General features: G+C 67.6%; 50 protein-coding genes (2 of these 50 only partly in view). 29 read left to right on the top strand and 21 right to left on the bottom strand.

From position 1 onward, the window contains the following. On the bottom strand, positions 1-722 hold the 5' portion of the coding sequence (locus AB0E56_RS18045) for a malate dehydrogenase (RefSeq protein ID WP_359801234.1). Its footprint begins 268 nt before the window's first position; 722 of the gene's 990 nt are visible here — the first part of the coding sequence; its start codon is at positions 720-722; the stop codon falls past the left edge of the window. 52 nt (positions 723-774) lie between these two features. Between AB0E56_RS18045 and AB0E56_RS18040 the strand changes: the two genes are divergently transcribed. After that, the gene (locus AB0E56_RS18040) at positions 775-1659 is read left to right on the top strand and encodes a neutral zinc metallopeptidase (protein WP_359801232.1); all 885 of its coding nucleotides are present in this window, start codon (positions 775-777) and stop codon (positions 1657-1659) included. 68 nt (positions 1660-1727) lie between these two features. Further along, entirely contained in the window at positions 1728-2696 is a 969-nt protein-coding gene (gene pip / locus AB0E56_RS18035; RefSeq protein ID WP_359801230.1) for a prolyl aminopeptidase, read from the top strand. A 16-nt stretch (positions 2697-2712) separates the two neighbouring features. Here pip and AB0E56_RS18030 read toward each other — a convergent pair whose 3' ends face one another. The 6 genes from AB0E56_RS18030 to AB0E56_RS18005 are packed head-to-tail and all read right to left on the bottom strand — an operon-like array spanning position 2713 to position 8627. Then, positions 2713-4509 (bottom strand): aldehyde dehydrogenase family protein, encoded by a 1797-nt coding sequence (locus AB0E56_RS18030; protein WP_359801228.1) that lies wholly within the window; start codon positions 4507-4509, stop codon positions 2713-2715. A 28-nt stretch (positions 4510-4537) separates the two neighbouring features. After that, complete coding sequence (locus AB0E56_RS18025; RefSeq protein ID WP_359801226.1) at positions 4538-5929, bottom strand: MFS transporter; 1392 nt, start codon at positions 5927-5929, stop codon at positions 4538-4540. A gap of 31 nt (positions 5930-5960) precedes the next feature. Further along, the gene (locus tag AB0E56_RS18020) at positions 5961-6224 is read right to left on the bottom strand and encodes a glutaredoxin domain-containing protein (protein ID WP_359801224.1); all 264 of its coding nucleotides are present in this window, start codon (positions 6222-6224) and stop codon (positions 5961-5963) included. 44 nt (positions 6225-6268) lie between these two features. Next, a complete protein-coding gene (locus AB0E56_RS18015) occupies positions 6269-7156 on the bottom strand; it encodes an alpha/beta hydrolase (protein ID WP_359801222.1) in 888 nt (295 codons plus the stop codon). Next, positions 7153-8130: a cation transporter gene (locus tag AB0E56_RS18010; RefSeq protein WP_359801220.1), complete on the bottom strand. Its 978-nt coding sequence runs from the start codon at positions 8128-8130 to the stop codon at positions 7153-7155. Before AB0E56_RS18010 ends, AB0E56_RS18015 begins: the two co-directional genes overlap by 4 nt. Further along, positions 8127-8627 (bottom strand): transporter substrate-binding domain-containing protein, encoded by a 501-nt coding sequence (locus tag AB0E56_RS18005; RefSeq protein WP_359801217.1) that lies wholly within the window; start codon positions 8625-8627, stop codon positions 8127-8129. The genes AB0E56_RS18010 and AB0E56_RS18005 overlap by 4 nt, the downstream gene beginning before the upstream one ends. A 127-nt stretch (positions 8628-8754) precedes the next feature. Here AB0E56_RS18005 and AB0E56_RS18000 point away from each other — a divergent pair, with 127 nt between their 5' ends. Next, the gene (locus tag AB0E56_RS18000) at positions 8755-9147 is read left to right on the top strand and encodes an SIP domain-containing protein (RefSeq protein WP_359801214.1); all 393 of its coding nucleotides are present in this window, start codon (positions 8755-8757) and stop codon (positions 9145-9147) included. 20 nt (positions 9148-9167) lie between these two features. On the opposite strand, the gene AB0E56_RS17995 is transcribed toward AB0E56_RS18000, so the two are convergent. Continuing rightward, a complete protein-coding gene (locus AB0E56_RS17995; protein ID WP_183151849.1) occupies positions 9168-9620 on the bottom strand; it encodes an adenylyltransferase/cytidyltransferase family protein in 453 nt (150 codons plus the stop codon). Positions 9621-9731: 111 nt separating this feature from the next. Here AB0E56_RS17995 and AB0E56_RS17990 point away from each other — a divergent pair, with 111 nt between their 5' ends. Next, positions 9732-10964: a glycosyltransferase gene (locus AB0E56_RS17990; protein WP_359801212.1), complete on the top strand. Its 1233-nt coding sequence runs from the start codon at positions 9732-9734 to the stop codon at positions 10962-10964. Here AB0E56_RS17990 and AB0E56_RS17985 read toward each other — a convergent pair. Genes AB0E56_RS17985 through rfbA form a run of 3 tightly spaced genes read right to left on the bottom strand, consistent with a single transcriptional unit; the run spans position 10961 to position 14243 of the window. Then, positions 10961-12376 carry a bifunctional dTDP-4-dehydrorhamnose 3,5-epimerase family protein/NAD(P)-dependent oxidoreductase gene (locus tag AB0E56_RS17985; RefSeq protein ID WP_359801210.1) on the bottom strand — a complete coding sequence of 472 codons (1416 nt, stop codon included), beginning with the start codon at positions 12374-12376 and terminating at the stop codon, positions 10961-10963. The genes AB0E56_RS17990 and AB0E56_RS17985 overlap by 4 nt on opposite strands. Beyond that, positions 12376-13374, bottom strand: a complete 999-nt coding sequence (rfbB, locus tag AB0E56_RS17980) for a dTDP-glucose 4,6-dehydratase (protein WP_359801208.1) — start codon at positions 13372-13374, stop codon at positions 12376-12378. The genes AB0E56_RS17985 and rfbB overlap by 1 nt, the downstream gene beginning before the upstream one ends. Continuing rightward, positions 13371-14243, bottom strand: coding sequence for a glucose-1-phosphate thymidylyltransferase RfbA (rfbA, locus tag AB0E56_RS17975; RefSeq protein WP_359801206.1), 873 nt, complete (start codon positions 14241-14243; stop codon positions 13371-13373). Before rfbA ends, rfbB begins: the two co-directional genes overlap by 4 nt. A 179-nt stretch (positions 14244-14422) precedes the next feature. Here rfbA and AB0E56_RS17970 point away from each other — a divergent pair, with 179 nt between their 5' ends. Continuing rightward, positions 14423-15445, top strand: coding sequence for a glycosyltransferase family 4 protein (locus AB0E56_RS17970; RefSeq protein ID WP_359801204.1), 1023 nt, complete (start codon positions 14423-14425; stop codon positions 15443-15445). Between the two features lie 45 nt (positions 15446-15490). Here AB0E56_RS17970 and AB0E56_RS17965 read toward each other — a convergent pair whose 3' ends face one another. Further along, positions 15491-16825 carry a hypothetical protein gene (locus tag AB0E56_RS17965; RefSeq protein ID WP_359801202.1) on the bottom strand — a complete coding sequence of 445 codons (1335 nt, stop codon included), beginning with the start codon at positions 16823-16825 and terminating at the stop codon, positions 15491-15493. 46 nt (positions 16826-16871) lie between these two features. Continuing rightward, positions 16872-18866, bottom strand: a complete 1995-nt coding sequence (locus AB0E56_RS17960) for a glycosyltransferase (RefSeq protein WP_359801200.1) — start codon at positions 18864-18866, stop codon at positions 16872-16874. Positions 18867-19054: 188 nt separating this feature from the next. Between AB0E56_RS17960 and AB0E56_RS17955 the strand changes: the two genes are divergently transcribed. The 9 genes from AB0E56_RS17955 (at position 19055) to AB0E56_RS17915 (ending at position 33764) form a co-directional block, all read left to right on the top strand. Continuing rightward, entirely contained in the window at positions 19055-20008 is a 954-nt protein-coding gene (locus AB0E56_RS17955; protein ID WP_359801199.1) for a glycosyltransferase family 2 protein, read from the top strand. Next, the gene (locus tag AB0E56_RS17950; RefSeq protein ID WP_359801197.1) at positions 19999-20718 is read left to right on the top strand and encodes a CDP-alcohol phosphatidyltransferase family protein; all 720 of its coding nucleotides are present in this window, start codon (positions 19999-20001) and stop codon (positions 20716-20718) included. Before AB0E56_RS17955 ends, AB0E56_RS17950 begins: the two co-directional genes overlap by 10 nt. Beyond that, on the top strand, positions 20715-21329 hold the full coding sequence (locus tag AB0E56_RS17945; RefSeq protein WP_359801196.1) for a hypothetical protein: 615 nt from the start codon (positions 20715-20717) through the stop codon (positions 21327-21329). The genes AB0E56_RS17950 and AB0E56_RS17945 overlap by 4 nt, the downstream gene beginning before the upstream one ends. 178 nt (positions 21330-21507) lie before the next feature. After that, positions 21508-22059, top strand: coding sequence for a DUF4352 domain-containing protein (locus AB0E56_RS17940; protein ID WP_359801194.1), 552 nt, complete (start codon positions 21508-21510; stop codon positions 22057-22059). A gap of 124 nt (positions 22060-22183) precedes the next feature. Beyond that, a complete protein-coding gene (locus AB0E56_RS17935; RefSeq protein ID WP_359801192.1) occupies positions 22184-26878 on the top strand; it encodes a PKD domain-containing protein in 4695 nt (1564 codons plus the stop codon). An 11-nt stretch (positions 26879-26889) separates the two neighbouring features. After that, positions 26890-28200, top strand: a complete 1311-nt coding sequence (locus tag AB0E56_RS17930) for a hypothetical protein (RefSeq protein ID WP_359801190.1) — start codon at positions 26890-26892, stop codon at positions 28198-28200. 56 nt (positions 28201-28256) lie between these two features. Next, positions 28257-29609 carry a polysaccharide biosynthesis tyrosine autokinase gene (locus tag AB0E56_RS17925; protein WP_359801187.1) on the top strand — a complete coding sequence of 451 codons (1353 nt, stop codon included), beginning with the start codon at positions 28257-28259 and terminating at the stop codon, positions 29607-29609. 326 nt (positions 29610-29935) lie between these two features. Continuing rightward, entirely contained in the window at positions 29936-32425 is a 2490-nt protein-coding gene (locus tag AB0E56_RS17920) for a right-handed parallel beta-helix repeat-containing protein (RefSeq protein WP_359801186.1), read from the top strand. A gap of 10 nt (positions 32426-32435) precedes the next feature. Further along, the gene (locus tag AB0E56_RS17915; protein ID WP_359801184.1) at positions 32436-33764 is read left to right on the top strand and encodes a hypothetical protein; all 1329 of its coding nucleotides are present in this window, start codon (positions 32436-32438) and stop codon (positions 33762-33764) included. Positions 33765-33795: 31 nt separating this feature from the next. Here the strand turns inward: AB0E56_RS17915 and AB0E56_RS17910 are convergent, their stop codons facing one another. Genes AB0E56_RS17910 through AB0E56_RS17900 form a run of 3 tightly spaced genes read right to left on the bottom strand, consistent with a single transcriptional unit; the run spans position 33796 to position 37647 of the window. After that, a complete protein-coding gene (locus AB0E56_RS17910; RefSeq protein WP_359801182.1) occupies positions 33796-34923 on the bottom strand; it encodes a glycosyltransferase in 1128 nt (375 codons plus the stop codon). Further along, positions 34920-36116: a glycosyltransferase gene (locus tag AB0E56_RS17905; RefSeq protein ID WP_359801181.1), complete on the bottom strand. Its 1197-nt coding sequence runs from the start codon at positions 36114-36116 to the stop codon at positions 34920-34922. The genes AB0E56_RS17910 and AB0E56_RS17905 overlap by 4 nt, the downstream gene beginning before the upstream one ends. A 4-nt stretch (positions 36117-36120) precedes the next feature. Beyond that, positions 36121-37647 (bottom strand): sugar transferase, encoded by a 1527-nt coding sequence (locus AB0E56_RS17900; protein WP_359801180.1) that lies wholly within the window; start codon positions 37645-37647, stop codon positions 36121-36123. A 352-nt stretch (positions 37648-37999) separates the two neighbouring features. On the opposite strand from AB0E56_RS17900, the gene AB0E56_RS17895 reads away from it, so the two are divergent. From AB0E56_RS17895 to AB0E56_RS17880, 4 genes are all read left to right on the top strand, one after another. Continuing rightward, entirely contained in the window at positions 38000-39142 is a 1143-nt protein-coding gene (locus tag AB0E56_RS17895) for a low temperature requirement protein A (RefSeq protein WP_359801271.1), read from the top strand. Positions 39143-39217: 75 nt separating this feature from the next. Then, a complete protein-coding gene (locus tag AB0E56_RS17890; protein WP_359801177.1) occupies positions 39218-40180 on the top strand; it encodes an intradiol ring-cleavage dioxygenase in 963 nt (320 codons plus the stop codon). 202 nt (positions 40181-40382) lie between these two features. Beyond that, positions 40383-40667 carry a hypothetical protein gene (locus tag AB0E56_RS17885; protein WP_359801176.1) on the top strand — a complete coding sequence of 95 codons (285 nt, stop codon included), beginning with the start codon at positions 40383-40385 and terminating at the stop codon, positions 40665-40667. 180 nt (positions 40668-40847) lie between these two features. Further along, on the top strand, positions 40848-41963 hold the full coding sequence (locus AB0E56_RS17880; RefSeq protein ID WP_359801269.1) for an acyl-CoA desaturase: 1116 nt from the start codon (positions 40848-40850) through the stop codon (positions 41961-41963). Positions 41964-42044: 81 nt separating this feature from the next. Here AB0E56_RS17880 and AB0E56_RS17875 read toward each other — a convergent pair whose 3' ends face one another. From AB0E56_RS17875 to AB0E56_RS17865, 3 genes are all read right to left on the bottom strand, one after another. Then, positions 42045-43442, bottom strand: coding sequence for a cell division initiation protein (locus tag AB0E56_RS17875; protein ID WP_359801174.1), 1398 nt, complete (start codon positions 43440-43442; stop codon positions 42045-42047). A 213-nt stretch (positions 43443-43655) separates the two neighbouring features. Then, complete coding sequence (locus AB0E56_RS17870; protein WP_359801172.1) at positions 43656-44177, bottom strand: hypothetical protein; 522 nt, start codon at positions 44175-44177, stop codon at positions 43656-43658. Positions 44178-44228: 51 nt separating this feature from the next. Further along, positions 44229-44534 carry a hypothetical protein gene (locus AB0E56_RS17865; protein WP_359801170.1) on the bottom strand — a complete coding sequence of 102 codons (306 nt, stop codon included), beginning with the start codon at positions 44532-44534 and terminating at the stop codon, positions 44229-44231. Positions 44535-44672: 138 nt separating this feature from the next. Between AB0E56_RS17865 and AB0E56_RS17860 the strand changes: the two genes are divergently transcribed. From AB0E56_RS17860 to AB0E56_RS17845, 4 genes are all read left to right on the top strand, one after another. Further along, positions 44673-44936 carry a hypothetical protein gene (locus AB0E56_RS17860; protein ID WP_359801168.1) on the top strand — a complete coding sequence of 88 codons (264 nt, stop codon included), beginning with the start codon at positions 44673-44675 and terminating at the stop codon, positions 44934-44936. Between the two features lie 133 nt (positions 44937-45069). Then, positions 45070-46398: a VCBS repeat domain-containing M23 family metallopeptidase gene (locus AB0E56_RS17855; protein WP_359801166.1), complete on the top strand. Its 1329-nt coding sequence runs from the start codon at positions 45070-45072 to the stop codon at positions 46396-46398. A 28-nt stretch (positions 46399-46426) separates the two neighbouring features. Then, on the top strand, positions 46427-47269 hold the full coding sequence (locus tag AB0E56_RS17850; protein WP_359801164.1) for a transposase: 843 nt from the start codon (positions 46427-46429) through the stop codon (positions 47267-47269). A gap of 488 nt (positions 47270-47757) precedes the next feature. Continuing rightward, positions 47758-48558 (top strand): abortive infection family protein, encoded by an 801-nt coding sequence (locus AB0E56_RS17845; RefSeq protein WP_359801162.1) that lies wholly within the window; start codon positions 47758-47760, stop codon positions 48556-48558. Positions 48559-48591: 33 nt separating this feature from the next. On the opposite strand, the gene AB0E56_RS17840 is transcribed toward AB0E56_RS17845, so the two are convergent. After that, on the bottom strand, positions 48592-48816 hold the full coding sequence (locus tag AB0E56_RS17840) for a hypothetical protein (RefSeq protein WP_029266267.1): 225 nt from the start codon (positions 48814-48816) through the stop codon (positions 48592-48594). Between the two features lie 200 nt (positions 48817-49016). Here AB0E56_RS17840 and AB0E56_RS17835 point away from each other — a divergent pair, with 200 nt between their 5' ends. From AB0E56_RS17835 to AB0E56_RS17815, 5 genes are read left to right on the top strand one after another with little or no spacing between them, the layout of a single operon-like run. Then, positions 49017-50099: an adenine-specific methyltransferase EcoRI family protein gene (locus AB0E56_RS17835; RefSeq protein WP_051667923.1), complete on the top strand. Its 1083-nt coding sequence runs from the start codon at positions 49017-49019 to the stop codon at positions 50097-50099. After that, positions 50077-51099: a DNA adenine methylase gene (locus AB0E56_RS17830; protein ID WP_051667921.1), complete on the top strand. Its 1023-nt coding sequence runs from the start codon at positions 50077-50079 to the stop codon at positions 51097-51099. Before AB0E56_RS17835 ends, AB0E56_RS17830 begins: the two co-directional genes overlap by 23 nt. A 2-nt stretch (positions 51100-51101) precedes the next feature. Further along, the gene (locus AB0E56_RS17825) at positions 51102-51659 is read left to right on the top strand and encodes a hypothetical protein (RefSeq protein WP_029266261.1); all 558 of its coding nucleotides are present in this window, start codon (positions 51102-51104) and stop codon (positions 51657-51659) included. Beyond that, positions 51605-52849: an AAA family ATPase gene (locus AB0E56_RS17820; RefSeq protein ID WP_081859722.1), complete on the top strand. Its 1245-nt coding sequence runs from the start codon at positions 51605-51607 to the stop codon at positions 52847-52849. The genes AB0E56_RS17825 and AB0E56_RS17820 overlap by 55 nt, the downstream gene beginning before the upstream one ends. A gap of 44 nt (positions 52850-52893) precedes the next feature. Continuing rightward, complete coding sequence (locus AB0E56_RS17815) at positions 52894-54153, top strand: McrC family protein (protein ID WP_220173942.1); 1260 nt, start codon at positions 52894-52896, stop codon at positions 54151-54153. A 173-nt stretch (positions 54154-54326) separates the two neighbouring features. On the opposite strand, the gene AB0E56_RS17810 is transcribed toward AB0E56_RS17815, so the two are convergent. Beyond that, positions 54327-55004: a hypothetical protein gene (locus AB0E56_RS17810; RefSeq protein WP_136025420.1), complete on the bottom strand. Its 678-nt coding sequence runs from the start codon at positions 55002-55004 to the stop codon at positions 54327-54329. A gap of 459 nt (positions 55005-55463) precedes the next feature. On the opposite strand from AB0E56_RS17810, the gene AB0E56_RS17805 reads away from it, so the two are divergent. Together AB0E56_RS17805 and AB0E56_RS17800 are read left to right on the top strand one after the other, a co-directional pair. After that, the gene (locus AB0E56_RS17805) at positions 55464-56069 is read left to right on the top strand and encodes an HAD domain-containing protein (protein WP_029266251.1); all 606 of its coding nucleotides are present in this window, start codon (positions 55464-55466) and stop codon (positions 56067-56069) included. A 1085-nt stretch (positions 56070-57154) separates the two neighbouring features. Beyond that, positions 57155-57671, top strand: the 5' portion of a protein-coding gene (locus AB0E56_RS17800) for a TlpA disulfide reductase family protein (RefSeq protein WP_105950738.1). 50 nt of this gene lie beyond the right edge of the window; only the first 517 of its 567 coding nucleotides appear in the window; it begins with the start codon at positions 57155-57157; its stop codon lies off the right edge, out of view.

Genomic DNA, 57671 nt, shown 5'->3' with positions numbered 1-57671 from the left:
GATGACGATCCGCGCACCTCGATGATCTCCGCGCCGCGTTTCGCCACGCGAGGGATGAAGGTCTGGTCGAGCCAGGTCGGCACGTCGCCCACGATCTGCTCGAGCGCGTCGCCGACCGGGCGGCCGCCGACCGTCGCATGCGAGATGTCGGGGAACTGCGTGGCCGAGTGGTTGCCCCAGATGGGGACGCGGCGCACGGTGTGCACGGGGGCGCCGAGCGTCTGTGCGAGCTGCGCGCGAGCCCTGTTCTCGTCGAGGCGTGTCAGCGCAGCGAACCTCTCCGCCGGCACGCCGTCGGCAGAGGCCGCAGCGATGAGGGCATTGGTGTTCGCGGGATTGCCGACGACCGTGACGCGGACACCGGATGCCGCATTCGCCGCGATCGCCGCGCCCTGCGGCCCGAAGATGCCGGCGTTCGCCGCGAGCAGGTCGGCGCGCTCCGTGCCGGGCCCGCGCGGTCGTGCGCCCACGAGGAGGGCGAGGTCGCAGCCGTCGAAGCCGACCGCGGGGTCGTCCGTCACCTCGACGTGCTCGAGCAGGCCGAACGCGCCGTCCTGGAGCTCGAGCGCTGCACCCTCCGCTGCGCCGAGACCCTGCGGGATCTCCAGCAGTCGCAGGCGCACCTTCTCATCGGGGCCGAGCATGTCTCCTGCCGCGATGCGGAAGAGGAGTGCGTAGCCGATCTGTCCGCCCGCGCCGGTGATGGTGATCGTGGTCGTCATGCCCCGAGCCTACGTCCGTTCGGTGCGCGTGCGCGCGGAGTACCCTCGACGCATGACCTTCAATCCCGACGCCGACCTCTCGGGCAACACCACCCGCCGACGCGGACGCACCGCCGCCATCGCCGGCGGTGCCGGTGTGGGTGTGCTCGGCATCATCGCGCTCATCGCCGGCCCCTTGCTCGGCATCGACCTGACCGGGCTGCTGGGCGGCGGGACCCCGGGCGGAGGCAGTGAGCCCGCGGGCGGATCGGCCATCGAGGACTGCGACACCGGTGCACAGGCGAACGACGACGTCGACTGCCGCATGGCGGGAGCGCAGCTCGTGCTCGACGACTTCTGGGCCGACGAGGTCGAGGGCTACCGCAAGCCCGGGTTCATCGTGGTCGACGGGGCGACGAACACGGCCTGCGGCACCGCATCCAACGCCGTCGGTCCGTTCTTCTGCCCGGGCGATGAGACGGTGTACATCGACCCGACCTTCTTCGACCTGATGCAGGAGCAGTTCGGCGCCTCCGCCGGCGAGCTCGCCCAGCTGTACATCGTCGGGCACGAGTGGGGTCACCACATCCAGTGGATCACGGGCGTGATGGACGAGTATCCGAACAACGGCACGGGGCCGGGAAGCAACGGCGTCCGCACCGAGCTGCAGGCCGACTGCTACGCGGGTGCCTGGATCGGACGGATCTCGGAGGAGACCGACAGCAACGGCGTCCCGTACCTGCAGCCGACGACGGAGGCGCAGCGCATCGATGCGCTGAACGCGGCGTTCGCGGTCGGCGACGATCACATCCAGGAGCAGGCCGGGTTCTCGAACCCCGAGAGCTGGACGCACGGCTCCAGCGAGCAGCGGCAGCGCTGGTTCGCCGAGGGGTATCAGAACGGCCTCGGCGTGTGCGCACAGGTGCTGACGCTGCCCGCCGACCAGCTGGATCCGTAACGGGTAGCGCGCGGGGCGTCCGCTACCGTGGGGAGAGCACCACTGCACGACCGGCCGGGGGACCGAAGATGAAGAACACGGATGCTCTGTATCCACCGATCGAACCGTATGAGACGGGCGAGCTGCTCGTGGGCGACGGCCACCGCCTCTATTGGGAGACCAGCGGCAACCCCGAGGGCAAGCCGGTGGTGTTCCTGCACGGAGGCCCCGGCAGCGGGACGTCCCCCTGGCAGCGGCGGTTCTTCGACCCCGAGGTCTATCGCATCGTGCTGTTCGACCAGCGCGGATGCGGCCGCAGCACTCCGCACGCGAGCGAGCCGGACGCCGACCTCCGGTATGTCACGACGGCGCACATGATCGCCGACATCGATCTCCTCCGAAGGAACCTCGGGATCGAAAAGTGGCAGGTCTTCGGCGGATCCTGGGGCAGTGCCCTCGCGCTCGCGTACGCACAGACGCACCCCGACACCGTGACGGAGCTCGTGGTCCGCGGGATCTTCACTCTGCGGCGGGTCGAGCTCGAGTGGTTCTACGAGGGAGGGGCTGCCGCGCTGTTCCCTGACCTCTGGGAGAGCTTCATCGCGCCGATCCCGGTGCTCGAGCGCTCGCGCATGATCGAGGCGTACCACCGTCGACTGTTCGATCCCGACCCTGCCGTGCACGTTCCTGCGGCGATCGCCTGGGCCACGTGGGAGGCATCGACCGTCACGCTCATTCCCGACGCCGCGCAGATCGCCGCGATGTCCGACCCGCGCGCGGCCACCGCCTTCGCCCGTATCGAGAACCACTTCTTCGTCCATCGCGGCTGGTGGGACGAGGGACAGCTGATCGCCGGCGTCCCCGGCATCCGCCACATCCCGACGGTCATCGTGCAGGGGCGGCACGATGTGTGCACCCCGATGATGACGGCGTGGGACCTGCACCGTGCCTGGCCGGAGGCCGAGTTCATCGTGGTCGACGATGCTGGCCACTCCGCCACCGCGCCCGGGACGCAGAAGGCCCTTCGCGACGCGACCGACCGCTTCGCCCGCGCCTGACGCGGGACTCCGCTCCTTACGCCCGCAGCGCCTTCGTCAGGGTCTTCACGAGTCCCGCGATGCGGCCGTCCACGCGGTACCGGGTCAGCCCCTCGCTCACGGCGGCCCCGGTGCGCGCCGAGACGAACCACGGCGGCTTCGGCAGGATCGTGAGCCGTCCGCCGCCGTTCGCGACCGGCAGTGACCGCGGGAACGGACGGAAGGGACCGCGGAGGACGGAGCGTTCGACGCCGTCGAGCAGCAGCGCGTTGTGCACCACGCCGATGCCGCTGCCGACGTCCTCGATCGTGCTTCCGGGGTACGCGCCCCACGTGAGGGTCGGAGTGATGAAGCCGAAAGCGGTCCAGCCGTTGATCGCGATGGAGCCGTAGTGGAGTGCGGCGATCGCCCGCTCGAATCCGGCGCCGAGAGACTTCTCGGTGGCGGGGTCGATCAGCAGGTTCGCGCCGAGCGTGCCCTGAAGTCTGTCGTTGGCGTGGGACACGGCGGCATCCAGGAACTCCTGCCCGGTGCCGGGCACCGTCACGACCCCCAGCACCGGCGCGAAGTACTCGGTGGTCTCCAGCGCCGTGGCGTCGGCATCGGCGTCGACCTCGACCAGCAGGCGATCGCCGAGCACCAGCGCGTCGGGGTACGCCTCGGTGGCCAGGTCCATCCGCGCGGGCGATCCCGGATACCAGATCGGACGCTCAGGGGCGTTCGCGTATGCGCGTCGGAGGGCCGCGCGGAAGGCATCGGCCTGGTCCCAGTCGGACGACAGGATGACGACCTGCCCGGCGATGCAGTTGTGTCCGCAGTTCTGCAGGCGCATGGTCGCGATGTGCTCGGCCTGGTAGGTGAGGTCGGCGTCGGTCCAGGCGCCGGGTACCACGATGATCGGTGAGACGCCGCCGAGCTCCGCGGTGATCGGCTTCTTCAACAGAGGCCGCTTCTCGCGCCGTCGACGCTTCGTGGCGGCGGCGCCATCGCCCTTCGACGGACCCCAGACGATGGTGTCGAACGTGGCGGCCGACCCGGTGATGTGCACGTGCGCGAGCCCAGGATGCCCGGTGAGATACGTGCCGACCGCGGGGCCGCCGCGGACGATGCGCAGCAGGCCCGGTTCGATGAGCGGTGCGAGCGCGCGCTTGTACACCGGGACCAGGGCGTCCTGCGTGGGGTTCACCTTGAGCAGGGCGGTGCGGTTGTGGGCGAGGAGTTCGTACAGCACGTCGAGCACCGGGATGGAGGTGACATTGCCCGCGCCCAGCACGAGTCCGACGCCGCCCGATTCGCTCGGCGTGCGCTGTGCGAGGCCCGCCGATGCCCGCGCGGCGCCCGGCGTGATGCCCGGCTCCAGCCAGACCTCGCCCGTGAACCCCGACAGCAGGAACTTGTCGATGCCGGTCAGGGGGAACGCGCGCACACGGGTGCGGCCACCGGGGGCGCGGTCGATCGTGACGCCGTCGAGGGGATTGGCTCCGGCTGCGAGGCGCGAGAGGGTCTCGATGTAGGCATCGAGCGCGCCGAGCACGCTGTACGGTCCGCTGAGCCATTCCTCACCGCGCAGCGGATGCCGGGCGTCGAGGCCGTTTGATGCCGCGGCGGTGTTCGCCCAGTCCTCTGCCGTGGCCGCGACGCTCGTGCGGACCGCACGCAGCAGCGTCACCCGCTGCGCGATCGTGAGCGCGGACCACGTGCGCGCACCCACCTCCAGCGCCTCGATCGCGGTGTCGAGCCGGTCACGTTCGCCCTCGTCCAGTGCGGGAGAGGTGGGGCCGGGCGTGCGCTTCGACGCCGCGGCGGGGGTGGTGGCTGTGCTCGCAGAAGTCATCGACGTCTCCTTCGGACGGGATCCCAGCTTAGGCGGCGGACGCCGCCCCCGCCTCGATGTCGTCTCGGCGCAGGTGGTAGCGGCGGAGAGTGAGCAGGCTCGCCGCCATCAGCACGGCGGGCAGGATGCTGAAGCTGAGCACGATCCCCGTGATGGCGGCGGACGGCTGCACCACGGTCACCCCGGCGACGGTCGAGACGTAGCCGGTCGCGGCGAGGATCAGCGACACCGCGGTCGCGCCGAGCGCGAATCCGACCGTCTCACCCGCGGTCCAGATGCCGGTGAAGGTGCCCGCCTGGCCGGGCCCGCTCGTGCGCTCGTCATGGGAGATGACGTCGGGCAGCATGGCCATGGGCAGCGACTGGAGCCCCGCGTAGGCGATGCCGGCGACCGCGACCGAGGCGTAGATCCAGGCACCGGGAGTCCACACGGCGACGACCAGCGACGCCGCGGCCGCCGTGAAGATGATGCTCGCGATCGCGAACGCCCGCTCCTTGCCCACGCGTCGGGCGATGACGGTCCAGCCCGGTGTCGCCAGCAGGGCAGGACCGACCAGTGCGACGAACACGAACGTCACCGCGTCCTCCGAGCGCAGCACCCAGGTTGCGACGTACTGCGCACCGGCGAGCATGGTGCCGGTCGCGAGCGCCTGCAGGACGAAGGTGCCGAGCAGCGCGCGGAACGGCTGACTGCGTCCGAGTGCCCGGAACCCCGACATATACTGGTCGCGCCACGTGGAGGAGCTGGCAGCGGTGGTCGGGGTCGAGGTGCGCCGGGCGGCGGCATCCGCCGTCCTCGAGGCGATGAGCATGCCGACGCCGATGACCACGCCCGAGGCGATGCCCATCAGCAGGTAGCCCATGACCGGGTCGGAGCCGGCGTTGCGAAGCGCGGGTCCTCCGGCGCCGAAGAGCAGGATCGCCGCCGTGAGCACGACCACGCGCCAGCCGAGCAGCCTGGTGCGCTCGTCGTAGCTCCCTGTCAGTTCGGCGGGCAGCGCGACGTACGGCACCTGGAACAGGCTGAATGTGGTCGCGGTCGCGAGGAATGCCAGCAGAACGCTGATCGCCCCCGCGATCGGGCCCCACGCCGGAGGCACCGCGAACGTCAGCGCGAAGAAGAGCGGCAGCGCCAGGGCGCCCGTGACCATGAAGCCCCGCCGGGAACCCGTCCGGGCGAGCTGACGATCGGATGCGGCGCCGATCAGCGGGTCGATCAGCACGTCCCAGATCTTCGCCGCCGTGACGATGAGTCCCGCGGCGAGGGCGGCGACACCGAGGTTGTCGGTCAGGAAGTACGTCAGCACCAGTCCTGGCAGCGTGGCGTACCCGCCGGTCCCGAGCGATCCGATCGCGTACAAGACGATCGTGCGCGCGGAGAGGCGGACGGATGCTCGCTCGGGCCGAGCCTCGGTGCTCATCGCGCCAGTGTAGCGGCGCGATGAGGCTCGCTCAGATCAGCGCGAGCTCGCGGAGCTTCGACTCGACGTCGGCGTTCGACGGCTCCACGTGGTGCGAGGCGTCGGGGTACACCACGACCGGGATGTTCGTCCGGCCGGAGATCTCCTTCGCGACATCGGCCGCCGCGGGCTCGGCGACGAGGTCGACGTATGTGTATTCGATGCCGAGCGCGTCGAGCTGCTTCTTCGTGCGGATGCAGTCGCGGCACCAGTCGGCGCCGAACATCGTGATGGTGTCGGGGGCGGCAGAAGTCATGTCTCCAGCCTACGGCCGCCCGCATGAGGTGGCGCTGAGAGCGCTCATGAGAAGAAGCGCGCGAGGGCGTCCGCCACGGCGGGCGCCGCTTCCTCCGCCATGTGGTGCCCGCTGTCGATGCCGAAGCCGACCGGGTCGCGCGCCCACGCCCGCCACACGCGCAGCGGGTCGCCGTACAACTCCTCGAGATCGTCCCGCGTCGACCAGAGGACGAGGGTGGGGGCTTCGATGCGCCGACCGGCGGCTCGGTCCTCCTCCTCATGCGCCCGGTCGATGGTGAGGCCTGCGCGGTAGTCCTCGAGCATGGCGCGGACCACGGCGGGGTCCTGCACGGCGCGGAGCAGTTCGGCATGGTTCTCCGCGCCCATCGTGGCGGGGTCCGCCTTCGGCGCATACCAGGACGCGGGATCGGCGTCGATCACCCGCTCCGGGATCTCCGGTTGGGCGAAGAAGAACCAGTGCCACCATCTGGTCGCGAACTCGGCGTCCGCTCTGCGCAGGTGCTCGCTGATCGGGAGGCAGTCCATCAGGGCCACGCGCTGCACAAGAGACGGATGGTCCATGGCCATCCGGAGGGCGACGTAGCTGCCGCGATCATGCCCGGCGAGGTGGAAGCGATCGTGCCCGAGCCGACGGGCGACCTCCACCATGTCGGCCGCGACCGCACGTTTCGAATGCGCCGAGTGATCGGCCGTCGGCTCCGGCCCACGGGAGCGCCCGTACCCGCGGAGGTCGGGGCAGATCACCGAGAATCCGGCGGCGACGAGAAGCGGTGCGACGCGGTGCCAGGTCGCCGATGTCCGAGGGTGGCCGTGCAGCAGCATGACCGCCGGTCCCGAACCACCATGGCGCACGAAGATCCGCGCCTCGCCGGTGTCGATCTGCTGGCTCGTGAAACCAGGGAACAGCTCGGCGTCGTCCGCCGGAGTCATCGGCCGGGATCCGCCTCGTCCGGGAGCTGCTCGACCGGGACGATCACCGCGTCCTGGATCTTCCAGTCGAGGTCGGTGACCTGCTTCTGGAGCGCGGTGAGGTCATGGACGGGAACCTTGTGCCGTCGCGGCACGATGAACGCCTCGACGTGGAACACCTGGCCTTGATCGCGAACACGCACAGCAGCTTCCGCTATCCACAGCCTGCTGCGCAGGAACGAGACGATGTCGGCCGCCAGCGGATGCGGGTGCTTGCTGTCGTACGTGCGCGCCCGCTGGTCCATGAGGTCGACGATCGCGGTCTTCGTGTTGCGGAAGCCGTCCCAGATGATGCCGAGCGAGATGAACAGGGCGGCCGCGCCGTCGAGCCACCACACCCCGACTCCGACGCCGAGCACGCCGACGATGGAGGCGACCGTGGTCTGCCAGTCGGCCTTCGCCATGTCGGCATCGGCGTAGAGCAGCTTGTTGTGCAGCACGGGCGCGAGCTTCGACTTCGCCGGGCCGTAGAAGAAGACCGGCCCGATGATGACCACGACCATCACGCCCACCATGAGCCAGCCCAGCCAGATCGTCTGGCCGAAGAGCTGCACGGTGCCGATGGTCGGATGCTCGCCCGAGATCAGGCCCGTGACGGCTTCGATCGCGAGGTTCAGCCCGACCGCGAGCAGAGCGACCCCGGCGACGAGGTGCCCGACCCCCATCGCCCGGTGGAGGCCGTAGGGGTGTTTGCGTGTGGGGCCGCGACGCACGAAGAGCAGCGCCGTGAGGAAGGCGAACTGGGGGATCAGGGAGAGCATGTCCTCGATCCAGGCCGTCCGCATGGCCTGGGACTCGCCGACGACGAGCGCGATCACCGCGATCGTTGTCGAGGTGTAGACGATCGTGAAGACCTCCCAGCGCACGGCCTTCTTGATCGCGCGCTCCTGCTCGGAAGGAAGCGCTCTGCGTCCGTACTGCTTCGTCTCCGTCATCCGCCGACCTCCTCGTCGAGGAACCTCTCGAGCGTGGCCAGGAAGGCGTTCTCGCCGAGCGGGACGAGCATGACGAGCTCTCGGCCGTCCGCGCCCTGGATTCCGGGGTAGCCCCGCGTGAGGCCGGCCCTGTCGACCCACGGCGTGTCCGCGGTCATGCCGCCCGCGATGAGGTCGAGGTCTCCGGCTTCCAGCATGCGCACGAGTGTCTCCTCCGACGCGACGGTCCACTCCGGCTCGGCGTCGATGCTCGCGGCGAAGCGATCCACGAGATCGACGATCGGGCCCGATGGGTCGTCGTCGGTCACCTCGACGAGCGCTCCGTCGGGGGACGTGCCGATGCGGAGTTCTCCACCGGAGACGGCGTCGAGAGTGCCGTCGGGATCGGCGGGGACCGTCAGTCCGCACCCCGACAGTGCGCTGACGAGGGCGATCCCTGCGATGAGGGAGACGGCACGGGATGAGCGCCGCCCGAGAGGTCTTCGACGTCCGTTCACCACTCGAGGATGCGCCGCTGTGCCCCGGCGGACAAAGGCGTTGACGAGAGGGTTCGTGGGGCGCTAGAGCGTGAATCCGACGGACGCACCCTTGTGAGTAAGGGTACCCTTACCTATACTGAACTCCATGAGCGGCGCATGCGAGCACCTGCAGGATCCCGACTGGGACGACATCGAGGGTGCGGTGCTCATCGCGGGCGACGCGGCCGATGCGGGATTCATCGCGAGCATCGCGGCCCGGCTGCCGTGGGACGCGCAGGGTGTGGTCCTGCTCGAGGCGGCGGCACGCATCCAGTTCCGGCACATCGACGTTCCCGAGGGCGTTTCGGTGCGCTGGCTGGTGCGCGACGACGGCATCAGAGCGCACACCCGTGGCGAGCGCCTGGCCAACGCCGTGCACGCCTGGTGCGTCGAGTGGGCGTGCAGCGAGCCGCCGTCGCAGTGGACCGTGTGGCTCGGGCCTCACACGCCGCCGCATGTGGCGAGGATGGCGCGCAGCCTGCTCGGCGTCGCGAACTGACGAGCGCGGTTCTCGTCTCGTCAGCGGGTCGCGGCGGCGGGCACGCCGGCGCCCGCCGTGATCGCGTCCAGGGCGCGGCGCAACGACGAACTCGACGTGTGCGCCGTGTACGGGAAGTACACGACCTCAACGCCGACCTCGGCGAACTCGCGCTCGAGGCGGAGGCCCTTGTCGGTGCCACGCCAGTCGTCGCCTTTGAAGAAGTGCGTGAACTGCACGTCGCGCCACGAGTCCATCTTCGACGGAGTGGTCTCCACGTACACGTCATCGACGAACGAGATGTGCTTGACGATCTCCGCACGCTCTGCCGTCGGTATGACGGGCTCGATGCCCTTCACCTGGCGCAGCATCTCGTCGCTGACGACGCCCGCGATCAGGATGTCGCAGTGCTGCTTGGCGTGACGAAGAAGATTCAGATGCCCGACGTGAAAAAGGTCGAAAGCACCAACGGCATAGCCGATACGCGTCCCCATGATCTCCCCAGATCAGTGTTTCCCCAGTGAGCGGATCCCCATCCGCTTCGCGACTCCCACAGCCGCGTCTCGGAAGTCTAGCAGGTCCGGATTCGTTCCCCACAGCAAGCCATGGAACGATGGAGGGCGCACGCGCTGCGCGTGGGGATCGAGGGGGCGGACGTGGGGACACCGGTGACGGTCATCGTGCCGACGTTCAACGAGCGTGACAACGTCGCCGAGCTCGTCGCCAGGAGCGCGGCCGCGCTCGCCGGATACGACGCCGAGATCCTGTTCGTCGACGACAGCACCGACGACACCGCATCCGAAGTCGAACGCGTCGCCGCCGACGCCGCCATCCCAGTGCGGGTGATCCACCGTGCGGAGAACACGGGCGGCCTCGGCGGTGCCGTCGTGGTCGGGCTCGAGGCGGCGGCGGCCGACATCTGCATCGTGATGGACGGAGACCTGCAGCATCCGCCGGAGCTCCTGCCCGTCCTGATGGCACGGCACGGCGAAGGAGACGCCGACGTGGTCGCGGCCTCGCGCTACGTCGGCGGGGGAGACACCAGCGGCCTCGGCACCGCAGTGCGGTTCGGGGTCTCGCGGGTGGCCACCTGGCTGACCAGGGCCATGTTCCCGATCCGACTCGCCCGCAGCACCGACCCGATGACCGGCTTCTTCCTGGTCGACCGGCGGCGCCTCGACCTCTCCGTCCTCAAGCCGCAGGGGTTCAAGATCCTCCTGGAGATCCTCGCGCGCAACGATCTGCGCATCGCCGAGGTGCCGATGGAGTTCGCCGAACGGCGGCACGGGACCTCGAAGGCCAGCCTGCGGCAGGGCGCCACGTTCATCGCGCATCTGGCGCGCCTGCGGTTCGGCAAGATGTCGCTGTTCGCCCTGATCGGTGCGATCGGCGCCGCTGCGAACCTCGGGATCATGTGGGCGCTGACCGCTTCCGGGGTCCCCTACATCTGGGCGGCCGTGATCGGCGCCGAGGTGACGATCATCGGGAACTTCCTGCTGCAGGAGCGCTTCGTGTTCGCCGACATGCGGACGGATGCCCGCGCGCTCGGTATCCGTTTCGCGAGCTCGTTCGCGTTCAACAACGTCGAAGCAGCGCTGCGTATCCCCGTCATGGCTCTCATGGTCGAGTCGTGGCACATCTCGAGCGTGCTCGCGACGGGGCTCTCGCTCATCGTCGCCTTCTTCGCGCGCTTCCTGTTCCACTCGCTCGTCGTGTACGCCCCGCAGCGGCGGAAGAGGAACGGCGACTCTCCCGCTGCCGAACCGCCGACCGACACCGCTGCACAGCGCGTGATCAGGGCGATCGACGTCGAGGTGATGAAGCCGGGCGAGCTCTAGCCGCTCGTCGCGAGGTAGGCCTCGAGCGCCGCATCCGCATCGCGCGGACTCCAACCGGTCGACTCGATGCGGTGCAGGTCCAGCACGCTGTTGAGCGGACGCGGCGCGATCGGACCCGCCTGATCGGCGAAGTACTCCGCGGTGCTCACGTCGGTCACCCCGGCCGGGTCATGCCCGGTGAGCCGGTACACGGCGCGTGCGATGTCCGCCCAGGAACGGGGCTCGCCGGCTCCGGTGACGTTGTACACGCCGAACGGGGCGGCGCTCGACAGCAGATGCACGATGGCCGAGGCGAGGTCGTCCGTGAAGGTCAGGCGTCCGAACTGGTCGCCCACCACCTTCGGTGAGATGCCTCGTTCTGCGAGCGAGGCCATGGTGCGCACGAAGTTGCGCCCCTCGCCGATCACCCAGGACGTTCGGACGATGTAGTGGCGCGGCACCGCCGCGACGACCGCGTCGCCCGCGGCCTTCGTCTGCCCGTAGACGCCGAGCGGTCGCACCGGGTCCGACTCCGTGTACGGGCTCGGCTTCGTGCCGTCGAACACGTAGTCGCTGGAGACGTGCACGAGGGTGATGCCGTTGTCCGTGGCGATGCGGGCCAGGGCGGCGACCGCGGTGGCATTCGCCGCCCAGGCGTCCTCGCGCCCCTCCGGCGTCTCCGCGAGGTCCACCGCGGTGAATGCGGCGGCGTTGATGATCACGCCGTAGTCCCGCCACCGTCGTGCGGAGACCAGGTCGTCCGCACGGATGTCGAGCGTCTCGCGCGTCGTGTACTCGACGTGGTCGGCGTCCGCGAAGGCCGCGCGCAGGGCGAGACCGAGCTGGCCGGAGCCGCCGAGCACCAGGATCTTCCTCGGACCGATCGGTGTCACATCGGCGAGGCGCGGGTGCGCGAGGTCCTTCGCCGAGATCTCGACCTCGGAGAGCGGGATCGGCCAGGCGATGGCGGCCGTCTCATCTGCGAGGTTGAGGAACGAGTACTCGGCGTCGGGAGACCAGTGATCGTTGACGAGGTACGTGTAGGCGGTGTCCGGTTCGAGGGTCTGATACGAGTTGCCGACCCCGCGGGGCACGAGTATCGCCCGCGACGGGTCGATCTCGGTCGTGAAGACCGTGCCGAAGGTGTCGCCGGCGCGGAGGTCGACCCAGGCGCCGAAGATCCTCCCCGTGGCGACCGAGACCCATTTGTCCCACGGCTCGGCGTGGATACCGCGCGTGGTGCCGACCGCGTCGTTGAACGAGATGTTGTTCTGCACGGGTCCGAAGTCGGGCAGCCCGGCGGCGACCATCTTCTCGCGCTGCCAGTTCTCCTTGAACCACCCGCGCGAGTCCCCGTGCACGGGCAGGTCGACCACGAGCAATCCGGGGATCGTGGTCTCGGTGACGGTGAGCGCCTTGCCGAACGCCGTCATCACTGACCCTTGGCCGCGTAGAACGACTCGGTCGCGTCCTTGGCCGGCGCCCACCACTCCTCGTTGTCGCGATACCACTCGATCGTGGAGGCGAGGCCCGACTCGAAGTCCGAGAACTGCGGCGCCCATCCGAGCTCGGTGCGCAGCTTCGTGGAGTCGATCGCGTAACGCAGATCGTGGCCCGCACGGTCGGTCACATGGTCGTACGCATCGGCCGGCTGGCCCATCTGCGTCAGGATCAGCTCGACGACGGACTTGTTGTCCTTCTCGCCGTCCGCGCCGATCAGGTAGGTCTCGCCGATCTCGCCCCGCTCGAGGATCGTCAGCACGGCGGAGGAGTGGTCGTCGGCATGGATCCAGTCGCGCACGTTCTGCCCCGCGCCGTACAGCTTCGGGCGGATGCCCCGCAGCACGTTCGTGATCTGACGCGGGATGAACTTCTCGACGTGCTGATACGGCCCGTAGTTGTTCGAGCAGTTCGAGATCGTCGCCTGCACACCGAACGAACGCACCCAGGCGCGCACGAGCAGGTCGCTTCCGGCCTTCGTCGACGAGTACGGCGACGAAGGGTTGTACGGCGTCTGCTCGGTGAAGCGTGCGGGGTCGTCGAGCTCGAGGTCGCCGTAGACCTCGTCGGTCGAGATGTGATGGAAGCGCCGCTCGTGCCGCCGTGCCGCCTCGAGCAGCGTGTACGTACCGACGATGTTCGTGTCGAGGAACGGCCGAGGGTCGTGCAGGGAGTTGTCGTTGTGGGACTCCGCCGCGTAGTGCACGACCGCATCGGCCTTCGCGAACAGCGCATCCACGAGCTCGGCGTCGGCGATGTCGCCCTCGACGAAGTCGACCCGGTCGGCGGAAAGCCCGGCGAGAGAGGCGCGGTTGCCCGCGTAGGTGAGCTTGTCGAGCACGGTGACATGCGCGTCGGTGTGCGACACGACGTGGTGCACGAAGTTCGATCCGATGAAGCCGGCGCCGCCGGTCACGAGCAGACGGGTCATCGCGCGCCCCTCTCCAGCAGCTCGAGCAGGTAGGAGCCGTACCCCGACTTCACGAGCGCCTCTGCCCTGACGCGGAGCTCGTCATCGTCGAGGAATCCCTGGCGCCAGGCCACCTCCTCAGGCACGCCGATCTTCATGCCGGTGCGGCGCTCCATCGTGCGCACGTAGTCGGCGGCGTCGGTCATCTGGTCGAACGTCCCGGTGTCGAGCCAGGCGGTGCCTCGGGGCAGGACCTCGACCTGGAGCTTGCCGCGTTCGAGGTACTCGCGGTTCACATCGGTGATCTCGTACTCCCCGCGGGCGCTCGGCGCGAGGCCCCTCGCGATGTCGATCACGTCGTTGTCGTAGAAGTACAGGCCAGGCACCGCGTAGTTGCTCTGCGGGAGCTTCGGCTTCTCCTCGAGCGAGATCGCCTGACCGTCGGCGTCGAACGCCACGACGCCGTAGGCCTCGGGCTCCGCGACCCAGTACGCGAACACCGCGCCACCGTCGATCTCGGCGAAGCGCTTGAGCTGCGTGCCCAGGCCCGGTCCGTAGAGCAGGTTGTCGCCGAGCACGAGAGCGACGCTGTCGTCTCCGATGAAGTCCGCGCCGATCGTGAACGCCTGGGCGAGGCCGTCCGGCGACTCCTGCTGGGCGAACGTGAGCGAGATGCCGAACTGGGAGCCGTCGCCGAGCAGCCGTTCGAAGTGCGCGGCGTCGTGCGGGGTGGTGATGACGAGGATCTCCCGGATGCCGGCGAGCATCAGGGTCGACAGCGGGTAGTAGACCATCGGCTTGTCGTAGACCGGGATCAGCTGCTTCGAGACCCCCAGCGTGATCGGATGCAGACGCGTCCCCGAGCCGCCTGCCAGAATGATGCCCTTCATGATCCCCCTCGTGAAACGTCGATGTCCATGGTGGCGTCACAGAAGGGACGGCCATCCCCTGCCGTCCGACGACCCCCACAGTCGTATGTCCGACTCTAGCGGTTCGTGCCCTCGCATGTGAGTGACCGATATGACGCGCGCTCTTGTGGGAAACCCTGCGTGCGCGTCATAGTTGGCTCGTGGAATCCGGGGGCGGGCCCGCGTTGTCTCTCACCTGGGCGCATCGTGCCGAACAGTCGGCGCACGCCTGGGAGCAGAGTCACGCCAGGGGAGACGTCCCGAGCATCTGGCCTTACGGACTGGACGCGCTGCGTGAGCACGCCGCGGTCGAGGTGGTCGATCTCCCCGCACCGGGGCGTTTCGCGCGCGCGAGGTCTCGCCTGTCCCTGGGGCCGCGCCCGGTCGACGGCCTCGCCCTGACCTGGGACGAGAACACCGCCTACCGCATGCAGACGCTGCACCCCCGCGCTCGCTTCGCCACCGGGGTGATCTGGCTGACCGACATGATCGCGAACGGGAACGTGCCGTCGCAGCTGATCGCGATGCTGAGCCGAGCCGAGGCGGCGTGGGTGCTCAGTGAGGCGCAGGTGGACCCTCTTCGTCGAGCGCTGGGAGCGCGTGGGCCCCGGGTGTTCGCCGTGCCCTTCGGCATCGACAGCGACTTCTTCGCCCCGAAGTCGTATCCGGAGCGCCCGCGCATCGTCAGCGTCGGCAACGACAGGGACCGCGACCCGGTCACCCTCTACGCCGCGCTCGCCAGGGTCCTCGCCATCCGTCCCGACACCGAGGTGGTGGTGCAGACCCGGTCGGATGTCGTTCCGCCTGAAGGCGTGCGCGTGGTGCGGAGCATGCCCCATGCGGAACTCCGCGACCTGTATGCGACGGCGAGCGTCGTCGCGATACCGACCAGGCCGAATCTGCATGCATCAGGGATGACGGTGGCCCTCGAGGCGCTCGCCACCGCACGCCCGGTCGTGGTCACCGCGACGCCGGGCATGGAGCAGTACGTGAGCAAGGGCCGAACCGGTCGCCTGGTGCCCCCGGAGGATCCGGCCGAGCTCGCCCTCGCGATCCTGCGCCTGCTCGACGACCCCGTGAGCGCGGCCGAACTGGGGCGCAACGGCCGGATCGAGGTCGAGCAGCGCTTCACCACGCAGATCATGGTCGCGGCGCTGGTGCAGGGACTGCTGCACCGGGTGTGATCGTGGCCGGACGTGATCCGATGACTCGGTGCCGCGGCGGGACAGTCAGGTCGCGACGTCGCTGATGATGTACTTCGTCTTGCCGCCCGTGTAGGGCAGACCGTCGACGTAGTCCACGGTCACCGGAACCTCGTGCGCGATCCGCTCGCGCAACGACGCGACCGCGCTCTCGATGTGCCTGCGTGCTTCTGCCCCGTCGCCGATGACGACGCGGACGACGATCGAGTGGTCGGCGAGCTGGTGGATCTGGAAGAGCCGGACGGCCTCCGGGTGTGCGGCGAACATCGCCATGAGGCGATGCGCGAGCACGGTGCCGCTCGGAAGACGGATCACGTCCGTGGTCCGGCCCTGCGGCTGCTCCATGAGCGGAAGCGCGCGGCCGCAGCGGCAGGGGTCCGCTCGCAGGATCCCCTTGTCGCCGGTGCGGTAGCGGATCAGCGGGAACACCCGATTCCGAAGATCCGTGATCACCAGGTCGCCGAGCTGGCCGGGAGCAGCGGGAGCGCCGTGTTCGTCGACGACCTCCACCCGTCGGACGTCCGAGAACACGTGGAGTCCATCGCGGTGGCCGCACTCGCCGGCGATCCAACCGAACTCGGAACCGCGGTACTCGTCGTAGACGGGTGCGCCGAACGCCGCCTCGAGCCGGGCGCGGGCGGACTCCGTGAGCGGTGCAGCCGTCGTCGCGATCGCCTTCGGTGCGGGTACCCGGAGTTTTCGGCGTTCCAGGAAGTCGGCGAACTCGAGCATGGCTCCGACGTAGCCCTCGATCAGGCGGGGGCGCGTCGCGGTGAGCTGCCGGTGGAACCTCTCCATGGTCTCTGCCGAGATGAGGCCCGCGTCGAGGTACACCTGCTTGGTCGGCCACCAGGCCAGGTCGTTCTTGATGGTCGCCAGGCGACCGAAGTTCCAGCGGCCGACGCGGGCGAGGTCGTCGTGCGGCTCGACTCCCCACCAGGAGTACATCCGCCAGCTCAAAGCGAGCGACGGCACTCTGGCGTCGTGGAACGTGGACAGCGGTTCGCCCGTGCTCCCGCCGGTCAGCGCCGGGCGGCTGTTCGCTTCTGTCGCCTCGGAGGTGCGGATCTCCGCCGCGTGATGTTTCACCGTCGCGCGGTCGAGGATCGGCAGCGACGCCCACGCCTCCGAGTCGGTCAGCGACTCCGTCCGCACGCCGTGCGCGCGGAAGTGCCGCTCGTAGAACTGCGACGAACGCATGGCGAATGCCGCTATATCGCGTGCGAGCCGATTCTGCATCCGTGCGGATTCGTCCGGATGCAGCCGCTCGTTGGCGAGCAGCTCGCGGTGGAATGCGCCTGCATCGGCGCGTACGGTGGCGGCCTTCGCACGGAAGAACGCCCGCTTGATGGGGGTGGACATCGATACAACCTCTCGTCGTTGAGGAGATGCATATGCCGGGTGATGGTCAGCTGCGCCCGCGGCGCTTGTGCGCGACGCCTTCGCGGAACGCGTCCCGATGCGCGGGGCCGGCATCCGCCCACTCGCGTCGGGAGAGATCGGGGGAACCGGTCAGCGTCGATGCCGCGCGCCACGCTTCGACGACCGCGGCGGCGTCGAGGTCGCCGTCGTACATGAGCACCCAGTCGGCGCCCACTTCGCGGGCCAGCGCCTCGTTCGCCTCGTTCCGCGGCACCAGCACCGGGCGGGCCATCGACAGGGCGGCCAGGACGCTGCCCGAGTTGTGCATGAACCGGTACGCCAGCACGATCAGGTCGGACGAGGTCGCGAGTTGGACGAGTTCGGCGTCGCTCAGGAAGTCGAGGTGCAGTTCGACGCCGGGAAGGCCCGCCGTCCGCGCGCGGAGGTCGTCTCCGAGGTCGGGGGTCGACGGGCGCCCGCCGATCTTCAGGCTCAGCGTCGGCTCGATGGTGACGGCCTCCGCGTAGGCGTCGATGAATCCTTCGAGACCTTTGTAACGGCGGACCCCGCCGAACGATCCGAGTCGACCGGGCACCCGCTCGGCGGACGGGAACTTCGCATACCAGTCGCGGTAGTGCCCGTGCAGGATCAGGCTGTGCGGTGTTCCCGGCGCGAGCGGAGTCGTCTCGTTGATGACGATCCGGTAGTCGGTGTGCCGGTCGATGAAGCGCAGCAACCAGAGTCGGGGGGCGTTGTCGTCCGGGAGCTCGATGTTGTGGACCGTGCGGACGACGGCGATCCGCCGCGACAGACGGTGCCGGAACACGAGAGCAGTGGTGAGGAGGAACTTGCCCGTGGACTTCCACCAGGTCGACCCGTGCAGCTTCGCCTCCGGCCAGTGCCAGTGGAAGGCGTCGTAACGCCCGAACAGCGCCGTTCCCCAGGAGAAGCGCAGGCGGGTGAGCCCCTCGGTCGCGCCCAGGGCCTCATCGAGCATCTTGTTGTACGGGTTCGTCGTGGGTCGCGGTGCGCCGAGCGACTGCATCACGCGGATGGTCGATCCGGGATCGGTGGTCATGGTGTCATCCTCCGATGGGCGACGGTATTCGTCGTAGCGGCGGCCGAGGGCGGCGGCGATCGTGCCGCGGCCGCGGTGAAAGAGGCGCGTGCCTCTGGCGTGATGCGTGATGTTCGAGGTGAGTGCGCCGAATGTCCTGCGCAGACCGCCGACGACGATCCGCACCACGCCCCCCAGCAGCGCACGCACGCGGAGGACACCGCGCCGCAGTCGTCCCTCCGTCAGCTGGAGCTGGATCCGGGTGCCGGCATTGGCGGAGCTGAACGCGCGTTGCGCGGCCCACGCCCGGCTGAGCCGCGACGCGACGACGAGGTCCTCGGTCTCGGACTCATTGCACCAGACGATCAGACCGCCGTGATGGGCCAGCTGTCGGGAGAAGAGAGTGTCCTCTCCGCCGCCGAGTCCCAGTGACTCGTCGAACCGGAGGCCGAGGCGACGGATGGAGCGGAGGTCGAGCAGGAGGTTGCCCGCCGCGGCGACCTGGAGCACGGTGCCCGTCTGCCTCGGTGGGCGCCGGAAAGTCCCGGAGGCGAGCAGCCAGGGGTCGACGTCCTCGTCGAAGACGGAGATCACACGGCCCATGACCGCATCGGCGCGGTGCTCCCGCCACACCGTGAGGAGCGAGGAAAGCCACCCCTCTCGGGGGATCTCGTCATCATCGATGAAGGCGACGAGGTCTCGGTCGGCGCATTCGTCGAGGATGCGGTTGCGCGCGGCGGCGATTCCGGCCGTCCTCTCGACCACGTACCGAACGGGGACACCGGCGTGCGCTGCCACGTCACGGGCGGACGCGTCCGGGTCGTTGTCGACCACCAGCACGTCGATCTCGGCGCCGAGGTCGGCGCATTCGGCGATGCGCGCGGGAAGCTCCTTGAGCAGGGCGTCGAGGAGCTCCGGCCTGCGATACGTCGGCACGCCGATCGTCACAGCGATCACGTCGCTCGATTCCGGTCCCCTGGTCATCCGCCCCCCATGGCAGTAGTGCGCCTCGACTCCGACGCCGGCTCATCGTATCGTGAACCTCTGGAGACGGTGTGGGGAGACGGCTCTCGCGTATAGTCGTTCTCCTGGGAGTCGACGCCGGTCGCGACTCCGGGGAATTCGACCGGCGACCCGAAGCGATCCGTGAGCAGGATCGGGGGGAGGACCGCGTGTCTATCGTGCACGGACGGCTGGCTGTGGTCGTCGTGAACTATGCGTCGGCAGGGTTGCTGCAGCGCAATCTCGTCGTGGTCGAGCGTGAGGCGCGGGCGGTCGCATCCGACGTGCAGGTGATCGTGGTCGACAACTGGTCGAGCGCCAAGGAGCGCGACGCCGCCGGAGCGATCGCGGCAGCGCACGGATGGACGCTGATCGAACCCGAGACGAACTCCGGTTTCGGCGGCGGGGTGAACATCGGCGTGACGCGTGCGCTCGCGGATGGCGCGAGCGATGTCCTCGTGATCAACCCGGATGCCCACATCGACCGGGAGTCCCTGCGCCGCCTCGCGGAGACCACGGCCGCCTCGCGCACGACGCTCGCGTCGCCGGTCATCTCGGACTCCGACGGACGCACCTGGTTCGCCGGCATCGACCTCCTGCTCGACGACGGCACGATGCGGGCGCGGCGCAAACGCGTCAGCGGCGACCCGCAGCCGTTCGAGCCGTGGCTGAGCGGGGCGTGCCTGTGGATCACGCGCGAGCTGTGGGAGCTCGTCGGCGGCTTCGACGACGACTATTTCCTGTACTGGGAGGACGTCGACTTCTCCCGGAGGGTCGTGTCGGCGGGAGGCACCCTGGCGCTGGTGGAGGACGCGAGCGCCGTGCACGACGAGGGCGGGACGCAGCGGGTCGAGCCGGAGGTGTCCCGAGCGAAGTCGGAAGGCTATTACTACTACAACATCCGCAACCGGATGCTGTTCGCGGTGCGCCATCTCGACGACGCGGGCGTGCAGCGATGGCGTCGATCCATCCCGCGGACGGCTCGCGAGGTGATACTCCGCGGAGGGCGCCGGCAGCTGATCCAGTCGCCCGCCCCGATCCGCGCCTACCTCCGCGGGGTACGGGACGCGCGTCGGATCGCACGCAACAGGGGAACGGACGAGAAGGGCAGCACATGGTCGTAGACGCCTACCACCGTCTCGCGCGGGCACAGAAGGGCCACGCGCGAGGTGCCCCCGCATACTCGGTGTACGTGAACCGGCGGATCGGCAGAATGCTCGCTGCGGTCGCGTACCGGATCGGGTTGACGCCGAATCAGGTCTCGATCATCAGCGCCGTGCACTCCTTCATCGCGATCGGACTCATCGCCTTCGGGCCCGTGAACGTGCCGATGGGCGTCCTGATCGCGGTGCTGCTCGTCCTCGGCTACGCCTGGGATTCGGCAGACGGACAGGTCGCGCGACTGCGCGGCGGCGGGAGTCCGCAGGGCGAATGGCTCGATCACTTCATCGACACGATCAAGATCGCCTCCCTCCACCTCGCGGTGCTGATCGGGCTGTATCGCGTGCTCCCTGAGGCGTCCCTGCTCCTGCTGATCCCGATCGTGTTCAGCATCGTCGCCACGACGACCTTCTCCGGGATGCTCCTCAACGACCTCCTCAAGGGCAAGCACGCCGTGGCGTCGACCCATGAACGCGGGGGCGGGACGCTGGTGCGCTCGCTCATCCTGCTGCCCACCGATTTCGGGCTGGTCTGCCTGGTGTTCGTCCTCTGGGGATGGACCCCGGCGTTCCTCATCGGCTACGGCGCACTCTGCGCCGCTGCTGTCCTGTTCCTCGCGCTCGCCGCGGTGAAGTGGTTCCGCGAGATCGGAAGACTCGGGGCGCCCGCATGAGCGGTGAGAGCATCCTGGTCGTGTGCGCCGCCAACGTCTGCCGCTCTCCGCTGGCCGAACTCGCGCTGCGGCGGGGGCTCGGCGCCGACTCGACCATCTCCGTGAGCAGCGCGGGTGTCCGGGCGAATCCCGGGGATCCGATCTGCACCGTGGTCGCGGCGCGCCATGACGACGAGGGATGGCAGGCGCACGCGCAGGTGCACCGCGCGAGGGAGGTGACGGTCGAGCTCATCGAGCAGTCCAGCATCGTCCTCGCGGCATCACGCGACATCCGCGGCGAACTGGTGCGGCTCGCTCCTCGTTCCCGCGATTGGATGTTCACGATCAAAGAGGCGGCGCATCTCGGCAGCGGCTTCTCGTCGTCCGCGCACGACCGCGTGGCGGAGTATGTCGCGCATCTCGATCGTGCGCGCTCGCGGGCGGTCCCGCTCACGCCGACGACCGGAGTCAGGGGTCGTGTCCGGCATCTCTTCGGCAGCCGTGGCGCGGCCGACCCGAGCAGCATCGCAGACCGGCACGGCAGTCGAGGACACGGCGAGACGATCGCCGAGGTAGAGGCGGCCGTCGCCGGTATTCTGGCTCAGCTCGGCGGCCACCGTCGTCATTCCTGAGAACAACCTTGTGGTTTTGCGCTCCTCGCATTATCGTTAGCCGATACCGCGTTCTGCGCGGGTGAAGGGGAACCAAGGCCGAGGGGGCCTTGGATGGGGATCTGGGTTCTGGGGAGCTGCAGTGTTCAACGTTTCATCATGCCGTTCTGGGGACGGCACATCGCGATCAGTGCGCACGATGCTCGTCGCACCTCTGGTCGCGCTCGTACTCGTCGCGGCAGGCTGCACGGCGGCGCCCGACGCGGCGGAGACGCCGGCACCGGAAGGCACCAGCACCACGGACTGGACGCCCCCTGCCGACACCGACGCCGTCGGGCCCACGGAGGCGCCGACGCTGACCGAGGAGAGCGGGGCGCTCGACGCCCCCGTCTCCCTCTCGACCGACATGGTCGTCAAGGTCGACAAGATCTCGACGACGACCATCAAGCCCGAGACTCCCGGAGAGTACGCCGGTTCCGCCGTCGTGGTCACCGTCTCGGTGACCAACGACTCGAAGAAGGCGCAGAGCATCGACTCGGCGGTCGTCAATCTGACCACGGACGACGGGGATGTGGGCGTGGCCACGACGGCCGGGCCGAACGAACCCCTCTCGGGCGAGGTCGCGGCCGGCGCTGAGGCCACAGGGACATACGTCTTCATGCTCGACCCGATCAAGGGACGGTCCGTGAAGATCAGCGTCAACTATGCCGCAGGTGAGCCGGTGGCCACCTTCGCGGGCACGCTCTCCTGAGAGCGCGCACACCTATTTCTCGTTCTTTGTAATTCGTTCGCAGACAGACAGCACTTTCTCAACTTCATATTCACAACAAACGTTCCGGCGGCTGGGGAGTCACAAAATGGGGAACAAAACGACCATGGGTCGCGCGCGCAGCGCGCTCGCATCTGTCGTGACGGCGGCGTTGCTCGTCGCAGGCATGACGACACTGGGCGCGCAGGCCGCGTCGGCGGATGTTCCGTCGACCGTGCCTCCGTTGCTGCAGCGCGACGATGATGTCGTCACGTCGGATCCGATTCCGACGGTGCAGATCGACAACGGGTATGTCTGGGCGCAGACGATGATCGGGTCGACCGTGTATGCGGTGGGCAAGTTCGACAACGCCCGCGCGCCCCTGGCGGTGCCGGGCACGAGCCTGACGGCGCGGTCGAACGTCCTCGCGTACGACATCAACACCGGTCAGCTGCTGTCGTTCGCTCCTCAGGTGAACGGTGTGATCAAGGCGGTCGCGGCCTCACCCGACGGCAGCCGCATCTACATCGGCGGATCCTTCAACTCGGTCAACGGCCAGGCGCGCTGGAACTTCGCCGCTCTCGATGCCGTCACCGGACAGCTGGTTCCGGGCTTCTCGCCCTCGATCGGCGGCAGCGGCGTGTACGCCCTCGCCACCTCAGGGTCGAGCGTCTTCGTCGGAGGCCTGTTCACGCAGGGCAACGGCACCGCGCGCAAGAACCTCGCCGGCTTCAACGCCGCCAACGGTGCGCTGCTCAGCTGGGCGCCGCAGACCGACCTGCAGGTCGACGCGATGGTGATGGACCCCGCGGGGCAGAACGTCATCGCCGCCGGCCGGTTCTCGCAGGTGAACGGCGACCTGACGATGCGAGGCACGGTCGCGCTGGACAAGGGGTCCGGTGCGGTCGACACCGCATGGGCGCTGCCGCAGACCGTGAAGAACGGCGCGGGAACGGGCAGCAACACCGGCAAGGCCGGCATCTTCGGTCTCGCCGCCGACGCCACCGCCGTCTACGGCACCGGGTGGGTCTACGCCGACGCGGCGACCGGCAACCTGGAGGGCACATTCGCCGCCGAGGCGGGTACCGGACAGGTCCGCTGGATCGCGGATTGCCTGGGCGACCACTACGGCGTGTACTCGACCGGGAAGGTCGTCTACACGACGAGCCACACGCACGCCTGCGGCACCATGGGGCTGCACCCGGAGCAGAACCCGCGCACGCACCGCTACTCCGAGGCATACACCGCTGACGCCCGCGGAACGCTGGGCAACCAGCCCGCCGCAGGTGGCACCTACAAGAACTGGGCGGGAACGCCTGCGCCGTCGCCCTACGCCTGGACGCCCGACTGGGCCGTCGGTGTGACGACGGGAATGGGCCAGGCCGGTCTCTCCATCACCGGAGCCGGCAACATGATCTCCATCGGCGGCGAGTTCCGATCGGTCAACAACGGCCGTTTCGAAGGCCTCGTCCGGTTCTCCACGAATCCTCCGGCCGGAGCGAAAGACGGCCCCCGACTGTCCGGTGCCAATTGGACCGCCACAGCGCAGTCGTTCATCCCTGGGCGCGTGCGCGTGTCCATTCCTGCCAACTGGGACCGGGACGACCTGACGCTCACCTACGAGCTGCGCCGCACGGGCACGACCGCCCCGGTCGCCACCAAGACCGCCGACGCGACCTGGTGGAACCGACCGACGATCACTCTCGAAGACAAGACGGCTTCTCCGGGAACGACACAGGAGTACACGGTCGTCGCCAAGGACGGCAACGGGAACACGGTCAGCAGTCAGGCCGTGAGCGCCACGGTGACGGCGGGGGCGGTGTCGTCCTATGTCGACGCCGTGACCGCTGACGAGCCGCAGCTGTACTACCCGCTCGGCACCGCCGCGCAGGACTGGGCCGGTGCCAACACTCCGATCTTCGGGTCCGGCGTCTCGACGTCGACGTCCGGCGTCGCGAACACCGCTACCGAGGCGTCGACCTTCACGGGGACATCCTCAGGACGCGTGGCGACGACGAACAAGGCCGCCGTGTCCGCGGAGTACTCGACCGAGCTGTGGTTCAAGACGAACACCACGAACGGCGGCAAGCTGATCGGTTACGGATCTGCCGCTTCCGGTGATTCCACCAGTTACGACCGCCACCTCTACATGACCAACAACGGTCGGCTGGTGTTCGGCAACTACGACGGCAGCACGCGGACGATCCAGAACAACACCGCGCTCAACAACAACGCATGGCACCATGCCGTCGCGACGCAGAGCGCGGCCGGCATGAAGCTCTATGTCGACGGTGTGCTCGTCGCGTCCGACGCGAGCGCGACGACGGCGGAGAACTATCTCGGCTACTGGCGCATCGGCGGGGACAACCTCACCAGCTGGCCGTCCGCCCCGAGCTCCAAGTACTTCAAGGGAGCGCTCGATGAGGTCGCCGTGTACCCGTACGCGCTGACGCAGGCTCAGGTGCAGACGCACTACGGCATCGGCAAGGGCTTCCAGGCCCCGACCGCCGCCTTCACCGCGACAGCGACCGACCTCGACGTGGCGTTCGACGCCAGCACCTCCGCGCCGGCGGGTTCCGCGACGATCGCCGGATACCTCTGGGACTTCGGCGACGAGTCGCCGACGGCCACCGGGGCGACGGCTTCGCACACCTACGAGGCGAGTGGCACCTACACGGCTCGACTCACCGTCACCGACAGCAACGGACTCGCGGCGACGACCGAGAAGCAGATCGTCGTCGAGGCGGCGAACGTGCTCCCGACGGCATCCTTCGAGGTCACAGGGACAGGGCTCTCGGTCTCGGCCGATGCGTCCGCGTCCACCGATTCCGACGGCACCATCTCCACGTACGCGTGGAACTGGGGTGACGGATCGACGTCGACCGGCCAGGTGGCCAGCCACGTGTACGCCACGGCGGGGACGCGCACGGTGACGCTGACCGTCACGGACAACCGCGGCGGAACCGCGTCCACGACGCGTCAGTCGGTCACGACGCATGCGAACCCGGTTGCGACGTTCACCTCGACCACTTCCGGCCTGAGCGTGAACGTCTCGGGCTCCGGCTCGAGCGCCTCCGACGGTGCGACCCTGTCGTACGCCTGGAACTGGGGCGATGGAACGCCTGCCGGAACTGGCGTCACCGCGGGTCACACCTATGCCCAGGCGGGGAACCATGACATCACCCTCACGGTGACCGACAGCCTCGGCGGGTCGGCGACCGTCACGAACACGGTGACCGTCCAGGCGCAGGTCTTCGCAGCATCCGACTCGTTCGGCCGCGTGGTCTCGAGCGGCTGGGGTGCGGCGGACGTCGGTGGCACGTGGGCGCCGATGAGCGGTTCGGCCGCGGTCACCTCCGTCGCCGACGGCGTGGGCAAGATCAACATCGCTCCCGGTGAGACGCGCGAGATGCTGCTGCAGGGCACGTCGCTCCTCGACACCTCAGGACGGGTCAGCTACACCCTGGCCTCCGGGCCGTCGACGGGCGTCGCCTACGAGGGACTCGGCGCGCGCCGATCCGGTGCGAACGGCTACCGCGCACTCGCGTGGCACCGTACCGACGGGACGACCTGGCTCGTGATCCACCGCAACGGCACGGCGATCGCCAGCACCGCGGTCTCCGGCCTGAGCTGGGCCGCCGGCAGCAGCTTCACGCTGGCGATGGAGACGACAGGTTCCACGACCACGACGATCCGAGCCAAGCTGTGGGCCGCCGGGTCCGCTGAGCCCGCCAACTGGCAGCTCTCGACCACGGATGCGACTCCGGCCCTGCAGGTCGCGGGTGCGCCGACGGTGTTCTCGTACCGGTCCGGCAGTGCGACGGGGACCAACAACGTGAGTTTCGACGACTTCACGCTGAAGAACCTCGGCGCAGCGGCGCCCGATCCCGAGCCCGAGCCCGAGCCCGAGCCCGCGAACGTCGCACCGACGGCCGCCTTCTCGGCGACCGCCACGGGGCTGACGGTCAACGTCGACGGCACCGCGTCGACCGACTCGGACGGCACGATCGCGTCCTACGCCTGGAACTTCGGCGACGGATCCACGGGGACGGGCGCGACGAGCTCCCGGACCTACACCACGGCAGGGACGTACACCGTGACGCTCACGGTGAAGGACGACAAGGGTGCGACCCACACCGCCACCAAGTCTGTGACGGTCACGGCAGCCCCGGTCGACCCGGATCCGGATCCCGAGCCGGAGCCCGCTCCGCTCGCGAGCGACGAGTTCGATCGCACCTCCGGCCCTGGTTGGGGCAGCGCAGTCACCGGTGGTGCATGGACGATCGCCGGCGGTTCGCAGGCGGCGGCCACGGTCGCGAACGGCCAGGGCAAGCTCGCCCTGATCGCGGGGGACACGCGCCACGCGACGCTCAACACCACGTCGATCGGCGACGCGATCCTCGAGACGCAGTTCCGCGTCGACCAGGCGCCGGCGGCGGGCGGGGCGTACGTCGGTGTGATCGCACGCCAGACGGCTGCGGGCAAGTACTTCGCCCGCGCGTGGTTCCGCCCTGACGGCGCCATCTGGCTCGTCGTGCACCGCGAAGGCACCGTGCTGCTCACGCAGGCCGTGCCGGGTATGACCTGGGCTGCGAACACGTCGTACAGCCTGAAGGTGTCCGTCACGGGGACCACGTCGACGGCCATCTCGGCCAAGCTCTGGGCCACGGGTGCTGCGGAACCGGCGAACTGGCAGATCAACGCCACGGATGCGACTCCGCTCGCCGCAGGTGCCGTGGGTCTGAGCGGAAACCGGTCGGGTAGCGCGACCTCTCCGCTCGCAGTGACATTCGATTCGTTCCGGGTCACGGCGCCACTGTAAGATCCTGACGCATGGCCACTGCTGTACCGATCGTGCTCCTCGCCGTCGGTGGTATCGCAGCAGTGGCCATCGTCGTGTTCGGGCTTCGGCTGCTGCCCCGCACGGCGTTCGTCACCTGGGCGTGCGTGCTCTTCTTCGTTCCCCTCTGGGTCGGCGTCAACGTCGGCTTCTACTGGGCGGCGATCACGCTCCTGACCGCCTTGATGATCCTCGTCAACTGGTCGGTCGTCCCGTTGCGCGCTGCGGATGCGTGGGTGGCGGTGTTCGTCATCGTCATCGTCGGGCTGTACGCCTTCGACTCGGTCGATCTCGCCTCTCTCGTCGCGGCGATCCTCGAATGGGTGATCCCGTACATCTGGGGGCGGGTCGTGCTCGCGCGCGTGTCGCCGGAATGGGTGACCTCCACGATCGCGGTGGTCGCCATCGTCGCGGCCGTCCTCGGCACGATCGAGTTCTTCACGTCTTTCAACCCCTTCGTCCTCATCCCCGGCTCCGGAGTGATCTACGACACCTGGAGTCCGCTGCAGGAGCGCGGCGGCGTGCTCAGGGTGGAGGGCGCATTCGGCCACTCCATCGCGCTCGGCGCCGCCTTGGCGATGTCCTCGGCGTTCGTGGTCGCGACCAGATGGCGCCTGCTGCCCAAGATCGCGGGTGTCGTGATCATCGCGGTGGCGACCGTCCTCACCTTCAGCCGGGCGGGTCTGCTCACACTCGTGCTCACGCTCGTGCTCTCGACCTTCCTCATCGTCGGTGTGTCGACGCGTTTCCGGGTGACCGTCGCCGTCGCGGGCGTCATCGGCACGGCTATCGTCATCCCGATCATCGACACCGTCTTCGGGGCGGCGGGAGAGGAAGCGGGCGGCAGCGCGGACTATCGGACGGATCTCCTGGTGCTTCTGAAACAGGTGCAGCTGTTCGGCAATCCGGGGGACTGGCATTCCCTGGTCTCCGGTGACTACTACCTCGGATACTTCGCGCGCTCCGTCGACAACGCTCTCGTGCTCACCCTGCTCAGATACGGCTACGTCCCGACACTGCTGATCATGGCGGCGATCGTGTGCGCCGCGGTGATGACGGTGCGGCGACCGACGCGCAGCCCAGCCTCCATCGCCGTGGTCGGGCAGCTGCCGAGTCTCGTGGTCGTCGCCCTGATCACGCAGTACAGCATGTTCCTCTGGTTCTGCGTCGGGCTCGCGATCACGTGGGCTCGCGACGTCGATATACCGCGCGCTTCCCGCGGTGAGCCTGAAGAAGCGCTGTTCGGGTCATCGGATACGCTGCAGGCGCCGCACGGTGCGACGTTGCCGCGTACACAATCGTGAGGTCGTCGAATCGAACACTCCTCTAGAATCGAAGTCTCAGGGGGGAATGGGGAATCATGGGCGAAAGCCGGGTCAGTCTGCGCGTCATCGCCAGCTCGTTGCGCAAGTTCTGGTGGATGATCGTGCTGTTCGGCGTGGTCGGCGCGGCAGGTTCCTTCGGATACGCCTCGCTGCAGACGCCGCTCTTCCAGGCGACGACCTCGCTCTACTTCGCTCTCAACCAGGGCACCAGCGCCTCTGATCTCAACCAGGGTTCTGTGTACACGCAGAGCCAGATGCTCTCCTTCGCGCAGCTCGCGACCAGTTCGCGCGTACTCGAGCCCGTCATCGACGAGCTCGACCTGGACACGACGCCGAAGGCTCTTGCGCGCGACATCGAGGTGTCGATCCCGCAGAGCACCGTCACGTTGCGCGTGACCGGCACCGCCGACGATGCGAAGGCATCTGCCGAGTTGGCGGACGCCGTCGCCGCTCAGCTCATCGTCGTCGTCAAGGACGTGGCCCCCAAGAACCCCGAAGGCGAATCGACCATCACGGCGGAGGTCATCGACGACGCCGTCGTGCCCGAGTTCCAGTTCACGCCGAGCAAGCCGCGGGATGCCTTGCTGGGCGGCTTCCTGGGTGGTGTCCTCGGCCTCGCGATCGCCGTCCTGATCGGGGTACTCGACACTCGCGTCCGCAACGAGGAGACGCTCACGCAGGCGGGCGGTGATCCCGTGCTCGGTGTGGTCTCGAAGTCCTCGCTGCTCGCCACGCGGGGCATCGCGGTGGCGCAGGAGCCGCTCGGTCACACGTCGGAGGAGTTCCGACGGATCCGGTCCGCGCTCGCGTACGCGAACGTCTCATCGCGAGTGAAGGTGCTGCTGGTCACATCCGGCATGCCGGCCGAGGGTAAGTCCACGATCTCGGTCAACCTGGCGATGACGTTGGCGGGCCTACGCAACTCCGTGCTGCTCATCGACGCCGACATGCGCCGTCCGCGCGCGCATGAGCATGCGGGGATCGACGGCTCGATCGGGTTGACCAGTGTGCTGCTCGACGAGGTGGACTTCGAGGTCGCCAAGCACAGCGTCGCCGACAGCACCCTCGACATCCTGCCTGCGGGTACCGTGCCGCCGAACCCTGCAGAGCTGCTCACGTCTTCGCGCATGGCGCAGCTGCTCGACTTCGCCGCAGCGGAGTACGACTACGTCGTGATCGACTCACCACCGACTCTCAGCGTCGCAGACGCCAACCTCTTCGCGACGCAGACCGACGGCGTGATCCTCGTCGTCGATGCGACGAAGACCCGACGTGCGGCCTTGGCGAAGAGCATCAAGTCGCTGGAGTCCGGTGGCGCGCGCATCCTCGGCACCGTGCTCAACCGCGCCAAGCCCGATCGGCATCGCAGCGAGTACTACAGCGACTGATCCGCGGATCGTCCGTTGACGACGCAATGACGCGGTCATGCGTCATATCGGTAGACGGGCGTTCCGGTTTGTCTTTTGCCCCGTGAGCCGGTTACTCTTCATGAGTTGCGAGGGGGACTCGCACGTGCCGCTGGGGTTGAAACTGCGGCGTGGCGGGTCGGTCTGAATCTGCCCCAGAAGACGGTGACATCGTGTTCTTTTCCCTCCCCTCTGTTGTGTCATCTCGGATGACCCCCTCTCCGCACCGGCGAATCCGCGTCCGGACCGCTGCCGGCGGCCTCGCCGCAGTCCTCTCGATCACAGCGGCGATGACGGCTGTGCCAGCAATGGCACACGCCGACGCTTCGCAGACGGCGACGTCTGCCGTTGCGGTCACCGACATTCCCGTCGTCGACGATGACATGGACCGCACGGTGAGCACCGGCTGGGGTTCCTCGGCTGACGGTGCGTGGCGTGTGGTCGAGGGCGCATCCAGCGTCACGGGCGACCAGGCGCTTCTCGCGAGCCGGGCACCGGGCATCACCGCCAGGGCGACCACGGAAGGCGTCGCGGCCACCGATGTGACCAGCCGCTTCTCGCTCACGGTTCCCACCCTTCCTGTGGGAGGACCGCTCTACCTGGCGCAGGCGGTCCGAGTGTCCGGACACGACTCCTACGGCGTGCGGGTGCGGGTGCACCCGGACGGCTCCGCGTACGTCTCGATCGTTCGGCTGACCGATCTGATGGCCGTCGACAGCCTCGCCGAACGCCGTCTCCCGTCGACCGTGTCGAACGGGACCACCCTGAACGTGGCCCTCAGCGTCACCGGCACCGACCCTGTCGCCCTGTCGGCGAAGGCCTGGGCTGCGGATGCCGAAGAGCCCGCCGACTGGCAGGTCTCGCACACCGATTCCTCTTCGTCGCGCATCCAGAGCGAGGGCGGCTACGCATTCGCGCTCTATACCTCCTCGGGTGCGACGGCGGCGGTGCCTGTGGGCATCGACGACGTCTTCGTGACGACGCCTGCGCCTGAGCCGGCACCGGCTCCCGTGCCTGAGCCGACGACTGCTCCTGAGCCGACGACTGCTCCCGAACCGACGACTGCTCCCGAGCCGACGCCGAGTCAGGAGCCCGTCCCCGCACCGTCCCCGACCGATCCCGTGACACCTGGTCCCGTGGCGAGCGAGAACGGCGCCGGGTCTCCTGGGGTATTCGCCTACGCTGTTCCTTCTGGCGCCGTGTGGGCTGCCCCCACCGGGTCGGATGCAGCAGCGGGGACCCAGAGCGCGCCGGTCAAGACGATCGCGGCTGCGCTGAGCCGGGTCGCCGATGGAGGAACCATCGTGCTCCGAGGCGGCACCTACCACGAGCAGGTGATCATTCCGCCGACGAAGCGGGTCACCATCCAGCCGGCCCCGAAGGAATCGGTCTGGCTCGACGGAGCCAAGACCGTCACGGGCTGGAAAGCCAGCGGAAGCACCTGGGTGGTCGACGGATGGACGACGTCCCTCGATTCGAGCCCGACCTATACCCAGGGCGCGCCCGACAACACCACACCCGGCTGGCAGTTCGTCAACCCCGCGTATCCGATGGCCGCTCATCCCGATCAGGTCTGGGTTGCGGGCACGCAGTTGCGTGAGGTCGCATCTGCAGCGAAGGTGACGGCCGGCACGTTCTTCGTTGACGACGCGGCTAAGCGTCTCGTGATCGGCACGGACCCCACCGGCAAGAGCGTCGAGGCGAGCGACCTCACCCAGGCGCTGTCGATCCGTTCCGTCGGTACCGAGATCCGCGGAATCGGTGTGCGCCGCTACGCCACCAGCGTTCCCCAGATGGGGACGGTGATCGCCGCCGCGGCCGACGTCACGCTCACCGACGTGACCATCCGCGACAATTCGACGACCGGCTTCTACTCCTGGTCGCCCGGCACCACTCTGACGCGGGTCTCCTTGATCGGCAACGGGCTCCTGGGCGGCGGCGCCTCGCGGGCGGACGGGCTCACCGTCGACGACATGCTGTCGGTCGGCAACAACAGCGAGCACTTCAACGCCGCACCGGTGTCCGGTGCCTTCAAGGTGACACGCACGCATGACGTCACGGTCAAGAACAGCTCGTTCACCCGCAACTACGGCGCGGGCCCGTGGTTCGACGAATCGGTGGTCGGCCTCACGTTCACCGGCAACAACATCACCGGCAACACCGGAGATGGGCTTCTCGTCGAGCTTTCCGAGCACGCCGTCGTCGCCGACAACGTGATCGCCCAGAACGGCGCATTCGGCCTCTATGTCCTCAACTCGGGCGACGTCGACATCTGGAACAACACGTTCGCCGGCAACGGGAACCGCAACATCAACGTCGCGCAGGACTCCCGCCGACCCACCGACGCCGGGGCGCCGGGGGTCGACCCGGAGGCGCCCTGGATCGTCCACGACGTCGTGATGTCGAACAACATCCTGACGAAGAGCGCCGGCAACTGCCTCGTCTGCGTGCAGGACTTCTCCCTGCGGTACACGGGATCGCAGATGGTGTCGAGCAGCGAGGGCAACCTCTACCACCAGGCGACGGCCGGCGCCCCGACGTGGTTCTCGGCATGGTCCCGGGGGCCGGTCTCCAAGGATCCGGCTGTGACGGAGACCCTCGACCAGTTCCGGGCAGCCACCGGCAACGACAAGCGTTCGACCTGGGTGGTCGGTGCGGACGTCCTCGGCACGGGATACGCGTTGCTCCCGGCGTACGCGACCACTCAGTCGTCTGTGGCGGTCCCTGTACCGTCCGCGATCGCGTCGGTATCGCGACTCCCCGCGGCCAGCGCGACCCTGGGAGCCCTGCCCCGGTGACGATATAGGTATGGGTTCACTTCTCGCTGTCGGCGCCCGCGCGCTGACGATGGTCATCGCGCTGGTCTGTGGCGTTCTCACGACCAGGATGATCATCGGTGACGCGGGCGTCGACAGCTTCGCCCTCTACACGTTGCTCACCACGATCCCCTCGCTGCTGACGTTCACGGACCTCGGCAGCGGGGCGGTCCTGGTCAACGCGGTGGCGACGAGCGACGACGTGCGCAACGACGAGAAGCTGCGGTATCAGCTCACCTCTGTGGGGCGAGTGCTGCTCATGTTCGCGGCCACCGCGATGGCGATCAACACCATCCTCGTTCTGACCGGGGCCTGGGAGCTGGTCTTCGGCGAGGCCGGCGGACGCCCTGGCGCATCGTTGGCTGCGTTCTATTGCGTGACGATCTTCTGCCTGGGAATCCCTCTCGGGATCTGGGCGCGCATCATGCTCGGGCAGCGCCGCAACCACGTCGTGATCCTGCTCCAGGGGCTGATCTCTCCGCTGACGCTGGCCGGCGTGTGGCTGATCCTCACCTTCGGAGGGGACGACCTGCACTCTTTCGTGGCGGTCGCGTCCTTCGCGGCGTCGTTCCTCGTCTCGGTGCTGGGCATCCTGATCACCGCGAGGACGACGTCGCCGTTGATCCCCACCGCCGCCCGCATGGTCTTGCGCCCTCGGCGGTTTCCCGGCGTTCGGGTCATGGACGTCGGCTGGCCGATGCTCGCACAGATGGTCACCTACCCGATCGCAGTCGGTTCGCAGCGGTACGTGATCGCTCAACTCGGCGGACCGACCGACGTCGCCGAGTACGGCGTCGCCGGTCAGGTCTTCTTCGCGCTCAACGGTCTGGTGATGGCGGGTGGTCTCGCGCTCTGGCCGCACTTCGCGCGGATGCGTCATACGGGCGGTCTGCAGCGGGGACCGTTCCTGCTCTCCGCACTCTTCGCCATCGCGATCGCGGTGGCGACATTCATGGTGTGGCTGGTCGGCCCGTGGCTCTTCGGCTTCATCACGCAGGGCGAGCTGACCGTGCGACCGAGTACGATCTTCGCCTTCGGACTGATGATCATGATGACTGCGGCCGTGTACCCGCTGGGCATGTTCATCATGGACAAGCCGGGCATCCGCTTCCAGGTCATCCCCACGCTCAGCATGGCGGCTGTGGGGATCGGGCTCTCCTTCGTGCTCACGCCGATCCTGGGCATCGCCGGGCCCCTCATCGGCGTCGCGTTCGCGCTGCTCGTGTGCCAGCTGATCCCGTTCTCGATCTACATCGTCCGGCACAAGACGCGGCTCACCGTCGGCAGTGCCGCGGCGCCGACGTCGGGTGACGCGCTGTAGCCCAGATCGTCAGCGCGGTCGGTGATCGACGTCAGTTCAGGACGTGCGCGGTGATGCTCGCCCGGTACACGTCCGGCGCGTGACGTCGCAGCGCCTCAGCGCGACTGTCGGCCACCGTCGAGACCATCTCGTCCCAGCGGGTGTGGATGTCGCTCAGCGCGGACGCGATGGATTCCGGGTCGCCGGCGGTGACGAGCTGCGCAGTCTCATAGCCGCCGGCCGCTTCGCGGAGCCCGCTGCTGTCGCTCGCGATGACGGGACGCAGAGCGAGGACGCCCTCCACTGCGGTGTTCCCGAACGGCTCGTCGACTCGCGAGGGGACGAGGAGCACATCCGCCTGGGCGAGGAACGGCCAGATGTCCGAGTGGAATCCGGCGAAGTCGACGGAGACACCCGCCTCGGAGGCCTGTTCGCGCAGCTGGTCCTCGAACCATTCGTATCCTTCGAAGACCGCGCCCAGAAGTGTGACGTCGACCGCTCGTCCCGCATCGTGCAGCAGTGATGCGGCCTCGATCACGAGATCAGGACCCTTCCTCGGGGAGAGACGGCCGATATAGAGCACCCGGAGCGCGTCTTCGATGCGAGGGCGCGGCGAGAGTGGTTGCGGCGGCGAGGCGACGCCGTTGTAGACGACGTGCGCGCGTCGGGCGAGCACCGGCAATGCCGCGCGGATGGTGTCGAGGCTGAACCGACTGTTGACGAGCGTGCGGTGGGAGGCCAGGTGAGGGGAATAGAGGATCCCGTTGACGATTCTGTTGCCGGAAGCCTCGGCCTCGTGCACGTGGCTCACCGTACGCACGCGCCTCAGGCGGGCGATCAGCGGCCATTGCGGGATGATGATCGTCGAGACGTAGACGACGTCGGGACGCACCCGGCCGATCAGGCGCCATGCGGCACCGAGTCCTCGGAAGGTGTCGCGGAAGAGTCGGGGGAGTCCCCGTGGGGTGAGAAGCACCTTGCGCAGCACGAGCATCGGGACGATGACGACCTCTGCGCCGGCGGCGCGGAGCTCGGGAACGAGGAGACCGGAACTCGGCAGCGCCACCACCACGCGCGCACCCGCTTCGACCAGACCTCTGGCGCTTTCGAGCAGCATCCGGTCGGAACCGAACATCTCGGCTCCGGGATGGACGAGGAGCGCGGTGCGGCGGTCGCTCATGGCGCTGCCGACTCGGCGGGTGCGGGCGACCAGTCCGTCGTGCGACGACGCGCGCGGCGAGCCGATGGGTGAATGGTCGAGCGCTCGGCGAGTCGGCGCGCGAGCGCTTCGTACTCGTCGGCGACGTCATCCCAGCGGAAGCGGGTGCGGGCGATCTCCTGGACGGTCTCGGCGCGCGAGGCTGTCAGCTCCGGGTCGGCTTCTGCGGCGACGACGTGTGCCGCGACGTCGCTGGAATCGGAGAAGAACCAGCCGTTGCCGTCGAGCACCTCGCGGTTGAACGGCACGTCGAAGCCGATCACCGCGGTCCCGGCCCCCATCGCGCGGAGGAGCGAAGGGTTGGTGCCCCCGACGGAGTGGCCGTGCAGGTAGGTGAGGGCGTTCGCGTAGAGGGCGTCGAGCAGCTCCTGGTCGTAGACGCCGCCGACGAGGCGGATCCGGTCATCGCCGTCGGCGACGCGCTGGATCTCCTGCGTGTACCCGGCGCTGTAGGGGGCCGAGCCGACGACGACCAGCGGCAGCTCAGCGTCGCTGTCGTGATAGCCCTTGACGATCTCGAGCACGTGGTTCTCGGGTTCGAACCTGGCGACGACGAGGTGGTACCCGCCCGGGGTGAGATCCATCTCGGCGACGCTGCGCTCGGGCAGCTCGTCCAGAATCGGAGCGCCGTAACGGATGAGCTCCGTCGGCACATCGAACTGATGGCGGTAGTAGTCCGCGATCCCTGGTGCATCTGCGATCAGGGCGTCGGCCGTCCGAACCCCGAACTGCTCGGCCCAGCGGTAGTACGCCTTGCCGCGTGGCCCCCACTTCGACCGTCGCCACTCGAGCCCATCCATGTGCAGCGCGACCGGAGCGCGGCGAAGGCGCAGGAGCGGCAGGAACGGGGAGTTCGCGGCGTTGAAGACGAACGTCGCATCGGGGCGTCGGCCGAACATGAGGTGCAGAGCCGAGAGGCCGGTGTGGCTGAGCGTCTCGACCTGCTTCACCGGGACCGCGGGAAGGTGTACCACGCGCATGCCGAGGTACTCCTTCTCGCGGCGCTCGGAACCACGGGTGTACACGACGACGTCATGGCCACGATCCGCGAGGCGACGTCCGACCTCTTCGATCGCCGTCTCGAAACCGCCGTACGCCGCGGGCACTCCTCTGGTCCCCACCATCGCGATGGTGAGGCTGTTCGAATCGCTCATCCGATCAGTATGCCCCGCTGGGCTGCACCATGACCTTGGCAGTACGCCACATGATCTGCAGATCGTTCATCACAGACCAGTTCTCGACGTACCGGAGGTCGAGCCGGACGCTCTCATCCCAGCTGAGGTCGCTGCGACCGGAGACCTGCCACAGGCCGGTGATCCCGGGCTTGATGTAGAGGCGACGGAAGACGGTGCCGTCGTACGCGGTGACCTCGCTCGGGAGCGGCGGACGAGGTCCGACGACGCTCATGTCTCCGATGAGCACATTCCAGAACTGGGGGAGCTCGTCGAGAGACAACTTGCGAAGCACCCTGCCGACGCGGGTGACCCGCGGGTCGTCCTTCATCTTGAACAGGAGGCCCGCGCCCTCGTTCTGCTCCTTGAGCGCGGCGAGCTGCTGCTCGGCATCCGTCTTCATGGAACGGAACTTGACCATCTTGAACCGGCGCCCGTCACGGCCGACGCGCTCCTGGAAGAAGAAGACGGGGCCGGGCGAGTCGAGCTTGATCAGCAGCGCGAGCACGGGCGCCAGCAGGCCGATCGGGATCAGTGCCAGCGTCGCCACAGCGACGTCCAGCGCACGCTTGAGCAGGTGCTGACCGCCTTCGTAGGTCGGGATCTGCACCTGGATGAGCGGCAGGCCCTCGACCGGAGCGAAGGAGATACGCGGTCCGGCGACATCCGTGAGCCGACTCGACAGCACGAGTTCGGCAGCGGTCCCCTCGAGCTGCCAGCTCAGCTGCTTCACGAACTCCGGCTCGCCCTCCGGTCGGCTCGCCACGATGATCGTGTCGGCGCCGACCTCGGCGGCGACCGACGACACGGAGTTCACGTTCCCCAGAACCGGGAACCTCGTGTCGTCGATCAGGATGTCGCGTGCATTGCCGTCGAGGAGAGTCGCGCCGACCACCTGGTAGCCGGATGCGCCGATCGGATGCAGCGTGCGGACGACGTACTCCACGTCATCCCGATTGCCCACGACGAGCGTGCGAGAGGCGAACCTCCCGTGCGCACGCTGCGTCTGCAACCAGTGGCGCCACATCCACCTGGTCACCAGAAGCGTCAGAACACCCAGCGGCAGCCCCAGCAGCAGCACCAGTTGCATCGACTTCCATGCGAGCAGCACCGCCACGATGGCGATGATCCCGAAGGCGAGTCCGCTGGCGTGGACCACGCCGCGGTACTCGGTGGCACTCGCGCGGAACAGCGCGGCGTCCCGCGTGTGCAGCGCGCTCAGCATGAGGTACCAGAGCGCGGCGAGCGGGATGCCGTCGCGCAGGACCTCGAACGCAGGGACGCCGGCGGACAACTGGATCGCTGCCGTCAGACCGACGGCGGACAGGATGACTGCAGCATCCGTGATCCGCAGCCGCATCCGATAGCGCCGCTCCCACTGCCGACGCCTCTCCAGAGTCGCCGAGGCGCGCGGCGTTACCACCGTGCGCGTCACCGACTTGGTCGCTCGCGGAGCCGCGACCGGCACGAAGCCCGTACGAGAGATGCTCAGAGCATCCTCGACGGAAGTCATGCCGAGGCCCCTTGAGCCGTGAATGTACGCAAGTATCCCCAGTGCGTCATTTGATTCCCCAGATTTCCCCAGACCATGAACCCCACGTTCACGGCATCGTCTGCGTCCCGACCCCTCGGGTCCTGCTGAAACCCTTCGTGATTCCCACATCACGAGGTGCGTTTTTCGCCGTCCCACACGGCGGTCGCTGACAGCAGGCACTGCAGACTCTCATCACTGTAGCGGAACATGCCCTTAACCGAAAGGTAATTCTCACGAATGGATGAATCGGTCCTCTCACTGGCGGCGATCCTGGCGCTATCCTTTCGCCGTGACCCCCGATGCCACCGTTCCCCGCTTCCAGCTCCGTCGGATGCAGCCTCGGGATCCCGCTCAACCGCATCGCACCGCGAGCACTCTGGAGCTGTTCTTCGATCTCGTCTTCGTCGTCGCCGTGAGCATCGCGTCGGCGGAGCTGCACCACGCGCTCAGCCACGCCGACTTCCTGCACGGCATCACCTCGTACGCGATGGTCTTCTTCGCCATCTGGTGGGCGTGGATGAACTTCACGTGGTTCGCCACCTCCTTCGACACCGACGACTGGCTCTACTGCGTCACGACCTTCGTGCAGATGGGTGGAGTCCTCGTCCTCGCTGCCGGCGTCCCGCGGGCGTTCACCGAAGGCGACTTCACCGTGCCCGTGCTCGGCTATGTCGTGATGCGCGTCGCCATGGTGGCGCAGTGGCTCCGCGCGTCGCGTTCTGCGGGTCCGCTCCGCTCGGCCACACGTCGATACGCCTTCGGCATCGCGGCCGTGCAGGTGCTGTGGATCCTCTTCCTCTTGATTCCGACAGGCCCCTGGCAGCTCGCTGCGTTCGTGCTGTTCGCGCTGATCGAGATCGGCGTGCCGGTGTTCGCCGAGTACCGCACGCAGACGCCGTGGCACCCGCATCACATCACCGAGAGATACGGGCTCTTCACGCTCATCGTCCTCGGTGAGAGCCTCCTGGCGTCGGCCAACGCGATCATCGACGCTCTCGACGAGGTCGAGACGCTGGGCCCGCTGATCGCGATCTCGGTGCTCACGCTCGTGGTCACCGCCGCACTGTGGTGGATCTACTTCTGGCCGCCGCACCACCGCGCGATCACGAGCTTCCGTCGCTCGCTCCGCTACGGCTACTCGCACTATTTCGTGTTCGCCGCCGCAGCGGCTTTCTCCGCAGGGATCGAGGTCGAGATCGACGTCCTGACCGGGGTGAGCCACCTGTCCAATGTCGCCGCCTCGTTCACGGTGACCATCCCGATCGCCCTGTTCCTGATCGGCATCTGGTGGATCGCAATCCGTGAGAACGCGGACCGCATCGTCAACACGGTCGTCCCGCTCGGGGCCGTGCTCGTGCTCCTCGACCCGGTGCTGCCGATCCCGGTCACGCTCACCGCCCTGATCCTCGTCGGCATCGTCGTGGTGCTGGCGGTCCGACCTCCGGTCGCGCCGACCGTGATAGACGAACCATAGGTCAGGCAAAGGGTTCTGATCGGATCCTCGCGCACCATGGTGGCACCACCACAGGCCGCAGGAGAGGACCAGAGCATGAGCATTCCGGAACCCACGCAGACACCGGACGGTCCCGCCTACGAGGGCCGACTGCTGGATCGCGCGGACGAAGAAGTCGTCGACCAGGGGGCCGCGTTCGACATCCGCACCCTGATGAGCAGACGGGGCGTGCTCGGGCTCGCGGGGATCGGCCTCGGCGCGGTGGTCCTCGCCGCGTGTGCGCCCGCGGCGTCGGGGGGATCCTCGACCACTCCGACGCCATCGGCCTCCCCCGGCACGCCAGACGGTTCGGGCGTCGCGGAGATCCCCGACGAGACGGCTGGCCCCTACCCCGGTGACGGATCGAACGGGCCCGACGTGCTCGAGGACTCCGGCATCGTCCGCCAGGACATCCGATCCTCGATCGACGGCACGGCTACGGCCGACGGCGTGCCCCTCGCGTTCCGACTCCAGGTCCTCGACCTCGCGAACGGCGCGGTTCCGTTCGCCGGAGTCGCCGTGTACGCGTGGCACTGCACCGCGCAGGGCGAGTACTCGATGTACTCATCCGGGCTGGAGGACGTCACGTATCTCCGTGGTGTGCAGGTGGCGGATGAGGACGGCACGGTCGCCTTCACCTCTGTCTTCCCGGGGTGCTACTCGGGGCGCTGGCCGCACATCCATTTCGAGGTGTACCCGGACGTCGGCTCGATCACGGACTCCACGAAAGCGATCGCCACCTCGCAGCTCGCGCTCCCCGAAGCCGCATGCACCGCGGTGTACGCAGATCCCGTCTATGACGGTTCCGCGGGCAATCTCGCCCGGATCACGCTCGAGAGCGACAACGTCTTCGGAGACGACGCCGGAGCCCTGCAGGTCGCGACGGTCACCGGGAGCGTGTCGGCCGGATACACGGCGACGCTCGTCGTCGGAGTCGACACCACGACAGCGCCGACCTCGGGCTCCACGCCCGGCGATCACGGCGGCCCCGGCGGGGGCGGGCAGCCACCTTCCAGCTGACCGATGCGGATGCGGAGCCGGGTCGGAGATGCGTTCTGCTACACTGATCATGCAGCGTGTGTGCATCGCCCCTCTCGGCCGCCACGCCGCCACTGATCAGGGCCATCACGGACCGCGCACATCGATGCGTGCGGAATCCGCCTTCGATCTGACATCTTGCGGAGCGCCGATGCGTGTCCGCCACACAGCAATGAGCATCACCATGAGCACGACCACCTTTCCCCCCTCCGACCCGTTGACCTGGAAGCAGGCCGACACCGATGTGCACGTCGCCACGCGCGCCGGCGAGTTCGCCGGATTCGTCGAGTACGACGGCAGCGCGCACCTCGTCCACGACAATCGCGGTACCGAGCTCGGCGCCTTCGGCTCCCTCGACGATGCGTTCCGCGCGCTCGAAGACGCACAGAGCCCGGCCCCGCGTGGGCCGCTCTTCGCGCCGATCCTCCCGCGGGCCTGGCGCCGCAGGACCCGCAGAGCCCGCGCCTGAGGGCGTCCGACGACGCGAAGAGAGTCCGTCGTCGGACGCCCTCACGCACACGAAGTTCCCTTCGTCAAGGGCTGCGGATGTATTCCCTGACGCGCATGGGGCGCGGGCTATCGTGAGGTAAGCGTTGGGCAGTCGCCTTGGGCTTCACAGCTCAAGGGCTCCGATCGGCAGGAGAATGTCATCTCCATCACACAGATCGAATCGACCGCGGCAACGCTGGGTCCGGTTCGCCAGACCTACTCCGGCAACGCGGAGTTCCCCCCGATGGCCAAGGCCTACAAGCAGGTGTCGCAGGTCGTCAAGGAGATGGGGCTGCTCCAGCGGGCCCAGTGGTTCTACGCCCTTATCGGCGCCGGCATCGTCGTCGCCCTCGGCGGCCTGATCACCGGGTTCATCCTCCTCGGCGACAGCTGGTTCCAGCTGCTCATCGCCGCAGGCCTCGGCATCGTCTTCACGCAGATCGCGTTCCTCGCCCACGAGGCCGCGCATCGACAGATCCTTTCCTCCGGCCCGTCGAACTTCCGCCTCGCGAGGATTCTCGCCGGAAGCATCGGCATGAGCTACTCGTGGTGGGATTCCAAGCACACCAAGCACCACGGCAACCCGAACCAGGTCGGCAAGGATCCCGACATCGAGGTCGACACGATCTCGTTCCTCGAGACGGACGCGGCGCAGTCGAAGGGCCTGATCCGTCTGATCACGCGCAAGCAGGGCTGGCTGTTCTTCCCCCTGCTCACCCTCGAGGGACTCAACCTCCACTACATCGGCCTCAAGCACCTCACGACGAAGAAGAACGTCAAGGGCCGCTGGACGGAGCTCGGCATCATCGCGCTGCGGTTCGCGATCCTCCTCACCCCCGTCTTCCTGATGCTCCCGCTCGGGATGGCCTTCGCCTTCATGGGGGTTCAGTTGGCGGTGTTCGGCGTCTACATGGGAGCGTCCTTCGCGCCGAACCACAAGGGCATGCCGATCATCGACCCGAACGCCCGTCTCGACTTCTTCACCAAGCAGGTGCGCACCTCCCGCAACATCCGCGGCGGATGGTGGGCGACGTGGCTGATGGGCGGTCTGAACTACCAGGTCGAGCACCACCTGTTCCCGAGCATGCCGCGACTGCACCTCGCCAAGGCGCGGGAGATCGTGCGTGACTACTGCACCGCGAACAACGTCCCCTACACGGAGACCAGCCTCGGGCGTTCGTACCTGATCGTCATCGAGTACCTCAACAGGGTCGGCCTCTCCGCCGGCGCGGACCCCTTCGACTGCCCGGCGTCGGCGCAGTTCGGCCGGGCGTAAGGCAGGCTTCTTCCGGACTCGATCAGTCCGGGAACGACAGAGGCGCGAGCAGGAATCCCTGCTCGCGCCTCTGTCGTGTGACTACTTGGAGGACTTCTTCTTGGTCTCCACCACGTCGATCGTGATCTTCTCCAGGGGGTCGTCGTCGAGCTCATCCTCGAGGACCTCGTCGCCGCGGAAGGTCTCCTCGGAAGCGGCGGGCACCTCGCCCGAGTCGACGGCGGGCGCGGGCGCGCTATCCGTGTCGTCGGCTGCGGTGATCTCTGCGGGCACCGTGTCGTCGGAGAAGATGCCGTCGGGGCGGATGAGCTCGCGCACCTCGGCCATGAAGCTCGTCAGCTGCTGCTGCTGCCAGCGCAGCTGGCGCGTGCGGTCCTCGGCGTCGCGCAGAACGGCCGTCGTGTGGCCCGTGACCGAGTCGACGATCTTCTGCGCCTTCGCGCGGGCGCGCTCCAGGGTCTCGCGGGCGCGCACCTGGGCGTCGGCCTCGATCGCCTGAGCCTGCGACCGGGTCAGACGCTCGTAGTCTTCGGCCCGCGCCGAGATCCGCTGGGCGTGCTCGAGAGACGCGGCGACCTGCTCGTTGGCATCGTTGGTGATGCGCTCGGCGTGTGCCACGGCCTGGTTGTGCAGCACGAGGAATTCCTGCTGCGCATCGTCCTGACGTCGAGTGAGGGTCTCCTCGAACTCGAGGACGCGGGCGTTCATCTCGCGCACCTCGCGTTCGGCGTCGGCGCGCAGCTGCGTCGTCTCACGGGTGACGAGCGAGCGGAGCGCCGCAGCGCCCTTCTCGGCCTCGGTGCGGATCGCCGTCGCCTCCTGTGCCGCCTGGTTCACCTTCTCGGCGGCGTGCGCGGCCTCACGCTCGATGCGGGCCTCGTGCGCCGTGTACTCGGTGTCCATCTTCAGGCGCACCTGGTCGGCGTCGCGCTGTGCCTGGTCGGTGATCCGCTCCGCGTCGGCCTGGGCCTCGGCGCGCTGCGCCGTGACTTCTTCGCGTGCGGACGTCATCAGGCGGTCGGCCTGCACTGCGGCGTTCTGGATCAGCACGTTCGCCTGTTCCTCGGCGACACGGAGGATCGCCTCGAACTGCTGACGCGACGGCGCTTCCTCGCCATCTGCCTGAGGGGCGTCGACGAGCTCCGAGGTCAGGGTGGCGACCTGCTGCTCGGCCTCCGACGCCTTCGCGTTCGCGGCGGTGAGCTCGCTCTCGAGAGCTTCACGGGCCTCGCGCTCCTCGGCGCGCACGGCGTCGACGGCGTCTGCTTCTCGGCTCTTCGCCTCGGCGAGGTCGGCAGCGGCCTTCTGGAGCTGGGAACGGAGGCTCGCCAGCGCGGCGTCGACCTCGCCCTTGTCGTAACCGCGGAAGCCGACGGTGAACGCCCCTTGCGCATCTCGGGGCGTGGTCTCGATCAGCTGGTCGAAGAAGTCCGGCGAGCGCTCGCCGTCGCGGTCGGCGGTTCCGGAGGATTCGCTCATGTGGTTCGTGCCTTTCTGGCGTGGCCACACGGTGGAGCGGCGGCTCCATCCCGATGTTCGGGTCGTGCGACCGGAGGAAGAGGTCGTCTGGGCTCACGCCACGACCAGGACCCGGCGGAGGCCCGGCCGCGCGAGGCGCGCATCCCAGCCTAGTTGCGAAGCCCGGAAGTCGCTCGCCTGTTTTCGTGCCTGTGAACGGACGCGCTCATGGGGTCAGGTGTCCCGTTCCCAGCGGGCGTTCCTCTCGTCGAGGAGGGGCCCACGGCGGTATCGGATCTGCTCCCCATTCTCGACCGCCACTCCACGGACGCGCGCCGCCGAGGCGACCGCCGCGCGCAGGTCCGTCCACAGCGCAGCGGTCTGCGGATGACCCAGGTACTCGCGGAACGTCTCGATCTGCAGCCGGATCCCCTCTCGGTCGGGGACCAGTGCAACGATCGTGTCGTCGGGTTCCATGAATCGGATGCCGAGGCTGCCGTCGTCGCGGACGGACACCTTCACCTGCGTCGCCGTCGCGGATGACACGATCTCCCGCGCGAGCGGCTCCGGAGCGTGGACGATGAGGCTGGTCCCGAGCTCATCCAGCGTCTGCGCGAGTCGGGTGGCGGCGTATCTCCCGGTCGCTCCGGCACCGGCTCCCACCGCTTCGCGGCTCACCCGACTCCGCAGGCGCGTTCCGCCGATGATGAGGGCGAGGATCAGCAGCCCGAGGAGGAGGTAGAGGAGGACGTCCACCGCCTCAGCGTAGTGTGCGCGGAACGTCGGTCAGGTGCGTGCCGGCAGTGGTCAGCGAGGGTCGATCAGGTGATCGAGAACAAGCTCGCCCGTCGCGTTGAGCGCCTGCATCATCTCGGCGACGAGCCGTGCGTCGACCGGGGGATGCTCGGCATCCTCGAACCCGAACTGGAGCGGGATCGCCGGATGGATCCAGACGGTCGCCCGCTTGTCGACTCCGCCGCCCACCGGGCGCCACGTCATCATGAAGCTCTCCTGGCGGCGCAGCTTGGTCGCGATCACGATCTTGAGATGCGCCAGCGTCTTGTCCTCGATGAGGATCGGATCCGAGGTGCCGTCGTACCGGAGTCTTCCCATGAGTGCACGGTACACCCGGCGCGGACCCTGCCTCTTCTCGGGCCGTTCCGCAATCCCCTTCTGCGCCGACGGTCAGATCGAATACCTTCGCCGGAATGACAGCGGAGATGACGACCAGCGGAGGGTGAGATGCAGACCATGGTGCGCATCCGAATCGAGCTCAACGACACGGGGTACTACCTGGCGCAAGGGCAGGACGTCACCGACATCAGAGACAGGATCGAGACCGCGATGCACGCCGGCGGGGGGTTCGTCGAATTCATCGTGGTGGGTAATCGCTCCGTCAGCGTGCTGATCACCTTCGCGACCCGCGTCGTCATCTCCGTGGAGACCGTGGAGTACGACGCTCGCGATACGGGGGACAACTCGGCTCCCTACGGCGGCGACTTCGACCTGCTGTGACGCGGACGCTGTTGATGCAGACCGATGTGCCGGTTCATCGGCGACGTGCGCGGGTGCTCTCCTCAGCGCTGGTACGGTGACGTCGGAGGGCATCACGTCCCTGGGGCCGCCGAACGAGAGAGAAAACTTCGAGATGAAGCGACCATCCCGCGCGCGTCTTGGCCGCCTCGGGATCGCCGCCGTGCTCGCCGTCGCGATCGGAGCGCTGGCGCCCTCGCTTTCGGCGGGTCCCGCCGCGACCGCAGCCAACGATCCGCAGATGGTCTACCCGGCTTCGGGCAACATCCAATCGAAGGTGGGCGACGGGTGCCGGAACAATTACCGCGCCCATGACGGCATCGACATCTCCGGGGCCGGTGGCACCCCGATCGTCGCGTCGTACGACGGCGTGATCAAGTCCCGCACCGCGAACAGCGGCTACGGGAACTACACCGACGTGCAGCACGCCGGGGGATACGTCACGCGCTATGCGCACATGGCGTCGCCCGGAATCTACGCGCCGGGGACGAAGGTCGTCCGTGGCCAGCAGATCGGCGTCGTCGGCAACACCGGCAACTCCCCGGCGTACCACCTGCATTTCGAGGTGCGGCTGAACGGGTCGGTGTACACCGCGGTCAACAACGGATTCGTCTGTCTGTCGAACGTCACGCGGGGCACGACGCTGCCGCTGTACTTCCCCGGGCTCGGCTCGGGGCAGCCGCCGGGTGTCGCCGCCGCCGACTACACCGGCGACAAGAGGGCGGACGTGCTCGTGGTCGCCGGAAACGGAGATCTCCGTCTTCGCACCGGCAACGGGTCCGGCGGGTTCTCCTCGGCGACGACCCTGTTCAGCGGATGGGGCGGCACGCGCAGGCACGTCACGCACACGGACTTCAACAGCGACGGCAGGGGCGACATCCTCGCCGCGAGGGCTGACGGCAAGCTGGAGTTCTACGCCGGAAGCGGTGCGAGCAGATTCGCCGCCCCGACCATCGTCGGCAGCGGCTGGTATGACCTGCTGCACGTCACATCCGGCGCCGACTACACCGGAGACGGACGGCAGGACGTGCTCGGTGTCTCCGAGGCCGGTGTCCTGACCATCTACCGCGGCTCCGGCTCCGGCTCTTTCGGCGGAGGGGCGAACATCACCCTCGGCTCAGGATGGGCGGCGTACCACTTCCTCGTCGGAGGAGATTTCGACAACGATGGCCGTGGCGACATCATGGCGGTCGATCCGGCCGGTGGTCTGCGCTTCTATCCCGGCGTGGCGGGCGGATTCAGTGCGCCGCGGGTGGTCGCCCAGGGGTGGGGGGAGTTCACCGCCGTGACCGGAGGCGTCGATTACAACGGCGATGGCCTCGCGGATCTGCTCGTCCGCACTTCCGCCGGCCAGCTCTACTTCTATCCGGGGCGTGGCAACGGCACGCTGGGAACGCGCGTGCTGGTCGGTGCCGATTGGGCCGACTACCTCGCCATCGAGTAGCCGGACGCGCCCGGCGTAAGGTGGGCGCATGGCCGATGCGTCCTTCGAAGAGATCGCGGCCGCGCTGTACTCGGGCCCACCCGGCGAGTTCGTCGCCGCCCGTAAAGCCCGAGCTGATGAAGCAGGCGGCGACCTCGCATCGCGGATCCTCGCGCTGCGGAAACCGTCGATCGCCGCGTGGGTCGTGAACGTGTTCGCACACGAGCGGGCGTCGCAGTTGGGGGAGGCGCTCCGGTTGGCGGAAGAACTCCGTGAGGCGCAGGACGATCTCGACGCTGCGGCGCTGGCGAAGCTCGGCAGGGAGCGCCGGGCCCTGACGCGGCGGCTTGCGGAGATGGCGGCGGACGTGGCCGGATCCCGCGGCGAGCGCATCACGCCCGCGACGCTGGAGGCCGTCCAGAGCAGCATCTCGGCGGCGTTCTTCGACCCCGCCGCGGCCGGCGCGGTCGCGTCGGGGCGGCTGATCCGCGCGCTCGAGCCGTCGGCGACGGCAGAGGATGTACGTGATTCGGTGGCGGGCGGCATCCCCGAGGTCGGATCGATGGCGGAGCAGCCGCCGGACGAGCTCCGACAACGCCGGGAGCGGCGGGAAGCCGAACGTCGCGTGGTCGCAGCCGAGAAGGAACTCGCGGTGGCCGAGAAGAAGCTCGCCGCGAACGCGAAGACGCTGCGGGCCCTGCAGGAGAAGACCGAGGAACTGTCTAAGACCGAGTCGGAGCTGGAGGCGGAGCTGGCGCGCGTGCGCGCCGAAGCCGCGCATGTCGAGCGCGACATCGCCCCGGCGACGGCGGAGCATGCTGCAGCGGAAGAGCAGGTGGACGCGGCGAAGAGCGCCGCAGCGGAAGCCCGAGCCGCACGGGAGGCTCTCTAGAGCCGCTCGGAAACCGCATCTCGCCGGGGCAAAGCAAAACCCCCGCCATGTAGAAGCTAGGCGAGGGTTTCTAGAACCGTTGTAACGACGGTCCTTGTGGCTCCGACCGGCATCGATCCGGTGACCTTTCGAGTAAGAGTTTCGCCCTATCAGGGGTTTCTGCGGACTTGCGGGTGCTTTGAACAGTCCTGATCGCGCCTGCTTTCGGTTGCCAGCGAGTGCCGCGAGCTGGCGGTGAATCTGCGGAATAGATGCGGGGTTCTGGACATTCGGTAGCGTCTGCTCCGTGTCGATGGTCGCGCTTTATTCTTTGGCCACGAACCGATCGCGGTCCTCGTCCAGGCGCGGGGTCGCCCACGGCACCGTTTCCGCGAGCGACGCGAACCGCTCGGTGGGGTCGTCCGGCGTCGTGGGCATGCCCTCACGGTACTCGTGTCTCGCCTGCGCGAGGACTCCGGTGTTGTCTCCGCGGCCGCCAAGATGGAAGCATGACGTTCCCGCTCAACGACGAGATCGCCGCCGCCTTCGCGCAGTTCTTCTTCGGCGGCGGTAGCGGGCCGAGCCACTCCACGCTGTCACGACTCTTCGCGGGCGCCGGATACGTCGACGCTGATCCCTACGACTTGAACACGCAGGCACCGAACAAGCAGCAGCGCGTCCTCGCGGTGTTCCGAGCGGCCGAGCGGCGGCCCGCGGGCGCGCTCGTTGACGGGATGCTCAACGCGCTCCGGCTCGACGGCGCGTTTGGGAAGTATGCCGACGACAAGCACGTCGCTGACCTGCACGCGGCGGTGACCCACGCCGGCTGGGCGCTCTCGGCGTACGGACGGCTCGAGTACGCGGGCGACATCCACCTCGAGACCGGCGGTCGCGCCGCGCTCGATGAACAGCTCGAGCGGCTGCGGCGGAACATCGACGACCCGGCGGCGCTGCTCGGCGGGGCGAAGGAGCTGCTCGAAGCCGTCGCGAAGTTCGTCCTCGAGGAGGGCAACCGCCTGCCGGAGCGCGCCGACTTCCCGGCGCTGGTGGCGCTCTCGTTCGAGAAGCTGGGGCTTCGCCCGGCGGTCGTCGACGACTCGGTCCCGGGCGCGAAGCAGGTCCCCTCGATCTACCAGTCGGCGAAGACCGTAGCATTCACCGTCAACGAGCTGCGGAATCTGCAGGGCACCGGCCACGGCCGGACGCTCCTCACCGGAGTGACTGCTGAGGCGGCGCGCTACGTCATCCGCGAGGTTGTACACGTCGCCGACCTGATGTTGTCGACGCACGACCGCCAGATCGGGCGGTAGGCAGGCGCGGCCGTCGGAGGCCTTCGGGCGCGGCTAAGCCACGTCGCTCAGTAACTGATTCACCCGGCTCCGGCTGACGCCGAGCGCCTCCTGGAGCTCCTTGATGGGCGTGCCAGCTGCGCGAAGCGCCTTGCACACCGCCGCTCGCTTGGCGAGCAGCTCGGCGTGCTCGGCCTCGTTCGCCTGCAGACGTGCGACGATGTCCACTGCCTCTTTCAGCAGGGTCACCCGTGTCTCGGCGCGCTCGACGGCGGTCATGCGAACACTGTATAGCCATATGCACATATCTGTACAACCTGCTGTACAGATATGTGCAATGAGCATTACACTGAGTGGATGCCCCAGCCCAGCTCGCGCCGCGCCATCAAGGCGCAGTCGGACCCCCGCCGTATCGTCGCAACTATGACGCGGTCAATCTCTTGCGCGAAATCGCACCTCGAGCTCGACGGGGCAGGCCGATGACGCTCATCACTGCCGCGAATGGCAATCTGTCAGCGGCGAGGGGGGCCAAGAAGGACGAGTTCTACACCCAGCTGGTTGACATCGAGAAGGAGCTCAGTCACTACCGGAAACACTTCGCCGGCAAGGTCGTCTACCTCAACTGCGACGACCCAAGGGTCAGCAACTTCTTCCGTTACTTCTCCGAGAACTTTGAGGCGCTGGGCCTGAAGCGACTCATCGCCACGTGCTACCAGAGCGAGGATCCGGGCCAGTTCAGCCGGGGCGACTCCTCGCGCGCTGTCTGGCTCGAGTACGACGGCGACAAGAACGGCAACCGCGTGCCGGACGCCAACGAGATCGGCGTGCGTCCTCTCAAGGGCGATGGCGACTTCCGGAGCGCCGAGAGCGTCGAGCTGCTGCGCCAAGCGGACATCGTCGTCACGAACCCGCCATTCTCGCTGTTCCGCGAGTTCGTCGCCCAGCTCGTCGAGCACGACAAGCAGTTCATCATCCTCGGGAACATGAACGCGCTCACCTACAAGGAGATATTCCCGCTCTTCCAGAACAACCAGATGTGGTACGGCCCGAGCATCCGCAGCGGCGACCGCGAGTTTCGCGTGCCAGCCGACTACCCGCTTGAGGCTGCAGGGACCCGGGTTGATGCGGAGGGAAACCGATACATTCGCGTCAAGGGCGTTCGTTGGTTCACCAACCTCGACTATGACGAGCGGCACCGAGACCTCGAACTGACTAAGCGATACCGCGAGGCCGACTATCCGCGCTACGCGAACTTCGACGCAATCGAGGTCGGCAAAACCGCGGATATTCCGTCCGACTACGCCGGCCTCATGGGCGTCCCGATCACGTTCATCGACAAGTACAACCCAGAGCAGTTCGAGATCGTCGGGTCGAGCAAGACCTTGGGCCAGCCCATGTCCCAGATCGCCGAGAAGGGCACCTACCAGCAGGGCGGCCCACGGTTCTACCTGCCGACACCGCGCGGCTATCGACGCATGTACGACCGGATCGTCGTGCGAAACCGGCGCCTTTCGGGCGGGAATCGGGGATTGGACGCGCGTGTCGTATCGCTACCTCGGTAATAAGACCAAGCTCGCTGACTGGATCGTCGGCGAGATCGCGGAAATCGTCCCTGCTGGGTCGAGCATCGCGGACCCCATGTGCGGAACGGCCTCCGTGTCGCTCGCGCTCGCTCGTGCCGGCTACGACGTCACGGCCTCGGATGCGCTCACCTTCCCGGTAATTCACGCGCGCACGCGGCTGCTCGCGAAGAAGCCTCCCGAGTTCAAGGTGTTCGGTGGCTACGCCGAGGCACTCGAGTGGATGCGCGCCGCCGAGCCTCGACGGGGGTACTTCTCCCGCGAGCTTGGAGCCGCGGGTGCCCCAGCAAACGGCCGGGCGCCGAGGCTCTACTTCTCCGCCGAGAACGCCGCGCACATCGACGGCGTGCGTGCGGGCATTCTCGAGCTCAGGGCGGCTGGTTCGCTCACTGAGCTCGAACACAGCGTCCTGCTCCAGCATCTACTGCTCGCGACGAACAAGGTAGCGAACATCAGCGGTACCTACGGGTACTTCCGCAAGACGCTATCGAGTACTGCCCTTCGCCCGCTCACCTTCGAGCCGCTCGAGTTCGAGACCACGCCGGGCGAGCACACCGTGCTGCAGGGCTCCGTCGAGGATCTGGCGTCGTCGCTCCGAACGGAGGCGGTCTATCTTGATCCGCCGTACACGAAGCGCCAGTATGCCGGGAATTACCACGTCCTCGAGACCCTCGCCCAGGAGGACGAGCCGGTGGCAGCAGGCGACGGCGGACTGCGTCCGTGGATGGACCAGGCCTCGGACTTCTGTTACCGCCGCAGCGCCGGTCGCGCTTTCCGGGCCACGATGGAGCGGCTCGATGCTCGCCACGTGTTCATCTCCTACAGTGAGGATGGACAGGTGAGTGGGGAAGAGTTGCTCTCGATCCTGGGAGACTTCGGCAAGGTCACCGTGCACGAGCAGCCGCATCTCCGCTACCGGAGCAACGACCGAGTCAAGGACGGATCCGTGCTGGAACGTCTCTATCACGTGGAGGTCTTCTGAGCATGGCGCAGAAGCTGAACATCGAGCGCATCTGGTGGCGAAACGTCCAACCCGGCGAGTTCTATAACATCGAGCGCCACTATCAGATTCGCGGCGGTGGCGGTTCGCTGTACATCGAGGTCCCGGCGTCGATCGTGCCCGAGACGCTCGACTTTCTGGGGGTGGCCGGAACGAACGTGGACGCCCTGCCTGCGATCACAATCCAGGCCGGGGTCGCTGGCGTGCCGGGGATCTCAGGACCGATTGAGTTTCAGCGTAAGGCGGGCGGACGGATGCGGATCGCGCGGCAGAACCGGCAACAACCGAACTCGCAACGCCATCCGGCGTGGACCGTCGCTCGCGGATTCCCATCGGCACCGGACGATGTGCGGAACAAAGAGGAGGCGCGTCCGTTCTTCCCCGAGGGCGGCCTGCGCATCTACATCGCGAAGACGGTTGAAGGTGACTACTACGCTGGCTTCACCAAGGGCGTCCGCCCCACTGCCATGGCGAGGAACGACCCGGCATGGGATCTGTACACGCAGGGCAAGACCGTGGGCGGAGTGATCGATGCGGGGTGAGGTGGAGCGTGGCTGACAAGATCGATGACATCTTTGCGTCGTGGGGCGCCGGACGAAACGTGTTGCTCTACGGTCCGCCGGCAACCGGCAAGACGCGGCTCATCAGCCAGCTCTTCCAGTCGCTGCAGGAGCCTCCGGAAGGCAGCCGCGGTATCCTGTTCGATCCCAGCGACGCCGCGTCGCCCTTCAGCCGACCCAAGCAGCCGATCACGATCCCGCTCCCGGCGAAGGTCGTGTGGACCACGTTCCATCAGTCGTACGGCTACGAGGATTTCGTCCTGGGGCTCAGGCCGGCCATGGACGCCGAGGGCACCCGCCTCGAGCCGTGGGCCGGCGTGTTCCTGGATGCGGCGATCGAGCTCGCGGACGACGACTCAAAGTACAACTCCGTGGTGATCTTCATCGACGAGGTGAACCGCGGAAACGCGGCACGCATCTTCGGCGAATTCATGACTTTTCTAGACTTCGACTACCGCGACGGCGGCAGCGTCCCACTCCCAGTGCCGCTCCGACAGCTGACGTTTGCCGACGGTGCAAGCGAGCAGCTCCATCGGCCGGGTGGGGCGTCAACGACGATCCCCGACGGCTTTACCTTCCCGAGGCACGTCTACGTCGTCGCCACCATGAACAGCGTGGATCGCGCTGCGGTCCCGATCGACAGCGCGCTCGCGCGCCGGTTCGACCGGATCGAGATGCGGCCGGACCTTGACGCCCTCGCCGGTCATTGGGGCCTGGACACGACGGCGATCCCGACGCCGACTGAGGACAACTTGGAGACGTTGGACCCGTTCCAGACCGCATACCTCCTGCTCGATCGGCTCAACGTGGTCATCGCCTCCGACCTCGGCTCGGAGTTCGAGCTGGGCCACGGGCTCCTGACGCCGATTCCGGCGACGGTGACGCCCGCCGACGAATCCGAGCAGCCGATCTCAGAGACCGACGCCTGGCGAAGCCTGTCGAAAACCTGGGACGACGTGCTCTTCCCACAGCTCGAGGATCGATACTCGGGACGGCCCGAGCAGCTCATGCAGCTGCTCCACGTCGACACGGCGCCCCCGACGGGCGACTACGCGTGGACCCTGCGGGCGTCGAAGAGTGGGACTGCGCAGGCCCGTGCCCTCGCGCCGGTCCGGACGAGCGAGCTCCCGCTCGACACGATCAAACGATCCTTCAGGTGGCTGGCTCGGTAGTCGCGTCGCCGCGAATCCGACTCCAGGAGTACGGTGCCCCGGCGGTGCATCGAGTTGATGAGATCGACCTCGTCGCTCTGACCGAGGCGAACAAGCGCTGGCGACGCGCGCTTGGTCTCGCGAGCGATCCCATCCGGGTGGAGGACGTCGGCGACGGTCGCATACTGCTGCGGGCAGAGGCGGTCACCGGGCTCGTCAGGGTCGGAAGCACCGACATCGAGATCGCTCCGAAGTTTCTTAGCACGGTCGAGGGCAGCTGGCAGACCGTGCTTTGGCGCATCCTCTCGATCGTCGAGGGCGGGCATGTCGACGACGCGTTCACCACCGCACACGAACTGGCCGAGTTCTCGCTCCCCGACCTCCTCGCCGAGATGTTTCTGACGTCATACGCGAAGGGCGCTGCACGCGGCCTGCCTCGCGGTTATTGGACCGAAGCATCGTCCGGAACGGTGCTGCGCGGGAGCCTCGATGTGGCGCGCCTCGACCGGTGGATCTCACGCCCCTGGGAACTCCCGTACGTCGCCGACCTCCTCACCGACGACACCTCACTTGCACGGCTGCTGCGGTGGGCAGCGGACTGCCTTGCTGCGATCGTGAAGGCCCCCGGCCGGTCGCGCGCGATGAGGGAAATCGCCGCTGGGCTATCTCATGTAGACCGGAGGCCGCCTCACCTCCTCGACGCGCAGCGGATCGTGCTGGGCACACAGCACCAAGGGCTCGAGCCGGCACGAATCGTGGGGCTCCTCCTACTTGAGGGTGCGGGCGTCCATCACGCCAGCGGTGAGCACGCTCTGTCGGGCTTTCTCTGGAACTCCGATGCGATCTACGAGAACTACGTGTACTGGCTGTGCACCCGAGCCGCGAGTTCCCGCGGCGAGCGGGTGAGCAAGCACACGACGAAGTTCGGCGAGGTCATCGCAGGGCACGGCTCGCGACTTGAAACCACCCCCGATGTCGTCTTTCGAGACCATCAGAGCGCGGCGGTCGCCGTCATCGACTCCAAGTACAAGCGCGTTGGATCACGCCCGAAGGCCCCGGACACGTATCAGGTCCTCACCGCGGGCCACGTCCTGGGCTGTCGCAGGGTCTCCTTGGCGTACCCAGTGGCCGAGCGTGCTGAGCCGACCGTGTGGCGCGTGCCGTCAGCTCTGGGCAGCGAGGACATCGAGCTGACCGCGCTGCCGCTCAACCTCATGGCGTTGGCTCATCCGGACGGCCCTCAGCTGCTCATCGAGACGATTAGCGCCTGGCTCGACGGCGAGTTGATTCCTCCGCCCGAGATGAGCCCTCCTGAGGCGCCATGAGACCGGTCGTTATCCTCGACTCCACCACCGTGAACGGCCGCCGTCCGTTCACTCACGTGGATTTCTGAACGCGGAACACGCGCCAATGTCATCGAGAACGATGCTCAAACTCAGCCAGAGCGCTCGCTAGAGTCGGGATATTGGCGCTTACTGTCCGTACGCTGGTAACGGTGTTACTCGCTACTTGCGTTACCCGATTGCTGTCGCATGACAGGGTTCGCAGCCTCTACAACCGAGGCCAGTAGGTCAGCATCGCTTAGTTGCCGCAACGACGCTCGTTCCACAGCTTGCTCCATTGCAGGAACGACGGAGATGAAAGCTGCCGTGTCGATCTCAAACAGCTGTGGCTCCAACAACTCGCCGCCAACCCAGATCATGACTTCGAAGCCGCGGCGAACGACGGGACTCACGAAGACTTGCACGCGTCCTGGCTTCAGCAGGCACCAACGGTCTGAGCCGTCATGGCGCAGACTACGATCCGTGCGGGCAGACCTCCAGCCGCGCGAGCTTAGAATGACGTCGAGCTCATCGTCCACTCCGTGCTCGTACTCGTCATCCGCTGAGTCATAGTCCTCGTCATCAAATCCGCATGCCTCGGGGGCCCTTTGCGGAGAGCCACTGACCAACTCTCCGGCCTCTGGCACGATCGCCGCAAGTGCTTGACTGTGCGCGATATACACAGCAGCGACGAGGTCCGATACGTTCGTTTTCGCGTCTGGAGGAAGACTGTCCCACCGTGCGTGGTCGTCGCCTGTCAGCCGGGCCTGAGTATCGCTAAACCTCTTTGCCGTTTCATCGATGATGCGAACTTGGAAGGGATCCATTTCATCTCGCCATGCGTTCCCTGTCACGAGTGCTCCTTGATCTTTGGGGTTGCCGGCCGGATCAACGCCGCCCGACGGTCTGGATAATCTTCATAACCGTCTCGACGTCGCCTCCGTCTACGAGCCATGCATTCGAGTTTGGCGTGCGACTGCGATGAGGTTCCTCCTGCGGCGTGTGCATGAACTGTGCAGAGATGAGCCATGCAGGGTCATCCGACAAGCGGACGATGGCGTCGACGAGGGCTTGCACGTCTTCGTGTGTCGGTCGTGAACCGTCGCCGTGCCCTCCGTTGGTTCGTGCCATGAGCTGAACGATATGTCATTGCCGCGGACTAAAACCACAAGTTTCGTGGAGTGCGGGATGCATTCCGAAAGGATTTCTACTCATGTATCAATGAGTCCGCCATTTTTGCACGTCGCGACTCTGCGAATTGGCAGCTTTGCCTTTTCTGCGAGTGGTATTAACGCCATGTGAGGGATGGACAAATGGACCAGCCGAGCGTCACGTCGTTGACGCCGAGCGAGCGCACGGTGACGCTGATCGCCTTGGACATCGATGGCGTGCTCAACGGCTTTAAGAACACTCGCGGAGAGCAACTGGCCGTGGCGGAAGTCGGTAGGTGGAAGATCCGCTGGAGGCCGCTGGTGGTCGGAAGGCTTCGAGCGATCCTCGCTCGCTCGGACGTCCAGGGCGCCTGGCTGACTACCTGGCTGGAGCAGCCGTGGTTACTCGACGAGTTCGAGGCTGCGCTCGGTCTCGACGGGCTGATGCCTCATCGCGCAGATCATCCCTCGGTGGATACTCGCGAGGGTAAGACGATCATCGACCAACGCTTTGACCAGAGCATCGCATTCGACTCGAACTCCGAGTGGTGGTGGAAGCGTCGGGCCGCTGAACTGCTTCTTGACCGTGTGCAGCCGGCGCGATTCGCATGGATCGACGATGAAATCGGGAACGTGGGCATCAAGGCCGACCCATGGGGACCGCAACAGAATCATCAGCGCCTGCTCCTGCGGACAAGGTCCTTGCCGGGGCTCCTGCCGCGCGATCTGCAGCGGGTCGAAAGCTGGCTGAATGAGGACGCTCCCTAATAGCGCCTTTGCCGAGGCCAGTAGCCAGTCGTGCCGCTGAGGATGCGGGGCAAAGGTGGCGCTGTCATTCGGGCGGTCAAGGTCTGCTGACTCGCGGGACGTCAGCCGCCCCGAATGCTCGGTCCGGGAGATGTGGTTGGGTGCCGCCGTAGCGCTCGTAAACACGTGCAGCGTATGCCTAACGCTCATTGTGGCCGCGTGCATGTTCCACGCGGCGCGTAGCGACGTCGCGGCCCATCAACCAGGATTCCGCAAAGGGGTGTTGCCCAACGGCTCAGGCGACTGAGCACCGCCGCTGGAGCCTGAATTGAGCTCCGCCCCTGGAACGGTCCGTACGTTTCGCTCTCAACCCCGAAAAATGGGGCTTCGCGCCGATAGTTCGGATAACTGTGAATATCGGCGGTTAGAAACACACCCCTTGAAGTGAGATGGGGCTGAGCACGAGCTTAACTGTCGGAACCGCGTTGAAGTGGCACAACCCCGCTTTGCGTGCCACGCCTGGCATTGCTGACAGCATGTGTCACCCATGCTCGGTGGCCACGCCGTTGTGCGATTCAGCCAAAACTGTTCACTTGTCGTTTCCGTGCGTATTGGGTTCGGCAGAGGGTTGCGGTGGGTTTTCGTCAGCGTGTCGTACGCTGCAGCAGTGCGCCCAGGTGACTGCCGAAGACGATCGTTTTCGGCGGGAGATGGACCCCGGAGCCTAGACCGAGGAATACCCTGAATATTGTTCGCGATGCTGCGCGGGTACTCGCTGCGGGAGCCGCGTGGCTCGGATGGGTATCCCCGGTTCTCGGGACCGTCATGTATATGTGGGGCGGGGCGCCATTCCATACCGGCGCGGTGAGTGAGCTGCGGGCGCGCACGCCCGGGCCTGTCGTCAGGATCGTCGCCTGTGCGACGCGGTCGCAGAGCGCGGCGTCATCGGGTCCGGTCAGTGGTTGTGCCGGGCGTCCTGGGCTTCGGGGTCACGCATAGGAACGCCCCGTAAATTGAAAACTGTGCCACTCGCCCCAACGGTCAATGCAACTCGTCCCGGTGGTTCTTGCCGCAACCGTGCTTCTCTCCGTGCGGTCGGAGCCGCGCTGGCCGCGGTCTTCATCGTCGGCCTGAGCGCCTGCGCGCCCGATCCGGTCAGTGAATCGTTTCTCAGCGGAGAAAACACGGGCTTTGTCTCCGGCGACGGTGCGATCGTAGAGATCCCTGAGGCTGACCGTGGAGACCCTGTCGACTTCGGCGGCATCACAGAGACCGGCGAGAAGCTTGACAGCGCTGACCTTGCAGGCGAGGTTGTGGTCGTTAATTTCTGGTACGCCGGGTGTGCACCCTGCCGTGTCGAGGCGGCCGACTTGGAGAGCGTCTGGCAGGAATACAAAGGGAACGGCGTCTCGTTTGTCGGGATCAACACCCGTGATCAGGCCGATACCGCCGCCGCATTCGCCAACGAGTTCGGTGTCACCTATCCGAGCCTGATCGATGCCGACACGGCGGAGGCCAAGCTCGCCTTCGCCAAAGTCGTTCCGATCGCCGCCACCCCGACCACTCTGGTGCTCGACAAGCAGGGCCGTGTTGCCGCGCGCATTATCGGTCCGATCGAGGGTA

The organism is Microbacterium sp. NPDC028030 (genome assembly GCF_040637855.1).
Classification (GTDB): Bacteria; Actinomycetota; Actinomycetes; order Actinomycetales; family Microbacteriaceae; genus Microbacterium.
The sequence above is the reverse complement of the archived record's forward strand: the minus strand, read 5'-3'. Positions and strand labels throughout refer to the sequence as shown.

Bases quoted from the DNA above. Each gene is read 5' to 3' on its own strand.
- AB0E56_RS18040 (WP_359801232.1), top strand. From the start codon at position 775: ATGACCTTCAATCCCGACGCCGACCTCTCGGGCAACACCACCCGCCGA.
- pip (WP_359801230.1), top strand. From the start codon at position 1,728: ATGAAGAACACGGATGCTCTGTATCCACCGATCGAACCGTATGAGACG.
- AB0E56_RS18030 (WP_359801228.1), bottom strand. From the start codon at position 4,509: ATGACTTCTGCGAGCACAGCCACCACCCCCGCCGCGGCGTCGAAGCGC.
- AB0E56_RS18025 (WP_359801226.1), bottom strand. From the start codon at position 5,929: ATGAGCACCGAGGCTCGGCCCGAGCGAGCATCCGTCCGCCTCTCCGCG.
- AB0E56_RS18020 (WP_359801224.1), bottom strand. From the start codon at position 6,224: ATGACTTCTGCCGCCCCCGACACCATCACGATGTTCGGCGCCGACTGG.
- AB0E56_RS18015 (WP_359801222.1), bottom strand. From the start codon at position 7,156: ATGACTCCGGCGGACGACGCCGAGCTGTTCCCTGGTTTCACGAGCCAG.
- AB0E56_RS18010 (WP_359801220.1), bottom strand. From the start codon at position 8,130: ATGACGGAGACGAAGCAGTACGGACGCAGAGCGCTTCCTTCCGAGCAG.
- AB0E56_RS18000 (WP_359801214.1), top strand. From the start codon at position 8,755: ATGAGCGGCGCATGCGAGCACCTGCAGGATCCCGACTGGGACGACATC.
- AB0E56_RS17995 (WP_183151849.1), bottom strand. From the start codon at position 9,620: ATGGGGACGCGTATCGGCTATGCCGTTGGTGCTTTCGACCTTTTTCAC.
- AB0E56_RS17990 (WP_359801212.1), top strand. From the start codon at position 9,732: ATGGAACGATGGAGGGCGCACGCGCTGCGCGTGGGGATCGAGGGGGCG.
- AB0E56_RS17985 (WP_359801210.1), bottom strand. From the start codon at position 12,376: ATGACGGCGTTCGGCAAGGCGCTCACCGTCACCGAGACCACGATCCCC.
- rfbB (WP_359801208.1), bottom strand. From the start codon at position 13,374: ATGACCCGTCTGCTCGTGACCGGCGGCGCCGGCTTCATCGGATCGAAC.
- rfbA (WP_359801206.1), bottom strand. From the start codon at position 14,243: ATGAAGGGCATCATTCTGGCAGGCGGCTCGGGGACGCGTCTGCATCCG.
- AB0E56_RS17965 (WP_359801202.1), bottom strand. From the start codon at position 16,825: ATGTCCACCCCCATCAAGCGGGCGTTCTTCCGTGCGAAGGCCGCCACC.
- AB0E56_RS17960 (WP_359801200.1), bottom strand. From the start codon at position 18,866: ATGACCAGGGGACCGGAATCGAGCGACGTGATCGCTGTGACGATCGGC.
- AB0E56_RS17950 (WP_359801197.1), top strand. From the start codon at position 19,999: ATGGTCGTAGACGCCTACCACCGTCTCGCGCGGGCACAGAAGGGCCAC.
- AB0E56_RS17945 (WP_359801196.1), top strand. From the start codon at position 20,715: ATGAGCGGTGAGAGCATCCTGGTCGTGTGCGCCGCCAACGTCTGCCGC.
- AB0E56_RS17940 (WP_359801194.1), top strand. From the start codon at position 21,508: ATGCTCGTCGCACCTCTGGTCGCGCTCGTACTCGTCGCGGCAGGCTGC.
- AB0E56_RS17935 (WP_359801192.1), top strand. From the start codon at position 22,184: ATGGGTCGCGCGCGCAGCGCGCTCGCATCTGTCGTGACGGCGGCGTTG.
- AB0E56_RS17930 (WP_359801190.1), top strand. From the start codon at position 26,890: ATGGCCACTGCTGTACCGATCGTGCTCCTCGCCGTCGGTGGTATCGCA.
- AB0E56_RS17925 (WP_359801187.1), top strand. From the start codon at position 28,257: ATGGGCGAAAGCCGGGTCAGTCTGCGCGTCATCGCCAGCTCGTTGCGC.
- AB0E56_RS17920 (WP_359801186.1), top strand. From the start codon at position 29,936: ATGGCACACGCCGACGCTTCGCAGACGGCGACGTCTGCCGTTGCGGTC.
- AB0E56_RS17915 (WP_359801184.1), top strand. From the start codon at position 32,436: ATGGGTTCACTTCTCGCTGTCGGCGCCCGCGCGCTGACGATGGTCATC.
- AB0E56_RS17910 (WP_359801182.1), bottom strand. From the start codon at position 34,923: ATGAGCGACCGCCGCACCGCGCTCCTCGTCCATCCCGGAGCCGAGATG.
- AB0E56_RS17905 (WP_359801181.1), bottom strand. From the start codon at position 36,116: ATGAGCGATTCGAACAGCCTCACCATCGCGATGGTGGGGACCAGAGGA.
- AB0E56_RS17900 (WP_359801180.1), bottom strand. From the start codon at position 37,647: ATGACTTCCGTCGAGGATGCTCTGAGCATCTCTCGTACGGGCTTCGTG.
- AB0E56_RS17895 (WP_359801271.1), top strand. From the start codon at position 38,000: ATGCAGCCTCGGGATCCCGCTCAACCGCATCGCACCGCGAGCACTCTG.
- AB0E56_RS17890 (WP_359801177.1), top strand. From the start codon at position 39,218: ATGAGCATTCCGGAACCCACGCAGACACCGGACGGTCCCGCCTACGAG.
- AB0E56_RS17885 (WP_359801176.1), top strand. From the start codon at position 40,383: ATGAGCACGACCACCTTTCCCCCCTCCGACCCGTTGACCTGGAAGCAG.
- AB0E56_RS17875 (WP_359801174.1), bottom strand. From the start codon at position 43,442: ATGAGCGAATCCTCCGGAACCGCCGACCGCGACGGCGAGCGCTCGCCG.
- AB0E56_RS17865 (WP_359801170.1), bottom strand. From the start codon at position 44,534: ATGGGAAGACTCCGGTACGACGGCACCTCGGATCCGATCCTCATCGAG.
- AB0E56_RS17860 (WP_359801168.1), top strand. From the start codon at position 44,673: ATGGTGCGCATCCGAATCGAGCTCAACGACACGGGGTACTACCTGGCG.
- AB0E56_RS17855 (WP_359801166.1), top strand. From the start codon at position 45,070: ATGAAGCGACCATCCCGCGCGCGTCTTGGCCGCCTCGGGATCGCCGCC.
- AB0E56_RS17850 (WP_359801164.1), top strand. From the start codon at position 46,427: ATGGCCGATGCGTCCTTCGAAGAGATCGCGGCCGCGCTGTACTCGGGC.
- AB0E56_RS17845 (WP_359801162.1), top strand. From the start codon at position 47,758: ATGACGTTCCCGCTCAACGACGAGATCGCCGCCGCCTTCGCGCAGTTC.
- AB0E56_RS17840 (WP_029266267.1), bottom strand. From the start codon at position 48,816: ATGACCGCCGTCGAGCGCGCCGAGACACGGGTGACCCTGCTGAAAGAG.
- AB0E56_RS17835 (WP_051667923.1), top strand. From the start codon at position 49,017: ATGACGCTCATCACTGCCGCGAATGGCAATCTGTCAGCGGCGAGGGGG.
- AB0E56_RS17825 (WP_029266261.1), top strand. From the start codon at position 51,102: ATGGCGCAGAAGCTGAACATCGAGCGCATCTGGTGGCGAAACGTCCAA.
- AB0E56_RS17820 (WP_081859722.1), top strand. From the start codon at position 51,605: ATGGGATCTGTACACGCAGGGCAAGACCGTGGGCGGAGTGATCGATGC.
- AB0E56_RS17805 (WP_029266251.1), top strand. From the start codon at position 55,464: ATGGACCAGCCGAGCGTCACGTCGTTGACGCCGAGCGAGCGCACGGTG.